This is a genomic window from Spirosoma pollinicola (assembly GCF_002831565.1).
In the GTDB taxonomy this organism is placed as follows: domain Bacteria; phylum Bacteroidota; class Bacteroidia; order Cytophagales; family Spirosomataceae; genus Spirosoma; species Spirosoma pollinicola.
In genome coordinates, this window is record NZ_CP025096.1 from 3,402,614 (window position 1) to 3,460,284 (window position 57,671).

At 47.3% G+C, this 57,671-nt stretch carries 54 protein-coding genes (2 of these 54 running past the window's edge); 18 read left to right on the plus strand and 36 right to left on the minus strand.

What is annotated here, in order from left to right; translation table 11 throughout:
• The 4 genes from CWM47_RS14170 to msrA all read right to left on the minus strand — a co-directional run.
• Window positions 1-29, minus strand: the 5' end (the start) of a protein-coding gene (locus CWM47_RS14170) for an acetate and sugar kinases/Hsc70/actin family protein (RefSeq protein ID WP_100988595.1). 1,018 nt of this gene lie to the left of the window's left edge; only the first 29 of its 1,047 coding nucleotides appear in the window; the start codon lies at window positions 27-29; its stop codon lies off the left edge, out of view.
• A gap of 108 nt (window positions 30-137) precedes the next feature.
• Complete coding sequence (locus tag CWM47_RS14175) at window positions 138-1,151, minus strand: hypothetical protein (protein ID WP_100988596.1); 1,014 nt, start codon at window positions 1,149-1,151, stop codon at window positions 138-140.
• Window positions 1,152-1,261: 110 nt separating this feature from the next.
• Window positions 1,262-1,987: a hypothetical protein gene (locus tag CWM47_RS14180; protein WP_100988597.1), complete on the minus strand. Its 726-nt coding sequence runs from the start codon at window positions 1,985-1,987 to the stop codon at window positions 1,262-1,264.
• 227 nt (window positions 1,988-2,214) lie between these two features.
• A complete protein-coding gene (msrA, locus tag CWM47_RS14185) occupies window positions 2,215-2,892 on the minus strand; it encodes a peptide-methionine (S)-S-oxide reductase MsrA (protein WP_100993874.1) in 678 nt (225 codons plus the stop codon).
• A 227-nt stretch (window positions 2,893-3,119) separates the two neighbouring features.
• Here msrA and miaE point away from each other — a divergent pair, with 227 nt between their 5' ends.
• The 3 genes from miaE to CWM47_RS14195 all read left to right on the plus strand — a co-directional run bounded on the left by miaE (window position 3,120) and on the right by CWM47_RS14195 (window position 7,118).
• Complete coding sequence (miaE, locus tag CWM47_RS14190; protein ID WP_100993875.1) at window positions 3,120-3,716, plus strand: tRNA-(ms[2]io[6]A)-hydroxylase; 597 nt, start codon at window positions 3,120-3,122, stop codon at window positions 3,714-3,716.
• Window positions 3,717-3,751: 35 nt separating this feature from the next.
• Window positions 3,752-3,922, plus strand: a complete 171-nt coding sequence (locus tag CWM47_RS38125) for a hypothetical protein (RefSeq protein ID WP_157815965.1) — start codon at window positions 3,752-3,754, stop codon at window positions 3,920-3,922.
• A 172-nt stretch (window positions 3,923-4,094) separates the two neighbouring features.
• Window positions 4,095-7,118: a PD-(D/E)XK nuclease family protein gene (locus tag CWM47_RS14195; RefSeq protein ID WP_100988598.1), complete on the plus strand. Its 3,024-nt coding sequence runs from the start codon at window positions 4,095-4,097 to the stop codon at window positions 7,116-7,118.
• Window positions 7,119-7,124: 6 nt separating this feature from the next.
• Here the strand turns inward: CWM47_RS14195 and CWM47_RS14200 are convergent, their stop codons facing one another.
• Window positions 7,125-8,036, minus strand: a complete 912-nt coding sequence (locus tag CWM47_RS14200; protein WP_100988599.1) for a LysR substrate-binding domain-containing protein — start codon at window positions 8,034-8,036, stop codon at window positions 7,125-7,127.
• Window positions 8,037-8,164: 128 nt separating this feature from the next.
• On the opposite strand from CWM47_RS14200, the gene CWM47_RS14205 reads away from it, so the two are divergent.
• The 7 genes from CWM47_RS14205 to CWM47_RS14235 all read left to right on the plus strand — a co-directional run bounded on the left by CWM47_RS14205 (window position 8,165) and on the right by CWM47_RS14235 (window position 16,034).
• On the plus strand, window positions 8,165-8,707 hold the full coding sequence (locus CWM47_RS14205; protein WP_100988600.1) for a DUF3237 domain-containing protein: 543 nt from the start codon (window positions 8,165-8,167) through the stop codon (window positions 8,705-8,707).
• Window positions 8,708-8,737: 30 nt separating this feature from the next.
• Complete coding sequence (locus CWM47_RS14210) at window positions 8,738-9,514, plus strand: crotonase/enoyl-CoA hydratase family protein (protein WP_100988601.1); 777 nt, start codon at window positions 8,738-8,740, stop codon at window positions 9,512-9,514.
• Between the two features lie 103 nt (window positions 9,515-9,617).
• Window positions 9,618-11,414, plus strand: coding sequence for a feruloyl-CoA synthase (locus CWM47_RS14215; protein ID WP_100988602.1), 1,797 nt, complete (start codon window positions 9,618-9,620; stop codon window positions 11,412-11,414).
• Between the two features lie 19 nt (window positions 11,415-11,433).
• On the plus strand, window positions 11,434-12,543 hold the full coding sequence (locus CWM47_RS14220; RefSeq protein ID WP_100988603.1) for a 5-methyltetrahydropteroyltriglutamate--homocysteine S-methyltransferase: 1,110 nt from the start codon (window positions 11,434-11,436) through the stop codon (window positions 12,541-12,543).
• Window positions 12,544-12,636: 93 nt separating this feature from the next.
• Window positions 12,637-13,764: an alpha/beta hydrolase family protein gene (locus CWM47_RS14225; protein WP_100988604.1), complete on the plus strand. Its 1,128-nt coding sequence runs from the start codon at window positions 12,637-12,639 to the stop codon at window positions 13,762-13,764.
• Window positions 13,765-13,769: 5 nt separating this feature from the next.
• The gene (locus CWM47_RS14230) at window positions 13,770-14,639 is read left to right on the plus strand and encodes an amidohydrolase family protein (protein WP_100988605.1); all 870 of its coding nucleotides are present in this window, start codon (window positions 13,770-13,772) and stop codon (window positions 14,637-14,639) included.
• A 96-nt stretch (window positions 14,640-14,735) separates the two neighbouring features.
• On the plus strand, window positions 14,736-16,034 hold the full coding sequence (locus CWM47_RS14235) for an MFS transporter (protein WP_100988606.1): 1,299 nt from the start codon (window positions 14,736-14,738) through the stop codon (window positions 16,032-16,034).
• Window positions 16,035-16,377: 343 nt separating this feature from the next.
• Here the strand turns inward: CWM47_RS14235 and CWM47_RS14245 are convergent, their stop codons facing one another.
• Window positions 16,378-17,388: a cation diffusion facilitator family transporter gene (locus CWM47_RS14245; RefSeq protein ID WP_100988608.1), complete on the minus strand. Its 1,011-nt coding sequence runs from the start codon at window positions 17,386-17,388 to the stop codon at window positions 16,378-16,380.
• A gap of 99 nt (window positions 17,389-17,487) precedes the next feature.
• Window positions 17,488-19,308 (minus strand): M61 family metallopeptidase, encoded by a 1,821-nt coding sequence (locus CWM47_RS14250; protein WP_100988609.1) that lies wholly within the window; start codon window positions 19,306-19,308, stop codon window positions 17,488-17,490.
• Window positions 19,309-19,663: 355 nt separating this feature from the next.
• Here CWM47_RS14250 and CWM47_RS14255 point away from each other — a divergent pair, with 355 nt between their 5' ends.
• Window positions 19,664-20,212, plus strand: coding sequence for an NUDIX domain-containing protein (locus CWM47_RS14255; protein ID WP_100988610.1), 549 nt, complete (start codon window positions 19,664-19,666; stop codon window positions 20,210-20,212).
• Window positions 20,213-20,321: 109 nt separating this feature from the next.
• Window positions 20,322-20,960: a LysE family translocator gene (locus CWM47_RS14260; RefSeq protein WP_100988611.1), complete on the plus strand. Its 639-nt coding sequence runs from the start codon at window positions 20,322-20,324 to the stop codon at window positions 20,958-20,960.
• Between the two features lie 104 nt (window positions 20,961-21,064).
• On the opposite strand, the gene CWM47_RS14265 is transcribed toward CWM47_RS14260, so the two are convergent.
• From CWM47_RS14265 to CWM47_RS14275, 3 genes are all read right to left on the minus strand, one after another.
• Window positions 21,065-22,603 (minus strand): GH3 family domain-containing protein, encoded by a 1,539-nt coding sequence (locus CWM47_RS14265; protein ID WP_100988612.1) that lies wholly within the window; start codon window positions 22,601-22,603, stop codon window positions 21,065-21,067.
• 110 nt (window positions 22,604-22,713) lie between these two features.
• Window positions 22,714-23,490 carry a 5'/3'-nucleotidase SurE gene (gene surE / locus CWM47_RS14270; RefSeq protein WP_100988613.1) on the minus strand — a complete coding sequence of 259 codons (777 nt, stop codon included), beginning with the start codon at window positions 23,488-23,490 and terminating at the stop codon, window positions 22,714-22,716.
• 265 nt (window positions 23,491-23,755) lie between these two features.
• A complete protein-coding gene (locus tag CWM47_RS14275; RefSeq protein WP_100988615.1) occupies window positions 23,756-24,598 on the minus strand; it encodes an AraC family transcriptional regulator in 843 nt (280 codons plus the stop codon).
• Window positions 24,599-24,763: 165 nt separating this feature from the next.
• Here CWM47_RS14275 and CWM47_RS14280 point away from each other — a divergent pair, with 165 nt between their 5' ends.
• On the plus strand, window positions 24,764-25,738 hold the full coding sequence (locus CWM47_RS14280; protein WP_100993876.1) for a phytanoyl-CoA dioxygenase family protein: 975 nt from the start codon (window positions 24,764-24,766) through the stop codon (window positions 25,736-25,738).
• A 70-nt stretch (window positions 25,739-25,808) separates the two neighbouring features.
• Here the strand turns inward: CWM47_RS14280 and trhO are convergent, their stop codons facing one another.
• Window positions 25,809-26,795 carry an oxygen-dependent tRNA uridine(34) hydroxylase TrhO gene (trhO, locus tag CWM47_RS14285; RefSeq protein ID WP_100988617.1) on the minus strand — a complete coding sequence of 329 codons (987 nt, stop codon included), beginning with the start codon at window positions 26,793-26,795 and terminating at the stop codon, window positions 25,809-25,811.
• Window positions 26,796-26,923: 128 nt separating this feature from the next.
• On the opposite strand from trhO, the gene CWM47_RS14290 reads away from it, so the two are divergent.
• Both CWM47_RS14290 and CWM47_RS38130 read left to right on the plus strand, forming a co-directional pair.
• Entirely contained in the window at window positions 26,924-27,568 is a 645-nt protein-coding gene (locus CWM47_RS14290) for a deoxynucleoside kinase (RefSeq protein WP_100988619.1), read from the plus strand.
• 116 nt (window positions 27,569-27,684) lie between these two features.
• Complete coding sequence (locus CWM47_RS38130) at window positions 27,685-27,855, plus strand: hypothetical protein (protein WP_157815966.1); 171 nt, start codon at window positions 27,685-27,687, stop codon at window positions 27,853-27,855.
• 171 nt (window positions 27,856-28,026) lie between these two features.
• Here the strand turns inward: CWM47_RS38130 and CWM47_RS14295 are convergent, their stop codons facing one another.
• Both CWM47_RS14295 and CWM47_RS40225 read right to left on the minus strand, forming a co-directional pair.
• Window positions 28,027-28,248, minus strand: a complete 222-nt coding sequence (locus CWM47_RS14295; protein WP_100988621.1) for a hypothetical protein — start codon at window positions 28,246-28,248, stop codon at window positions 28,027-28,029.
• A 107-nt stretch (window positions 28,249-28,355) separates the two neighbouring features.
• Window positions 28,356-28,673, minus strand: a complete 318-nt coding sequence (locus tag CWM47_RS40225) for a LytTR family DNA-binding domain-containing protein (RefSeq protein ID WP_100988623.1) — start codon at window positions 28,671-28,673, stop codon at window positions 28,356-28,358.
• A gap of 310 nt (window positions 28,674-28,983) precedes the next feature.
• Here CWM47_RS40225 and CWM47_RS14305 point away from each other — a divergent pair, with 310 nt between their 5' ends.
• Both CWM47_RS14305 and CWM47_RS14310 read left to right on the plus strand, forming a co-directional pair.
• Window positions 28,984-30,189 carry a DUF6371 domain-containing protein gene (locus CWM47_RS14305; RefSeq protein ID WP_100988625.1) on the plus strand — a complete coding sequence of 402 codons (1,206 nt, stop codon included), beginning with the start codon at window positions 28,984-28,986 and terminating at the stop codon, window positions 30,187-30,189.
• A 73-nt stretch (window positions 30,190-30,262) separates the two neighbouring features.
• On the plus strand, window positions 30,263-30,928 hold the full coding sequence (locus tag CWM47_RS14310; RefSeq protein WP_100988627.1) for an arginine-tRNA-protein transferase: 666 nt from the start codon (window positions 30,263-30,265) through the stop codon (window positions 30,926-30,928).
• 90 nt (window positions 30,929-31,018) lie between these two features.
• On the opposite strand, the gene CWM47_RS14315 is transcribed toward CWM47_RS14310, so the two are convergent.
• The 23 genes from CWM47_RS14315 to topA form a co-directional block, all read right to left on the minus strand.
• Window positions 31,019-32,599, minus strand: a complete 1,581-nt coding sequence (locus CWM47_RS14315) for a TolC family protein (RefSeq protein WP_240625904.1) — start codon at window positions 32,597-32,599, stop codon at window positions 31,019-31,021.
• A complete protein-coding gene (locus CWM47_RS14320) occupies window positions 32,596-33,948 on the minus strand; it encodes an HlyD family secretion protein (RefSeq protein WP_100988629.1) in 1,353 nt (450 codons plus the stop codon). Before CWM47_RS14320 ends, CWM47_RS14315 begins: the two co-directional genes overlap by 4 nt.
• On the minus strand, window positions 33,941-34,945 hold the full coding sequence (locus CWM47_RS14325; protein ID WP_100988630.1) for an ABC transporter transmembrane domain-containing protein: 1,005 nt from the start codon (window positions 34,943-34,945) through the stop codon (window positions 33,941-33,943). Before CWM47_RS14325 ends, CWM47_RS14320 begins: the two co-directional genes overlap by 8 nt.
• A 365-nt stretch (window positions 34,946-35,310) precedes the next feature.
• The gene (locus tag CWM47_RS14330) at window positions 35,311-36,345 is read right to left on the minus strand and encodes a hypothetical protein (protein WP_100988632.1); all 1,035 of its coding nucleotides are present in this window, start codon (window positions 36,343-36,345) and stop codon (window positions 35,311-35,313) included.
• 159 nt (window positions 36,346-36,504) lie between these two features.
• Complete coding sequence (locus CWM47_RS14335) at window positions 36,505-36,873, minus strand: YtxH domain-containing protein (RefSeq protein WP_100988634.1); 369 nt, start codon at window positions 36,871-36,873, stop codon at window positions 36,505-36,507.
• Between the two features lie 492 nt (window positions 36,874-37,365).
• Window positions 37,366-38,607, minus strand: a complete 1,242-nt coding sequence (locus CWM47_RS14340; RefSeq protein WP_206170676.1) for a PQQ-dependent sugar dehydrogenase — start codon at window positions 38,605-38,607, stop codon at window positions 37,366-37,368.
• Between the two features lie 346 nt (window positions 38,608-38,953).
• The gene (locus CWM47_RS14345; protein WP_100988635.1) at window positions 38,954-40,075 is read right to left on the minus strand and encodes a Gfo/Idh/MocA family protein; all 1,122 of its coding nucleotides are present in this window, start codon (window positions 40,073-40,075) and stop codon (window positions 38,954-38,956) included.
• 163 nt (window positions 40,076-40,238) lie between these two features.
• On the minus strand, window positions 40,239-40,730 hold the full coding sequence (locus CWM47_RS14350; protein ID WP_240625905.1) for a DUF6624 domain-containing protein: 492 nt from the start codon (window positions 40,728-40,730) through the stop codon (window positions 40,239-40,241).
• A gap of 193 nt (window positions 40,731-40,923) precedes the next feature.
• Window positions 40,924-41,178 (minus strand): hypothetical protein, encoded by a 255-nt coding sequence (locus CWM47_RS14355; protein ID WP_100988637.1) that lies wholly within the window; start codon window positions 41,176-41,178, stop codon window positions 40,924-40,926.
• A gap of 402 nt (window positions 41,179-41,580) precedes the next feature.
• The gene (locus tag CWM47_RS38135; RefSeq protein WP_157815967.1) at window positions 41,581-41,730 is read right to left on the minus strand and encodes a hypothetical protein; all 150 of its coding nucleotides are present in this window, start codon (window positions 41,728-41,730) and stop codon (window positions 41,581-41,583) included.
• Window positions 41,727-41,987, minus strand: coding sequence for a redox-active disulfide protein 2 (locus CWM47_RS14360; RefSeq protein ID WP_100988639.1), 261 nt, complete (start codon window positions 41,985-41,987; stop codon window positions 41,727-41,729). The genes CWM47_RS38135 and CWM47_RS14360 overlap by 4 nt, the downstream gene beginning before the upstream one ends.
• A gap of 50 nt (window positions 41,988-42,037) precedes the next feature.
• The gene (locus CWM47_RS38140; RefSeq protein WP_157815968.1) at window positions 42,038-42,175 is read right to left on the minus strand and encodes a hypothetical protein; all 138 of its coding nucleotides are present in this window, start codon (window positions 42,173-42,175) and stop codon (window positions 42,038-42,040) included.
• Between the two features lie 195 nt (window positions 42,176-42,370).
• Window positions 42,371-42,811 carry a VOC family protein gene (locus tag CWM47_RS14365; RefSeq protein ID WP_100988641.1) on the minus strand — a complete coding sequence of 147 codons (441 nt, stop codon included), beginning with the start codon at window positions 42,809-42,811 and terminating at the stop codon, window positions 42,371-42,373.
• 299 nt (window positions 42,812-43,110) lie between these two features.
• The gene (locus CWM47_RS14370; protein WP_100988643.1) at window positions 43,111-43,563 is read right to left on the minus strand and encodes a hypothetical protein; all 453 of its coding nucleotides are present in this window, start codon (window positions 43,561-43,563) and stop codon (window positions 43,111-43,113) included.
• Between the two features lie 321 nt (window positions 43,564-43,884).
• Window positions 43,885-44,352 (minus strand): hypothetical protein, encoded by a 468-nt coding sequence (locus CWM47_RS40040; protein WP_317046733.1) that lies wholly within the window; start codon window positions 44,350-44,352, stop codon window positions 43,885-43,887.
• 17 nt (window positions 44,353-44,369) lie between these two features.
• Entirely contained in the window at window positions 44,370-44,738 is a 369-nt protein-coding gene (locus tag CWM47_RS40045) for a PD-(D/E)XK nuclease family transposase (RefSeq protein ID WP_317046734.1), read from the minus strand.
• Between the two features lie 868 nt (window positions 44,739-45,606).
• Window positions 45,607-46,413 (minus strand): hypothetical protein, encoded by an 807-nt coding sequence (locus CWM47_RS14385; protein ID WP_100988647.1) that lies wholly within the window; start codon window positions 46,411-46,413, stop codon window positions 45,607-45,609.
• Window positions 46,414-46,571: 158 nt separating this feature from the next.
• Entirely contained in the window at window positions 46,572-47,267 is a 696-nt protein-coding gene (locus CWM47_RS14390) for a hypothetical protein (RefSeq protein ID WP_100988649.1), read from the minus strand.
• Between the two features lie 591 nt (window positions 47,268-47,858).
• A complete protein-coding gene (locus tag CWM47_RS14395; protein ID WP_100988651.1) occupies window positions 47,859-48,428 on the minus strand; it encodes a hypothetical protein in 570 nt (189 codons plus the stop codon).
• A gap of 263 nt (window positions 48,429-48,691) precedes the next feature.
• Window positions 48,692-49,762: an HNH endonuclease family protein gene (locus CWM47_RS14400; protein ID WP_100988653.1), complete on the minus strand. Its 1,071-nt coding sequence runs from the start codon at window positions 49,760-49,762 to the stop codon at window positions 48,692-48,694.
• A 428-nt stretch (window positions 49,763-50,190) separates the two neighbouring features.
• Window positions 50,191-50,892, minus strand: a complete 702-nt coding sequence (locus tag CWM47_RS14405) for an SIR2 family NAD-dependent protein deacylase (protein WP_100988655.1) — start codon at window positions 50,890-50,892, stop codon at window positions 50,191-50,193.
• Between the two features lie 24 nt (window positions 50,893-50,916).
• Entirely contained in the window at window positions 50,917-53,214 is a 2,298-nt protein-coding gene (locus CWM47_RS14410) for a glycoside hydrolase family 20 protein (RefSeq protein ID WP_100988657.1), read from the minus strand.
• A gap of 126 nt (window positions 53,215-53,340) precedes the next feature.
• Window positions 53,341-56,022, minus strand: a complete 2,682-nt coding sequence (gene topA, locus CWM47_RS14415; RefSeq protein WP_100988659.1) for a type I DNA topoisomerase — start codon at window positions 56,020-56,022, stop codon at window positions 53,341-53,343.
• A 428-nt stretch (window positions 56,023-56,450) separates the two neighbouring features.
• Here topA and mmsA point away from each other — a divergent pair, with 428 nt between their 5' ends.
• Window positions 56,451-57,671 carry the 5' portion of a CoA-acylating methylmalonate-semialdehyde dehydrogenase gene (mmsA, locus tag CWM47_RS14420; protein WP_100988661.1) on the plus strand. It continues 237 nt past the right edge of the window, so the window shows 1,221 of its 1,458 coding nt (coding positions 1-1,221); its start codon is at window positions 56,451-56,453; the stop codon falls past the right edge of the window.

The window sequence follows — 57,671 nt, forward strand, 5'->3', positions numbered from 1 at the left end:
AGCCGACCGGCCACGGTTAAGCGTTGCATAATGTAAAGAGTGAAAGAGTGAAAGAATGAATGAGCGAAAGAGTGAAAACATGAATGAGGGATTGGCGTTCAGAAATTTCACTCATTCGCTCTTTCACTCATTCGCTTTTAATCGAGCAGATTCTTATACCCGGCATCCTTTTGAGGGGCAGGGCCGAGGTTAATGGTTTGGGCCGGAGCATCCAGTTGAACCATCTTAAATTCGCCTTTATTGTAAGCATCGAGTAAAGCTTCACCTTTGTCGGAGAGGATACCGTTCTGAATATCGACACCGTTGATAAAGTCCATCGACAAGTCCATCGCGCGTTTCATTTCGCCAAGTTTCATGCTCATATCGTCCTGAATGTATTCCATCGACTGGTCGAAGTAAAACTTCTTGTCGGGGTCACCTTTAAAGATGCTGACAGCCGTTTTGAGCGCGTTGGAGCTATCTTTAACGATCTGATACTCGGTCTCTTTAAGCCGGACTTTGATTTCCGTTTCCTTGATGATGTAGTCGGCACTCTGGTTTACTTTCTCCATGAAGGCCAGTACATTCTTCATGTTCCGCTGAAGGGGCAGCAGTTTCTCGTTCATTTCCTGCAAGCCTGCACCCTCAATGGTCGCCAGTTGAGCCGTTTCACGCATGCCGGGCTTCTCGATCAGTGAATTAGCTTTGTTTGCTTCGGCAAATTTCTGCTTGATCGAGTCGTTATTTTCGTTGATCTTTTTGTTTAGCTTTACCAGCTGCCCCGCCAGAATATTGATCTGCCCCTGCATCTTCTCCCGCTTTTCCTTCAAATCATCAATGTAGATTTTCATGATGGCAATCGGATTCAACTGGATCACGGTGCCGGTCAGACTACGCATGAGTGACTTAAAGAGGAAGAACACGGCGGTTCGAACGTCTTTGCTCGTAAAGAGAAAGATCAGGACACCCAGAGCTCCCAGCAGGAGCGACAGTTCGAGAATATTGGACGTGGCGCGAATCAGGAATTCAAGAATTCGGTTAAAGTACACCAGGCCCAGTCCTGCTACACCGGCCATCACAATCATACCCAGAACACCTTCGGGGCGGCTCCAGAACGAACGTTTCTCCACGTCTGTACTGCCGCCAAGTTTTGAAAAATCGGGAGTTGCCATGTAAGGATTTTTGATTTACGAATTACTATTTACGATTTATAAAATGCTTGAATTAGACTTATTGACTAGCAGATCAGGCGATCATAATCACATAATTCAAGCATTGTAAATCATTTAAGGTACTGAGCCATTTTGGCGATATCACGTTTGATCTGGTCGGCAAAGTGTGCGAAAGTCGATTCGTAATTTTGCCGGTTCTGCGAAATCTTCGCGCTTTGATCTGTGATCTCGCCAGTAATAGCGGTTAATCGGGTCGAGTTGGCGTCGATCTGTTTCTGAATGTCAATTAACTGTTTTGCCAGCGTATCGTTTTCGGCTTGTAACCGCTTTTGTTCATTCTGCAAGCCACCAACACGTTCGGTCAAAGCCGCATCCACACTCTTCCCAAACCCGTCCCGGTCCTTGTTCAGAGCTGCAATATACCCATTCGCCGTGTTTGTCAAAATAGTTACATCCGAGGCCCCGCCAAGCGCTTTGAAACTTGCCCAGGCCGCCTGAAACTGTTTGTCTTCGGGTAGACCGAGATTACTGAGGCTACGGAGCGTTTCGCGAAACTCGAAATAGTCGGGGCCAGGTGGATTATTTTGCGCCAGTACATTGGCTAAATGTTCGGCAAACTTCGAGTCAACCGTTCCCGTTGAGTCAGCTGCCGATCCAACCGGAGCAGTAGTCTGGACTGGACCAGGTGAACTCGGATTAGACAATGGGACCGAAGGCCGGGGTGCGGCCGGAGCCGATGCTGCCGCCGGAGGTGTGCCTGTTGCGGTTCCTGGCTCATCTTCTTTAACAAAGAAGCTCAGGATTTTACGGCCAATTGATTTGTCAGGTTCTGGCATGTTTATTTGTCGTTTCGTGGTCACTCATTTGTTGGGATGCCCTGTGTTGGGAGCTTCCCTGTGGTGAAGGACTGGACAATGTTACGAGGTTCCTGTCAATCACACAATATCAGATTTGGCCGAACGGTTGCGGGACTTGACAAATTGCTACAGGGAATGACGGTTTTCGACTTACGGCAACGTGTGACGTCAGTTTTGAGAAAATGAAACTCGCGTAAAAACTAGAATTACTCCTTTACCCACTTCTCCATTCGCTCCCTGAATGTTTCTACTTTGGGTTTAGAAACCAGTTGGAGATACATGTTGTAGGGATTAGTGCGATAATAATCCTGGTGATACACTTCTGCCGGGTAGAAAGCGGCAAAGGGTACGACCTGCGTAACGACCTTTCCCTGATGATGCCCAGACGTATTTTCGCGCTGGATAGCGGCCTCGATCCGAGCTTTCTCGCTGGGTGATCTGTAAAAAGCTGCCGAGCGATAATGCTTGCCAATATCCGGTCCTTGTCGGTTGAGTTGGGTCGCGTCGTGGCCCGCAAAAAACGCATTCAAAAGAATATCATACGAAATAACCTTCGGGTCGTAATATATCTGGACCGCTTCGGCATGGCCCGTCTGGTCAGTCCCGACTTGCTCATAGGTAGGGTATTCCAGATCGCCCCCGGCATAACCGGAAACAGCTTTGCGAACGCCTTTAAGCGACTGCATTTCTTCCTGAACGGCCCAGAAGCACCCACCTGCCAGCGTTGCCACGGCTTCGCCGGGCTTAAGCGTTGGTAATTTGGCGGGATTGATGTCGATGACTGTTTCGGTTTTCGGCGTGTCTGATTGTTTGCCGCAGCCAACCACACCAAGCGTACACACTACAAGCCACCCGGCCAGAAACAGGACTAGTTTTCGGATCATCATGGGAGTCATATCAACCGTTGACAATAGTATAAACACCTAACAATATAAAGCACACGGATGGTACAGATTTTACGGATTTTATCCGCGGGAATCCGTAAAATCTGTGCCGTCCGTATGCAAAAAGAAACTCTGCTTGCCTGGGTTCGTCAATAGTGTATGTAGCCATGGTTATCTTTGCGGGTATAAACCCGTTTCATCACCGAACAACCACCCTACCGTACCTCATGTCGCTTACGACCTTAGGACTCGAACTTCCCACTGACCCCCGCTGGGTCAATATCGCCGAAATGAACATCGGTGAGATTTTGATAGACCATGCCTGGTGCGAACAGAAAGCCGCTTCGTCGTGCATCTCGCTCACTGTTCAATATTTCGATCAGCCAGTCATCGTGGATGTGCTGACACCCATTGTGGCCGAAGAGTGGGGCCATTTTCAGCGGGTATTGAAAGAACTGCGTAAGCGTAATATTCCACTTGGGCGGCATCGAAAGGATGACTATGTACACCAGGTAAGAACCCGACTGCGCCGGTCTATCAATGACTATAAAGAGCAGATGCTGGACAATCTGCTTATGAATGCCCTCATCGAAGCCCGAAGCTGCGAACGGTTTAAACTACTCTCCGAACAGATTGCCGACGAAAGCCTACGGAAATTTTACCGTGAGCTTATGATCTCAGAAGCAGGTCATTATCGCACCTTCATTGAACTGGCTGAAACGTATTTACCCGCCAAGCGTGTACGGGAACGCTGGAAAGAATTTCTTGCCGTTGAGGCCGACATCATTGCTAATCTGGCCGTTCGCGGTGACCGTATGCATTGATTTTTCTTTTCGTTACATTTTGAAAGGGATCAAAAATGCTCAGAATTATGGACATGCATGTGTTGCCCTGGATTAAAGTATATACCCGACAGCCTGATGGCCAATTGCTGACTGGGCTTGATTTGGTTGCGAATGCATCGCAAATAGTTGACTTTTCGGAGGTATTTGACCGGCTTCGACAACCTGTTTTTGAGCCAGCATTTTAGGCTAAACAATGGCTTGCTATCAAAGATTTAGCGCATAAATGTGGGGAAACAGATACGCTTTATCTCAAACAGATTGATGAATTTATCAACCTATTTAACCGAAATTGACTGTCAGGTAGGTTATATTTACTGTTCGGCTGACTAACTTTTCGACTCGCCGAACAATCGAATCTTGACTTTCCTTCAACAAACAGCCCAACGAATTTTCGACGCCCACGGCCCCAGCCTGAACGATGTATGGGTGATTTTGCCCACACGCCGGGCGGTATCCGTGTTCTTAGATGAATTAGCGGCTCTCTCCGATCGGCCATTTCTGGCGCCCCATGCCCTGGCTGTCGACGATTTCATTACGCAGGCCGCAGGGGTTCAACTGATTGACTCGGTTAGCCTGCTCTTTGAGCTATATGATATTTTTAAGGAGATCGACCCCCTGGTCGAGTTCGAACAGTTTATTGGCTGGGCGTCTATCTTGCTGGCCGATTTTGACCGTATCGATCAGTATCTCGTCAATCCACACGAACTGTTCAGCTACCTCACGGCTGCTAAAGCCCTCGAACGCTGGCAGGTCGAGTTGCCGCCCAATGCCAATCCCATTACCGAAACACCCGGCACAGCCCGTTATTTCAAACTGTTTGAGAACCTGCAAACCGCTTATCATGCGCTGCATAAACGGTTGAATGAGCAACATCTGGCGTATCGGGGTATGGCCTACCGGTTGCTGGCGCAAAATGTCGAATCGCTGATTCGGGATAATCTGGCCTACGAACGGGTGTATTTTGTGGGTTTTAACGCGCTCAGTAGGGCCGAAGAGCACATCATTAAGCTACTTGTCGATGCGCAGAAAGCAGAACTCATCTGGGATGCCGATCAGTATTACATGAACGACAGGCGGCAGGAAGCGGGCGAATTCCTGCGCCGATACAAGGAGAACGGCTGGTTTTTTTCGAAGCAGAACCACGAAGACCTGGCCCAGCAATCCAGTAATTTGCTAGGTTCGGAAAAAAACATCCGGGTCGTTGGCGTACCCAACGCCAGTATGCAGACGAAGGTTGCCGGTAAAATTTATAGTGAATGGCAAGCTTCAGCGGGGCAGGGGGGAGCCACAACGCCACGCCCTAAAACGGCTATTGTGCTGGCCGATGAAACGCTGTTGGTGCCAGTGCTTTACGCACTCGACGAAAACGTGACCGACCTGAACGTGACGATGGGCTTGTCGTTGCGGTCATCGCTGATGTTTACGCTGGTCGATACGTTGTTTGAGATGCAGCGAACCGTGCATGAGTTCAGAACGCGGGATGGTCGTGATTTGAAGATTCCCAAATTCCACCACCGCCACATAGTCAAGCTGCTCAATCACCCGTTTTTGAAGCAATACGAGCGTATTCATGGGCTGATGTGGCCGGGCGAGGTATTGCCAACGGGCGAAGTCCTGCCGCCGGAGCCGCTCTTTCAGTGGATTGCCAAAGAAATTGTGAAGAACCAGCGGGTGTACCTGACCGAAAAAGAAATCAGGGAACTTGGGCAGGATGACCCGCTCGTGCAGGTATTATTTACCCGCTGGCCTAATGAGGAGCCCATGAAGGCCATCCGCACGTTTTACGCGCTGATTGACCTGCTGCGCGATGTTTATCGCACGAGTCAGGATGCTATCGAAATTGAATACCTATACCTGTTTTTTACCCTGCTCAAGCAACTCGAAGCCACTCTCGATCGGCAGACGGAGACCCTAGCCCGAAACCCAAAAAGTGCTGCTCCCGAAGATCATGCTGCTGTTACGGTGCGGAGTTTCAGGCAGTTTCTCTACGAACTGATACGACAAACGAGTATTCCGTTTACCAGCGAAGGGAAGAGTCAGTTGCAAATAATGGGGATGCTCGAAACGCGGGCTTTAGATTTTGAACGGGTCATTATCCTGTCGGTAAACGAGGGTGTCCTGCCACAGTCACGCAAGCTAAACTCGTTGATTCCCTTCGATATAGCCTCCGAATTGATGCTTCCCACCTATCGGGAACAGGAAGCTGTGATGGCTTACCATTTTTACCGGCTTTTACAACGGGCGAGCGAGGTTGTGCTGTTATACACAACGTCAACCGATGCGTATGGCAGTAGTAAGGGTGAGCCAAGTCGGTTTATCCGCCAGCTCGAACATGAACTGGTGCCCCAGTCAAACGGACTGGTTCGGATAAGCCACCCCACGGTTCGCTTTGGCCGGGAAGGAAATACGAAAGAAGCGGATCTGACCCAATTGCGGGTTCAGAAAACCGAACGCATTCGGGAGGATTTGATTACGTTGCTAACGACCAAAGGCATATATCCGTCGTATCTGAATCAATTTGTGAGTTGTTCCATGCGGTTTTACTTTAGCCGTATTGTGAACATCAGCGAAGAAGAAGATATTGAAGAGAAAATGGGCGCGGCTGAATTTGGCAGCTGGCTGCATAAAGTAATGGAGCGACTGGATCTTGAGTATCGACTCAAGGCCCTACCCATAGACGAGGCAATCATAAAAAACCTGCTGGAAGAAGAGTTTGCTATTTCCAACAAAGGGCGGGTCATAGAGTCGGGCATGAATTTACTGTTGTATGACCTGGCACAAAAACTCATGCTCGATTTCCAGCGGCAACAAAACGCATTGTCGGGCTTAACCGTCATAGGTACGGAACAAACCCTCGAAACCTTCCTGACGGTTCCCGTACAAGGACGTGCGCCAATCAGGGTGCGGATTGCCGGTAAGATTGACCGAATTGAGCAATATGACGGAAAAATTCGTATCGTCGATTATAAAACCGGTAAGGTTCACCTGTCCGAAAAAACACCTCCAGATTTAGTAGAAAAGCTATTGCATGATGGCGACTCCGAAAAAATGCGGCAGTTGTGGCTGTATCGCTATCTGGCTCTGAAAAATATTAGCGAGCATGGTGGATTGCCCCGCGACCGAGCTAAAAAGGATATTTTTCAAACAGATGGCTTGCCTGTAGAAGCCGGATTTTATTCATTTCGCGACATTAGCGGAGGGTTCAGGTCGAACCCGGTTCGGTTTGGCGACGATGATAGCCCGGCGCAATACATTCAGGATTCGGAAGAGTTGTTGCAGCAGCTTATTCAACAGTTACTCGATTCTGAGGTGCCGTTTAAGAAAACAGATAAGCTCGAAACCTGCCAATATTGCGATTATAAGGGTATCTGCGGGCGTTGATACCGCTCAGGAATACAGATTAAATGCGTTGGTTAACGCCTGTAATGTTGGCGTCAGACTCGATTGCTTATAGCAAATCGCTGCCTTGATAACTACGTCGGTAAGCAGAGAGCCGTCGGCATTGACCAGCTCTTTGCTCACCACCCCCCGAATGGCCGATGTATCGAAAAAGGTAGGGACAAAAGCGATCCCAATGCCCAGACTAACCAGACCACTGAGTAACTCGATTGACGAAACCTCCTGCACAATAGCTCCTTCGCGGCTGAACCCCGCCTTATTGCACATTCGTTCAAGATCATCATATACGGTATGAATAGACCGATTGATGTCAACCCATTTTTCACTAATTAGCTGTTCCAGCCTTAGCGATTTTTCGTTGGCCAGGGGGTGTTTATCTGATAGTAATACCTTCACATAGCCGGTCTTGAAATCAACACCATTCAGTTGATGAAACTTGACGGGAAGCAGCGTAACACCCAGGTCAACGGTGCCGGCCATTAACGCATCCTGTACGGCGAGATGGGTCGAAAACTCAACGATTTTAATGTCCAGCGTTGGAAACTGCTGCGAACAAACTGTCAGAATATCCAGAATCCGGCTCCGAATCATCATTCGGTAAGTACCCAGTTTTATTTCTTTTTGAGCCAACCCAATTTTTCGGGTAGCTTCGATGGCCTTTTCGGACGACAGTAAAATCGTTCGGGCTTCTTCCAGGAAGAACTTACCCGCAACCGTGAGTTCAACTTTATGAAGCAATTTTAATTTTTCCTGCAAAAACAAGTCAACCCCCACTTCTGCCTCCAATAATTTAATTTGCTGACTGAGAGCTGGTTGAGAGACAGATAGTCGTTTAGCCGCCCGACCAAAGTGAAGCTCATCCGCAACGGCAACGTAGTAGCGTAATCGCCTTAATTCCATCGTTTTGTAATTTTGTGATAAGTTTTTCTTATCACAAGATTACAAAAAACAATTAGACTTTAGGGGTATTTTTTTAGATTATTGTAGGCTGGACGAGTTTCCGATTCCTGCATCTCTCTTTTATACGTATGAACCCACGGATCATTCCTGTATTCTTATTTAGCCTGTCACTTTTCGTCAGCTTGCAGGCGATAGCGCAGAAAACAGAAGTCCCGGCAGCACCCGGCCTGGTGTTCATTGGTCAGCTCAACGTGAAGGTCGGCGCTCCTTATGTAGTGGGGGAAACGCCACACGGCCTGCGCCGAATTATCCCGATTTTGGGTGGCACCGTAGAAGGCCCCGATCTGAAAGGCGAAATTCTGCCGGGAGGTGCCGACTGGCAAATCGTTCGGAAAGATGGGGTGGCTGAATTGGAAGCGCATTATCAGTTTAAAACCGACGATGGCGTAATTATTTACATCAAAAATGTTGGATTGCGTGTTGCCACCCCCGAAGTTGCCGCCCGCATTGCGCGTGGGGAGCAGGTAAGCCAATCGGAATATTACTTTCGGACTATACCTCAATTTGAAGCACCCGCAGGAAAATACGCCTGGATGAACAACGCTCTTTTTGTTTGTAAAGCGTTTCGAAACCCGGAAAATGTTGTCATTCAAATCTGGAAACTTCTTTAAGCCGCCGTCTACTCTTTAATTTTTCATTTTATGGCTGAACCGTCGAACTGGCTGAACGTTGAGCAACGTGACAACCTCCTGTTTATACAACTTACCCGCCCCGAAAAACGGAATGCCATTAATGATTCGCTGCTATTAAGTCTGGAAGCTATTTTTCTGGCCATTCCAGATGACGTGAAGTGCGTGGTGCTCTATGCTGATGGTGCCCATTTCAGTGCAGGCCTTGATCTGTCAGAGTTGCAGGAACGGGATGTGATCGCAGGACTGCATCATTCGCGAATGTGGCACCGGGTACTGGATCGTATTCAATTTGGTACCGTGCCCGTGGTGGCCGTATTGACAGGCGCTTGTGTGGGCGGGGGACTCGAAATTGCTGCGGCCTGTCATATCCGTGTGGCCGAACAAAGCACCTTTTATGCCTTACCCGAAGGCCAGCGTGGTATTTTCGTGGGCGGTGGAGCGTCGGTACGGCTTCCGAAACTGATTGGTATGGCTCGCATGGCTGATATGATGTTTACGGGCCGGGTTATTTCGGCTGATGAAGGGGTAGGGATGGGCCTGTCGCAGTATCTCGTGCCTACTGGTGAAGGACTTCCCAAAGGGATTGAACTGGCCACGAAAATTGCACAGAATTCGCCCATGACCAATTATGCCCTGATGCATGTTCTGCCCCGTATTGCCGACTCAAATCAGTCGGAAGGGTTAATGCTCGAAAGTTTGATGGCCACTATTGCCCAATCGTCGCCCGAGGCCAAACAACGGCTCAGCGACTTTCTGGAGGGAAGAGCCAAAAAAGTAGGGGAGTGAAATAGGGTTTTTGGTATCCGGTTTTCGGTACACACGTCCATAGTCTAATAGATCGACCCACTACACTTGTCACGAACCTCTAAGTACCGTAAACCGTAAACAAATGTCCTTCAAGCAAGTAGCGTTCGGACCGACAAAAACCCACAAGACGGTGCATGCCGACGGGACAATCCATTTGCGACTGGATCAACCCCTGGGCGACTATCCTGAAAAACTGACAGAGAAACTGGTCTTTTGGGCCGAAACTCAACCCGACTGCACGTTTCTGGCCCGCCGAAACGCTTCAGGAAACTGGGTTCCGTATTCGTACGCACAAACGCTGCGGGCGGTTCGTGCCATTGCACAATACCTGCTGAATCAGCAACTCGGGCCAGATGAAACGGTCGTTATTTTGTCGGAAAATAGCCTTGAGCACGCCCTTCTGGCGCTGGCGGCTACCTATATTGGCATACCCTACTCGCCCATATCATCGGCTTACTCGCTGGTGTCGAAAGATTTAGGACGCCTGCAACATTGCCTGGAATGCATGACACCCAGCGTCATTTTCGCTCAGAATAATCGTGTGTATTTAAAGGCGCTAACGCTGGCAAAGTCGTTATTCCCTGAGGCTATAATCTGTACCGTCGAGGAGAGTGAAGAGACAAATTTTGCTGACGTACTGAATACGGAAGCCACCGAAGCCGTTGATCTGGCCTTTGCGAAGGTAACCGCCGATACGGTCGCCAAAGTCCTGTTTACGTCTGGGTCGACCGGCTCGCCAAAAGGGGTCATCAACACCCAGCGAATGTGGTGCGCCAATTTGCAGCAGATCACGCAGGTCTTTCCATTTATGGCGAGCGAGCCGCCTGTTTTCATCGACTGGTTACCCTGGAACCATACGTTTGGCGGTAATCATAATCTCGGCCTGGCGCTCTACAACGGCGGAACTTTATATATCGACGATGGCAAGCCAACACCCGACGGAATTGACATAACTGTGCAGAATCTGCGCGAAATTTCACCAACGGCTTATTTTAATGTGCCGAAGGGCTTTGACATGCTCATTCCCTTTCTGGAACGGGAGCCCACCCTCCGACAAACTTTTTTTGCCCGGTTGAATATCCTGTTCTATGCGGGAGCCACCTTAGCACAGCCGGTCTGGAATCGGCTGGAAGAGCTGGCCGTTGCCACTATTGGCAAACGAATTCCCATCATTACCGGTTTGGGTTGCACCGAATCGGGGCCGTCGGCCATGTTTGCAAACTGGGGTGGGAGTTTTTCGGGCTTGCTGGGCGTGCCGGTGGCGGGAATGGACGTGAAGTTAGTGCCCGACGGTGATAAGCTCGAAGCCCGCTACAAAGCCCCGAACGTTACACCCGGCTACTGGCGCAATGAAGCCGCGACCCGGCAAACGTTTGACGACGAGGGCTATTATCGAACGGGCGATGCCGTAAAATTCCTTGACGAAAACGACCCCGACAAGGGCCTTGTTTTTGATGGTCGCATTGCCGAAGACTTTAAACTCTCAACGGGAACCTGGGTGAACGTAGGCATCCTCAAAGCTAAAATCATCAGTCAGGGATCGCCTGTTGTGCAGGATGTGGTTATTGCCGGGCTCGACCGTAATTATGTGGGTATTCTGCTATTTCTGAACGCCGATGCCTGTCGTAAACTGACGGATCAGCCCCCCGAAATACACCCAGCCAGCGTGTTTGACCATCCAACAATCACGGACTATGTCGATAAGCTGCTGGTACAACTAAATCAAACAGCAAGGGGTAGCTCAGACCGGGTCGAACGGGTATTGATTGCTCTTGACCCACCGTCAATTGACCGGGGCGAAATCACTGATAAAGGCTCGCTCAATCAGCGGGCTATTCTAAAACACAGGGCACAGTTGATCGACGCCCTTTTTAACTAACAAATTGACTAACAGCCCAATGAAAACTCCCCCATTTCGTGCCGACCATGTTGGCAGTTTGCTCAGAACCCAGGCGGTAAAAGAAAACCGTTTAAAGTGGAAAAAAAATGAAATTTCGGCTGAAGAGCTGCGGGCCATCGAAGATGCCGCCATTGCCGAAACCGTTAAAAAACTTGAATCGACCGGTATGCGCTCCATCACCGATGGAGAGTTTCGCCGTGATTATTTCCACCTCGACTTTCTGAAAGAATTATCCGGTGTGACTGTCACGGGCGGGATTGACGCGAACCCGAACGCCAAAGCGGCCTCCGACGGATTTACACCACCTGTGTTGAGTGTGACAGGTAAGCTCCAGCATGTGAAAGACATTCAGGTGGCGGATTTTAACTTCCTCAAATCGGTAGTGACGCAAACACCCAAAGTGTCGATTCCATCACCCACGATGATTCACTTTCGGGGAGGGCGCAAGTCCATCGACATCAATTCTTACCCGGATATGGACGAGTTCTTTTATGACCTGGCCGTGGCCTATCGCGAAGAAATTGACCATTTATACAAGGCTGGCCTGCGCTATCTGCAACTGGATGATACGAATCTGGCGTATCTCTGCGACCCTAAAATGCGGGCAGCCGCCATTGGCCGGGGCGAAGACCCCAACGAATTGCCTCGCACCTATGCCGCGTTGATTAACTCGGTAATCGACAACCGCCCCGACGACCTGACGGTGGGTATTCACCTGTGCCGGGGAAATTACCGCAGCACCTGGTTTGCGGAGGGCGGGTATGAACCGGTAGCGGAAGTGCTTTTCAACGAGATTAACGTCGATGCGTATTTTCTGGAGTATGACGATGAACGTTCGGGTGATTTTGCTCCGTTACGGTTTGTTCCGAAGGAAAAAATGGTGGTGTTAGGCATTGTATCCTCGAAAGTGCGTGAACTGGAAGACATGGATGACCTGTGTAAGCGAATTGATGAAGCTGCGCACTATATGCCTCTTGATAACCTGTGTGTGAGTCCGCAGTGTGGGTTTTCGTCAACTCACCACGGCAACGACCTTACCCACGACGATCAATGGCGGAAAATTGAACTGGTTGTCAATACGGCTATTAAGGTTTGGGGTACTGCCTAGTGTTTAGAGGCCAGTATTGTCCGAAATGTATTTTGGCGTTCCAGTACCCGACACCACGGAATTATATCGCGTCGTAAGTCAATCGTTTTAAAAATGAAACAGTGCCTTTGCTTTTTATTGCTCCTGGGCCTCACCACCCAATCTTTCGCTCAGAGTCCCGCTGCCAAAATCGACTCGGGAAACCTGAACGGAGCCCGGTATGTGATCCTGTTTCCCGAAAATTGGAAAGGCAAACTCGTCATGTATGCGCATGGCTATGAGTTTATGGGGGCCAAACCCCGGCAAAGTCAAAACCCCGGTTTTGCGAAAAACATGACGCCTTTTCTGGAGCGTGGTTTTGCGGTGGCTGCATCAGATTATCAGTTTCAGGGCTTTGCCTTAGCGCAGGGTGTCGATGATACGGAAGCACTGCGGCAATTTTTCGTGAAAACATATGGCAAACCGGACACCACGTTTATGGCTGGCCATTCGATGGGTGGTGGTATTACGTTTGCTACCCTCGAAAATTTTGGCGCTAACTACAACGGTGGCTTACCCCTTTGCCCATTGTCGAGCCGACCGTATCTGCAATGCCGAAAAGAGTTCGATATGTATGCTACCTTCAATGGGTTGTTTCCGGGCGTTGTAACATCGCTGACAGAGATTTTTGATGTGTCGAAACCTTATCAGGCACAAGGGCAACAGTCGATGGTGCCCCGAGCCAGAGCGATCAAAAAGGCAATATTTGACAAAGATTCTACGCTAGCCAAAGCTTTTGCCAAACGGTTCGATTTGAAGCTCGATGACCTGCCATTTTCGCTATTCTTTAACGAAAATGTGTTGCGGGACCTCGCTCAAAAGGCTGGCGGGAACCCGTTCGATAATAGGAACACAGTGTACAGCGGCTTCCCTAATGATCTGGATGTCAATCAAAAAGCTGAACGTCTTGCCGCTACGGTTAACCCTAATGTGCTGTTTGCAAAATATGACCGAACGGGCAATATCAATAAACCCGTGGTGTTGATGCACACGATTTATGATCAGCTTATTCCCCCGGCGTATGGCGTTGTCAATATCGAGAATATGATTCATCAGCAAGGGAAAGACGCCTATTTTACCGTCAAGTATACCGATGGGCAGGGACACTGCAATTTTACACCCCGGCAAACGGCTCAAGCGTTCGATGCCTTACGAAACTGGGTCAAAAAAGGTACGAAACCAACCGCCGGATTTTTGAATTAACCGCTATGATCGACCTCGACAAAATTATTGCTATCGACGTGCATACGCATGCTGAAGCCTCCTGCCGACAGCCGCACGACGACTTTCGGCCAGAACTGGATGAAGCGTTTGCCCGCTATTTTAAATCAGCGAAACGCCCGACTATTCAGGAAACGGCCGACTACTACCGGGAGCGCAACATGGCGCTGGTCATGTTTACCGTCGATTCGGAATACAACGTAGGCAAGCACCGGATTCCGAACGAGGAAGTAGCTGAGGGCGCTCTGAAAAACGACGACGTAATGATCGCCTTCGCCAGTATTGACCCGCATAAGGGTAAGATGGGTGCTCGTGAGGCTCGCAATCTGATCGAGAATTTTGGTGTCAAGGGATTTAAGTTTCACCCGACGGTGCAGGGTTTCTACCCCAACGACCGGATGGCTTATCCGCTCTACGAAGCCATTGCGGAGTATAAATTGCCCATGTTGTTTCATTCGGGTCATTCGGGCTTCGGCTCTGGTGTGCGAGGGGGCGGAGGCCTCCGGCTCGAATACTCCAATCCCATGCACCTCGACGACGTGGCAATTGATTTCCCCGATAGCCCTATCATCATTGCCCATCCAAGCTGGCCGTGGCAGGATGAAGCCCTGTCGGTGGCCATGCATAAACCCAATGTTTATATCGACCTCAGTGGCTGGTCGCCGAAATATTTCCCGCCCCAACTGGTTCAATATGCGAATACATTGTTAAAAGACCGAATGTTGTTTGGCACAGATTTTCCGCTGATAACACCCGATCGATGGATGAAGGATTTTGATGATGCGGGCTTTCGGGACGAGGTCAAGCCGTTGATTCTGAAAGAAAACGCAATCAAAATGTTGGGGCTGAGGAAGTAAAAGTGACTTCGCTTTTGCTTGATCAATTTTAGACGATGAAGTCTGTTAGATAATACGTCAGCTACCCAAAGCATTCCTTAACCCTCTCTATCTGAAATGGAAGTACGTTCTAAAACAGTAATTGATCAACAGCCCATTTCGCGGATGCAGTATGCAACCATCGTGATCTGTTTCCTGATGAACATGCTCGACGGCATGGATGTAATGGTCATTTCATATGCTGCCCCAACCATTGCCAAAAGCTGGAGCATTAGCCCGGAAGCGCTGGGATTGGTTTTCAGTGGAGGGTTGTTGGGTATGACGTTCGGGGCCCTGTTCCTGGCCCCCTATGCCGATCTGATTGGGCGTAAAGCATTGATTATCATTAGTGCAGCCATTATGGGCGTTAGTATTTACCTGACCTCGCTTTCAGTAGGTATTATTCCCTTGATCGTGTTCCGATTTATCAGCGGGATCGGCATTGGCAGTATGCTGGCAAGCACTGCCGCTCTGGCAGCCGAATACACGCCAAATAAAACCCGCGATTTTTGGGTAAGTTTTGTGATTTCCGGTTATCCTGTCGGGGCCGTATTGTCTGGTTTGGTAGCGGCTAAAGTAATCCCTGTTTCTGGATGGCAGGCTATGTTCCAGCTTGCGGGCATTGTAACTTTCCTGTCGCTACCCTTGATTCAATTATTCCTGACCGAATCGCTTGAGTTTTACTTTAAATCGCAGCCGCTCCGGGCACTTGAAAAGGCAAATGGTATCCTGACTAAAATGGGTCAGCCAATCCTTGCTTCTTTACCCCAAAAATCCACGAAAAGTGTAGGGCTTCCTATAAAATCGTTGCTGGACGAGGAATACAAACTATCTACCATTCAGTTGTGGATTTCCCTTTTTCTGGCATTTGCAACGCTATATTTCTTGACAAGCTGGATTCCGAAACTTGCAACAAGCGCCGGTTTGTCAGTCGAGCTAGCCATTTATGCCGGTACCGTTTTCAATGTTGGGGCCTTTTTTGGCATTACTACGCAGGGATATTTCTCCAGTTTATTTGGTCTTAAAAAAACGATTGGCGTTTTTCTGATTTTTACGGGCGTGATCATGGCCGCATTCAAACTTTTTATCGGCTCCTCGATGCTATTGCTGGTCTTTGCATTGCTTGGTTTTGGTATTCAGGGCGGCTTTGTAGGGCTGTATGCTGTGGCTGCCCGCCTGTATCCAACCGAATTCCGAACAACGGGCGTTGGCTGGTCAATCGGGATCGGTCGTTTAGGTGGTATCATTGGTCCCGCTGTTGGTGGTGTACTCATTGGTATGGGTCTATCGATGGTCACCAACTTCCTCATTTATGCTGTTCCAACGATTTTTGCGGGTATCATGACGATGTATATTGCATCGAAGAAAGTGAGTTAATTCGTTTTGGTAAATCTGGATGGAAAGCCATTTATAAACAACTCTATTTGAGCCCTGTAAGATAAAATGGCTGAAAAAGAAAAAACGCCCTCAATTGCGAAGGCGTTTTTTGCTGTATTTTGAATACAACCTGAATTGAAAAAAGCAATTTTTTGCGCTGCTGTAGCAGCTAGTGCAACAAAATTGGTAAATAAAAAGAATAAATACAACTATTCTGATAGAATTGTAGCTGACTTTAGTCAGTCAAAAGAATTGATTTCGGCCAGACAGGCATACGGAAACTGAGATCAAAAGGATATAACTTTTGATCTCAGAAATAACCTGTTGTTGATAACCGGGAATTTTAGGTAGCTTCCGGAGCAATCAAAGGCACAAAGTGTTTCTGGTTGAGGGGTAGGTTAGTTGCTGTCCAGTCAACGTCATTGATGAATACAAATGCCCGAACGGGACAGTTGGCAACTCGGCAGTAATGGCAGCACTCGTTTACGCAGGGATCGGTATGAACAAAAATTTCGACTTCGCCCCGAAAACCATCTTTGAGTGTATCCTCAAACCGATGAACTTCTTCATGCACCTGCGTCAGTGTCCAGTAATTGGGTAGGGTAAGGTGGCAGTCGATGTGCAGATCGGCCCCGTATTTCTGAACCCGCAGATTATGTACATCAATCCAGTTTCGGTCTTTGTGAACTTTCAACAGGTTCACGACGCGGTGCAGCGTGGGTACATCGGCTTCGTCCATTAGTCGCGCTACCGACTGGCGCGTAATTTGAAAGCCATTATAAATAATTACAATAGACAGGAATACGGAGAGCGCACTGTCGATCCAGTGTTTGCCGGTCCAGCTTACCAGCGCCACACCAATCATAACGAAAATACTACTGAACGTATCCGTGAGCAGGTGTTTGCCATCGGCAGTCATAGCCGCAGAATCTGTTTGGCGACCTGAGCGAATAAGCATCCAGCCTACAAAGGCATTGGCAAGGGCGGTAATCCCGATGAGGGCAAAACCCCAGTCCAGATTCGTAAGTGTTTTGGGCTCAAAAAAACTAAGAATGGCCTGCCAGATGATTACCAAACCAGCCGAAAGAATCATCGCTCCTTCGAAACCCGACGACAGAAACTCAATTTTGCCGTGACCGTAGGGATGGTTCTGATCGCGGGGTTGACCGGCTAGATAAATGCTGTAAAAGGCAAAACCACTGGCAATAACATTGACGATAGACTCAACGGCATCACTCAGAATGGCTGTCGAATACGTCAAAAAATAAGCGGTGAATTTGAGTACCAGCAGCGTGATGCTCAGCCCAAGCGAGATGCCCATCCATCGATATTTCGTTTGTTGACTGGCACTCATGAAGTTTTAGGAGTAGATGTTAAGGGCTACAAAGGTAACGAATCATATGGGAATGCTTGTTAAAACGGTGCCTGGCCGACTTTGAAGCCAGGGCACACCTTACTTAACCACTTTTGCGTTGAGCCAATTGTCGCGAAATTGCTTCATCTCGGGGGTGAACGGTTGCCCGATGCTCTCGTTTAACTGAACCATAATCGCTGGATTTTCTGCCAGCGTTACCGAAGATGCTTTCGAGTCGCCCCGATGGGTATAGGCTAGTTGGATCAAGTCGCCGGGTTTGTGCTGACCCAGTATCGTTTGGAGGTCGGCATTTTTCGAAACCGCCTGACCATCAACCGCCGTAATAACATCATCAACATCCAGACCGGCTTTGTAAAGGGGCGTTTCCCGAATAGTATTGGCCATAATAACCAACCCTTTATCGCTTTCGGTATACCGAACAGAACCAAGCCATGCCTTGCCTTCCTGGGCTTTTTTTACCGTGAGTCCGGCTTTCGCCAGAAGTGACGCATAGTCAATCGGGTTGTGACCATAAATATAGTTGCTGAAAAAAGAGCGGGCGAAATCAGGGGTGATCAGGCTGGCCAAAACACTTTGCAGGCCATCTACTGTATAGGGTTGTTCCGGTTTGCCAAATCGTTGCCAGACGGCCTGCATGTATGTGTCGAGCGACTGATTTCGCTGGCGAAGTTCCATGTCCAACGCCAGAGCTACTGCCGATCCGTAGGTGTAGTAGGAGGTGAACATGTTAGGGTAGTTTGTCCGATCTATAGAAACCCCGGCATCAACAAAAACAGCGTGGCAACTTGCGTCAATGGGCGAATAGTCAATAGCGCCGGGTGTTTGTTGTTTGGTGAACACAAGGCCAGACAACGTATTGGTGTAGGCATCAATTGGGGTAAAGCCCGCTCGAACCAAAAGTAACTCGCCGTAATATTGAGTGAACCCTTCAGCAAACCAGAGTTCATAACTCATGTTGCTTTTTTCGAAGTTGAACGGCTCCAGCGTTTTTGGCCGGATGCGTTCGACGTTCCAGCAATGAAAAAACTCATGGGCAAACACCCCCAGAACCGGTTCAGGGCCGGTAAACGCGAGCGGAACGGCAATCATGGTGGAGTTGCGGTGTTCCATGCCATCGCCCCGGACGTAGGGGTTCAGGCTGGCCAGAAACGTATAGTTACCGTAGTCATAGGTGGGAAATTCCCCATAGACCGCTTTGGCCTGATCCACAATACGCGCAACTTTTTTCGAGAATCCCTCCGCCGTGGAATCGGCAACGGCGGCTTCGAGGGCTAGCCGGAAGGTGATCGGTTTGCCATCAGTATTGGTTCGTTTCCATTCCTGAACGGCCAGCTTCCCGATTTTTGTGGGCGAATCCATAAAATATTGAAGGCCGGGGGCTGTAAAGGTGAAGCGGTCTGACGTGGGTACCAGCTGTGTAGCGATCACACCCATATTCTCACCGGGTAGCGTAAACTTTAACTCAATAGGTCGCTTGTCGAACCCTTTAACCCACATAAACGTAGCCGGCATATTCAGGTGAATGCTTTGCGGATCAATGCCCATGTAGGTACCATCAGGGTAGTTTCCGTACAAGGTGTAGCTAATCCGTACCGTACGGTTATGGGTGGGAACAGTATAAACATCACCATCTGTACGCGTAAGAGCGAGCGGCTTATTCTGCCCATCAAATGCCCGCACATTGTACACATTCTTGCCGAATTCGTGGGTAGCATATCGCCCCGGCGACGAACGGCTCATACGGAATACAACCGAAGTTTTTGGGAGTTTGTCAACCGTCAGATTAATCTGGGCTTCGTGGTGAACTGCATTAGGGAAAGATACGTCATAGCGAATTGCCTGAGCATCGACTGAATGAATGAGAATAGAAGAAAGGAGAGAGAGGGCGAGGAATTTCATGTAAATGAAGTTATTCTTTAGGTTTAGCGTCCATGTCAGGCGTTGGCGAGCGACGTGTCAAAACGCACAGACTTGGCCTAGCTGGGTTACTGCCCGAAGATAACCGTTTTACAGGAAGTGATGGTGACTAGAAGCCGACTTATCGCCTGGAGGCTATAAATTCCCTGCATAATGATATGGCTAATCTGTTGGTTTACGATCAACGAAATACCGCCGGGCGGAAAAGAAATTTATACGCGCCGGGTATGACTGAAAGGTAATAACTTTGCGACCTTTTAGGAGAAACTTTGGCTACATGCCTGCGCACAGGATATAGTTATCTGTGCTTCTTCTCAATTTGACCATTTTCACTGGTATGTATTCAACTGAAAACCCCTGGCAAACCCTTAATTCGTCTGTCAGCTACGAAAACCCCTGGCTATCCATCCGGCACGAAGAGGTGATCACACCTGCAGGCACACCCGGAATTTACGGCGTTGTCAGCTTCAAAAATAAAGCAGTTGGTGTTATTCCGATTGATGCCGACGGTAATACATACCTTGTTGGGCAGTACCGCTATCCGTTGAATGAATATTCCTGGGAAATTCCCGAAGGCGGTTCGCCACTGGGTACCGACCCGTTAGAGTCGGCCAGGCGTGAACTCAAAGAAGAAACGGGTTTGGAGGCCAAGGTCTGGACTATGGTGGCCCGCATTCATACGTCAAATTCAGCTACAGACGAAGAAGGGTTCTTATATATCGCCGAAGAGTTGACGGAAGGCGAACATGCCCCCGAAGAAACCGAAGAGTTACGCCTTTGGAAACTACCCCTCGCCGAAGCAGTCGACATGGCGATGACCAGCCGAATTACCGATGCGCTTAGTGTTAGTGGCCTCCTAATCGTGGCCCGGCTTCGGGGAATTTAAACACCGTTTACGGTTTTCGGTTTATGGGTTACGGTTTCCGGAACAAACTCTGTTCCCGGACGCCACAACCTCAAACCTACAGCCTACAACCTTAAACTATTTTTTGCTTGTGTTTTTACCAATTCTTTTAGGTTTCCTGGTCGGTGTTGCCCTTTGTCTGACGTTTGGGACAGTATTTTTCGCTTTAATTCAAAACAGCGTTGACAATGGCTTCCGCTCCGGCATGAAAATCGTACTTGGCGTCATTACCGGCGACACATTGTTTGTGCTGGCAGCTTTATTAGGCACTGCGTTTATTCCTAAAGTGCAGGGGTTCGAGAATATAATGGCTGCTGTGGGCGTGTTGTTCCTGGTAGCTATGGGGCTCGTCAATATCCTGAAGGGAACTCCCAGGCTGGCCTATCCCAAGACCAGCTTTGGTAACTTCGTTTATTACTTCACAACAGGCTTTTTCCTAAATGCGCTAAACCCGGTCAACTTTGTGTCATGGGTGGCTATTGTCGCCTATATTCGTTCGCACCTGCATTATAACGATGCGCAGCAATATGGCTTTATGATAGCCGCGCTAGTCGGTGTGTTTGCTACCGAATCGGCGCTGGCCTATTATGCCAACCGACTAAAACGCTTGTTCACTCCCCGGGTTGTCCTGATTTTCAACCGCACCACTGGCGTCGTTTTCCTGATCGGGGCGGCCAACATTGCCTATTCCCGATTGCTGGAGCCGCTATCGAAAGCTATGAATTGGTAATTGGTGTAATTTTGACTGAGTGAATGATAGAATCAGTGAATGGAGAGGTAAATCATTCATGTAAAATTATATCTTGTTCAATTCGATCATTCACTTAGTCAAAATTATTTCAAAAAGGTTTCCCATTCTGCAATCATTCCTTTTTTTAAAACTCTGGGAAATTTATTCTGGCCGCCCATTTTGCCTCTGGATTCCATCCAGTTGTAGAAGATTTTGGCGGGCAAAACAGTTACGCTGATGTCTTTTAAGGCATGTTTGCGTTCAACGGCATAATCGTCGTTGAGTTCCTTGAGTTTGGCATCCAGTCGGTCCCGGAGTTCATTGGCGTCTACCGTATCGTTTGTGCCGATGTACCAATGGTGGGCAAACAGAGTATCGTGTGTTACGCCCGCCACCGTGAACTCGCGAATGGAAATGCCTAATTCGTCGGAGACCATCTCAATGGCCTTGTTCATGTTATCGACGGAGAGGTGTTCGCCACACATGCTCAAAAAGTGCTTTGTTCGGCCTGTAATAACAATTTCGGCTCGTTTTTTATTGACAAAACGGATCGTGTCGCCAATCAGGTAACGCCAGGCACCGGAGCATGTCGAAATCAGCAGCGCATATTCTTTTCCTTCCTCAACTTCATCAATCATCAGCGTTTCCGGCTTCTCGATCAGTTCGCCATCCGCCGAAAAATTCTGTTCATTGAACGGGATAAACTCAAAGAACAACCCATTATTCAGCACTAACTGCATGCCTTCGGCATCGGGGTGGGTCTGGTAGGCGATGAAGCCTTCTGAGGCCAGATAGGTTTCAATGTATGTAATGGGATGGGCGAGGAGCTTCTCGAATCCCTGCCGATACGGTTCGAAAGAAACGCCCCCATGACAAAACACCATCAGGTTCGGCCAGATGTCGTGGATAGTTTTAACATTGTAGCGGGCAATGATTTTCTCCATCAGCAACTGAATCCAGGCGGGCACCCCCACCACATAGCCAATATCCCAACCAGCCGCCTGTTCTGTAATTTCGTCCAGTTTGTGGGCCCAGTCACGTTCCTGAGCAATATCACGCCCGGGTTTGTAAAACCGTTCAAACCAGAGGGGAAGTTTACTGGCCGTGATACCGCTAAGGTCGCCCTCAAAATGGCCTTCCCGAGCACTCAGGTCGGTACTGCCCCCAAGCATCAGACAACCTTTTTCGTAGAGGGTAGAGGGTAAATTTTGATATTTACCAAGTGTCAAAATCTGGCGAATGCTGGTACGCTGAATAGCCTTCGACATGGCCTTAGTTACCGGAATATACTTTGTAGCGGCTTCTGAGGTGCCGGAACTCAGCGCAAAGTATTTCACTTTACCCGGCCAGCTTACATTTGATTCGCCAGCCAGCGTTTGCTTCCACCAGCTATCAAACATCTTATTGTAATCGTGGATGGGCACATTCTGTTTGTATTTCTGATAAAACTCCCGTTCCGTACCGAACTCGACCGAACGGAGTAAATCATCGAAATTATAGGTCTCTCCAAACTTCGTAAACTGTGCTTTTCGAATGAGCCTACGGAATACTTTGCGTTGCTGACGAAGTGCATTGAACTTCCGCAGACGAACGACATTCGATAACCGAATACCGTTTTTGAGCATACTACCTAATAAAGCCATGTTTTATTGATGTAGGATGTAAGATATAGGATATATGATGAACGTTACATGGTGTAGGATACAGATCCTATTTCATATACCATACATCATATATTATACGTCATACATTATTATATATCCCAGTCTTTCAATGTGTCCAGCATACTGTAGGACGTTAAATCATACTTACAGGGCACAATGGACGTGTAATTTTGTGATAAAGCGTACTCGTCGGTGTCCTCGGCGTGGGTATCGAAGTTCACAAAGTCGCCAGCCAGCCAGAAATATCGGCGGCCATGTGGATCCCGGCGTTCATCGAATACTTCCTGCCATTTGGCATTTGCCTGCCGACAGATACGAATACCCTTCAAAGGCTCGGCGGTGCGGGCCGGGAAGTTCACGTTAAGGGCTGTTCCCCGCTCTATACCCCGCTTAAGCACAGTGCGGGCAATGGTTAGAATATGTTCGTGTGTATGCGAAAAATCGGGGTTGTGCGTGAAATCGCCAAGGGAGAAGCCGATGGCCGGAATCCCCTCAATGGCTGCCTCGATGGCCGCCGACATGGTTCCCGAATACAGAATACTGATGGATGAATTGCTTCCGTGATTGATGCCGCTAACGACCAGGTCAGGAGCGCGGTCTTTCAGGATGTGGTGTTTAGCCAGTTTTACGCAGTCGGCTGGAGTACCGGAACATTCATAGGCTGGCACATCGTCGAAAATGTCGGATGGATAGAGTCGAATTGGATTCGAAATCGTAATGGCGTGACCCATACCCGATTGTGGGCTGTTTGGGGCAACAACAACGACCGAACCGAGTTGTTTCATCAATTCAACGAGCGTACGAATACCATGAGCCGTAATGCCGTCGTCGTTCGTAATTAAAATCAGTGGTTTTTGCTCGGACATAAAATCAGGTTGTCAAGGGCCGATAGTTGATAAATGGTACTGCTCAGTGGCTTACGTACCCGCGTTACAACAACGTAATCAACCAGCAACTTTTCTTGCCGCTAAGCTACGCAAATACGGCGTAAGGCGGGTATTGATTCTGGCGCGGGATTTACCCGTGTCTGTTATAAACGCCAGCATTCGCTGGCATGGCTATTTTTTACTTGTATGCCAGCGAATGCTGGCATTCATAGCAGGCACGGGTAAATACCCGCGCCAGAGTCGCTCATACATGCCGTTTTTTAAATTGAAGCGGGTTTTCGCCGGTTACACGTCTGAAAATCTTGTTAAAATACGATAAGCTTTCAAAGCCCGACGCATAACAGGCCTCAGATACAGTGTTATCCAGGAGTAACAATTTCTGCGCTTGATTAATCCGGTATTGATTCAAAAACTGCGTAAATGTTAATCGGGTCATCCGTTTGAAATACCGGCAAAAGGCGGCCTCGGTGAGATTGGCCACTGTTGCGACTTCGGGTATCGAGAGTCGGCGCGTGTAGTGTTCGGCAATAAACTGGTTCACACGTTTAAAGCGTTGTTGCTCGTTGAGGTTGTAAGCACTGGTAACGGCTTCGCCTTGTAAGGGCGAAAATTCGGTGCTGGTTGCTAATAGCTGGAAAATGCTCAGTAACTGCATCAACCGGTCAAAAGGAGGGAGGGTTGCCAATTGATTGAGCCGTTCGCCAACCAGTTCTTTTGTACGCCCAAAAAAGGAGATGCCAGAGCGGGCGCGTTCAAACAGTGTAGAGATTGAGGCAAATTCGGGAGCCATCCAGAACATATCACCCAGAAAATTCTCTTTCAATTGCACCACCACTTTTCGGTGATCTGTCTTTACACCATAATCGAAATTCAGGTGAGGAATGTTCGGACCAATAAAAACCAGGTCACTGCCTTCGTAGCGTGAGATATGGTCACCCACATGCCGCGTGCCATTGGCCCCTTCGATGTAAACGATTTCATATTCGGGGTGGTAATGCCACAAGAAAACGTCGCTGAGTTGGGGTGTCAGTAATAAGTGGAACGAACTGTCGGTATCAGGGCTGATTTGTTCAAGGGCAACCTTCATAAATTAATCTATTTTGTCGCTTAATGACATTATGGCGACCTAATTGTAAAACCAAGAGCAATATAGTGCAAAAAGGGGCTAGTATCGTTCTACCAGCAGTGGCCGTTAATCAACTAACTTTGAGTCAACAAACTCCCCTAAACATCTTATTGTCTCATGGAAACAATGCAACCTACTGGTCCTACTGCCACTATGATTCCTGATAATGCCCACGTAGACATTCCCGGAAATCCATCTACAGCCACAAGTAGCAAAATCAACTTGAGTGACCGCTCAAACGGGAAACCCCTGCGCATTTTATCGGAAGAGGACTGGCAATTCTGGAAGGAAAACGGCTACATCGTTATTAAACAGGCAGTGCCGAAAGAAAATGCCGAACGACTGGCCCAATTCATTTGGGAGTTTGAAGAAAAAGACCCGACCGATCAGGCTACCTGGTATGCTCCGCCCCGCGCCGAAATGAAAATGAAAGAGCTGACAAACAGCGGAATGGTGGAACTTTATAATCACCAACTGGAATGGGACAACCGCCAGTACCCGCGGGTTTACGACGCCTTCGTTGATATCTGGGGCACGGAGAAATTATGGGTAACCATCGACCGGGCCAACCTGAATTTACCTGTGCGGCCGGGTTACGACTTCAAGGGATTTATTCACTGGGATTATGATCCCGAAACCCGTCCGCAAAATGTGCAGGGTGTTCTGGCTCTTGCCGATCAGACCGACGAGAATATGGGTGGTTTTCAGTGCCTACCCGAACTCTACCGCACCTACGATACCTGGAAGCTGACCCAGCCCGACGATCGCGACCATTTCAAACCCGATACCACTGGTTTCGACTTCGTGAAAGTAAAAATGGAAGCGGGTGACCTGCTGATTTTCAACAGCACTCAGCCCCACGGCATACGGCCAAATCGCTCGACCGACAAAGTACGGATAGCTCAATATATTTCAATGATGCCTGCCGAGGAGGATAACGAAGCCCTGCGGCAGTGGCGAGTTATGTCCTGGCGCGAGCGGCAGGCTCCCAAAGGTTACGCGTTCCCCGGCGATCCCCGTAACTGGGAGAAGGAGCGTTGTAAAACGGCCGAACTCTCGCCATTGGGCAAAAAACTCCTTGGACTGGATAAATGGGATTAGATGAGCACCTACTTAGTTGAGTGATGCCACATGTGACCGACATCACTCAACTAAGTAGGCGCAGATATGATTAGGCCTCCAGCGGACTACCGCTTAGATTTACCTCTGTTCGCTGGCCCTGCCGACTTTTGTAGCCCTGAATAGGGGAGTAGCTTTGTGTTTGTTTTCCATAATAGCCCGTACCGTCGTAAGCACGCAGGTGTGGGTCTTGTTTGCAGGCATTGGTGCAGGTGCCGCCATGTTCGTTACCACACTCTTCGCAAAGCGTAATGTGGTTGTTGCAAAGAGGGCTGGCGCAGTTAATCATGCGGCTGGTGGGCTTGTTGCAGCGAAAGCATACAGAAACCGTAACGGGGTTTATGTGGTTGACCGGCACCGTTACCCGGTTGTCGAATACGTAACATTCGCCTTCGAAATCTTCGCCACCTGTTTCCAGTCCATATCGGATAATGCCGCCGTGCAACTGATAAACATTCTCAAAACCCTGCGCTAACAGATAAGCCGAGGCCTTTTCGCATTTGATACCGCCGGTGCAGTATGTTATTATTTTTTTGTCGCGAAGGTGATCGAGTTCGTGAACATGGTCGGGGAGTTCGCGCAGATTTTCCATGTCAAACGTAATGGCCCCCTTGAATTTGCCTACCTCATGTTCGTAGTTCGACCGCATGTCGACTAATACCACATCCGGATCGTCCTTAAGTTTCCGAAACTCTTCTGGTTCAAGGTGAATACCCGTTTGCCGAAGCGGATCAACGGGCAGATCGGAGTGGACGATCTCGGCTTTTACGCGAACGTGCAGTTTCTGAAATGTATGAGTGTCGGTTTCGTCGACCTTGAACGCAATACCCGTAAAACGAGGATCAGCCTTAAGCGTATTCATATAGGCTTCACAATCAGCGGTGAGGCCGGAAATAGTGCCGTTTATCCCCTCAGGTGCTACAATCACACGCCCCAGCAAATTCAATTGCAGGCACAATAAGTGATGTTCTTCCCGATATTGTTCGGGATTGTCGATGAGCGAATAAAAGTAATATAGAAGGACTTTGTAGGGCTTCATGGTTACGGAAACAAGGCAAAAATTAGGCTGTCGAAACAGCAAAACGAGAAAAAATGGTACTCAATCGTTTTCTATGACAAAATTAAACCCAATTTGCGAAAGTTCATTGGTTCGATTTCTCTCTTTTTATGCACATTGCGATTACAGGAAACATTGGGGCTGGTAAAACAACGCTGGCCGAAAAATTAGCCAGACACTATGGATGGGAAGTTTTATATGAAGCCGTAGACGGGAATCCATATCTGGCTGATTTCTACGACGATATGCCCCGTTGGGCGTTCAATTTACAGGTTTATTTCTTGAATAGCCGATTTGCGCAGGTTAAACGTATTGTTGATATACAACGAGCCAACCAGACCAGTCAAAGTCACCAGCATACAGTGGTACAGGATCGGACGATCTATGAAGATGCCGCCATTTTTGCCCGCAATCTTTACGAGAGTGGCGACATGGTTGAGCGTGATTTTGAGACCTACCGCGAGTTGTTTACAAATATGACAAGTCTTGTTCGCCCGCCCGATCTGATGATCTATCTGCGGGCTGGATTGCCGAAGCTTCGGCAGCAGATACAGAAGCGCGGCAGGGTGTTTGAGCAGTCTATAAGTGAGGATTATCTGAGCAATTTAAATCGGTTGTACGAAGAATTTGCCAGCTCTTATCAACTTGGGCCGCTGTTAATTCTAGAAGTCGATACAATGGATTTTGCGCAAAACCCCGCTGACCTTGCTGAGATTCTACGTCAGATCGCAGACCGGTTAAGCCTAAAAGCTTGAAAAAACAGGTCGCTACCCTGCCTCAAGGGTAAAGCGACCTGTCGTGTGGAGAGCGGAAAAACAAGTATATACGGTTAGTAGAGTAATTCGGATTGCCTCATTATACCATCTTGACTATGAAAGACCCTTATTATCGACGCCCAGTTGTGCTGGCCATCGCCACTGCCGTTCTTGTGGTGGGTGCTTTTGCTTTGGCAAAACTGCATATTATTTCCTTTGCCACTCAGGGGGTAATAACAGCGATAGCGGTGGGTATCCAAATTGCACTTTATCGACAGAAAAAATGAGCACAAAACTCCGTAGTTCGCCATTCTGGATATTCGCATTTCCTAATAACGTTACCAACATGGGTTGAGTAAGTCACAAGCACATGCTTTCATCAGCTAACTAACCCATTAATGTAAAAAGCCTGGTTTGTAGTAAACAAGCCAGGCTTTATTGTTTCTTTTTGGGAATATTTATAGCTGCCCAAATTGATCTTCGATGCCTTTATATAAGTCAAAAGCTGCCATTACGGCAATGTTATGGCGCCTGGCGATCCAAAGTACAGTATCCACAATAAGATAAGCATCCTTTTGATGATTGCATACCTGCCAGACGGCGAAAGCGTCAGCATAGGTATGACCCGTTTCTTTAGCGATATTGACTAGCAAGGGTATGTTAGCCGGAAGTGGATTCATTGCACAATCCGTTAAAGTTGGTAAAGCCGTTTTCTCACCCATGATGCTTATAGCTTATACTATTTGAAAGATAAGCGAAAACATATCGGCAATGGCCTTTATCTTACCTAGTTATTCAGTTGGCTGCTCAACCGTTTAACGTGCTTGAACACTGAACTTAACCTTCTTCGGCCAACGGGAAGCCAGACACCAGCCAGATGAACTTCCCCAACATCGGAACTGGGCCTGCGGTAAGAATCCAAAAAGTCTGGATTTATTGCATAGGTTCTGTGAATACGAATGAAAGAAGGGTAAACGTCCAGGCAAATGGCGAGTGTTTTTGAAATTAATAGCTTTTTACCATCAATAAGATGGCAAAAAGTATAGTTGCCCTCACCAGACAGATGAGTGACAAACGAAGACACAGGTAACAGAACTCGTTTCATATTAGTGGGGAGTCAATAAGTAACTAATAACCATCGAAAATTACTAAATAACGACAGTCTATTGCGTCCAGTAGATAACTTATGTCTCTATACGTCAGGATATTTAGTAATCGGTAGTAGGATTGGTATAGATTGGCCGGGGATTGTATCAGCATGAATAATTGTAGTCTATAATTAGAAAATTAGACAAACAGACGCCTTTAAAATGAGTTAATTATAGCAGTAAATGGCTAAATCAGGCCAGCTAACGAATCAACTTTACTGTTGTGTGAACTACTATTGTAAGACGTAAAACGTATACTTTTGATGAATGGCCGCTTCAACCTTTCGTTATCAGCTACCAAAAAAAGCAATTAAAACGGATTGCCCGAATTGCGGTCCCAAACACCGCAGAACGCTCAGTCGATACATCGACACGCAAACAGGCGAACCACTTCCCGATATATATGGGCGCTGCGACCGCGAAAGCAACTGCGGGTATCACCTGAACCCTTATCAGAAAGGGCCTTCGGGGTTGTCATATTACGACGAAGTGAAAGCGCGTACCAGTATCGGGCCAATTCCTAAACTATGGTTTTCAATAGCCGCCCGCCAGAAGTATAATGGCGACACGAAGCAAAGCATAATTTCCAACCTGATACGTGAGGAAAATGCCACACTCGAACAGGCCGAACGGGTGGCCCAGTTCCTGTTCGACAAACCCGAAACTGGGCCGGTTGTGGCCGGATCAGCTCAGCAAAGCCAGGTATTTACCATTCCTGACGAAGTGCTTCAACAGTCGCTCGGACATTATGAGCGTAATCAGTTTGCCTGGCTGCTGCGTCGTCATTTTGGGGCCGGTGTTGCCGATAATCTGCTGAAGCGATTCAATATTGGCACATCCGGACGATGGCCGGGAGCGTGCGTTTTCTGGTATATTGATGAACGCCAACGTATTCGCGGAGGTCAGATCAAGTTATTTGACGACACCTTTCATACAGTCAAATACGTAGTTAAAGATGGCGAAAAACGAACCCGGACAACCTGGGTGCATTCGGCCTACGCCTGGCGTTGTGATCGGCAAAACCAACCCTATCCAGACTGGTTAACGGCCTATTTGGATGAGCGGAACGACGTTCAAAAGTCACCCTGTTTGTTTGGACTGCCCCAACTCCTTACCGCCCCCGCCGACCAGCCGGTAGCGATTGTAGAGGCTCCCAAAACGGCAGTTATTGGCACACCTTATTTTCCGGGATTTATCTGGCTGGCAGTGGGTGCCCTGTCGTATCTAAACGCCGAACGGCTGGCTCCGCTGCGGGGGCGAAAAATTGAGCTATTCCCCGATCTGTCGAAGGATGGCAGTGCATTTGATCGCTGGAATCGGGTTGCCGGTGAACTACTCGCACAAGGATTCAATATTACCGTGTCCACCTATCTGGAAGATAATGCAACCGAAGTCGAAAAGGCAGCAGGGCTTGATTTGGCTGATTTTTTGCTCGAACAGTGGAAAGAGTATCCACCCGATTGGGGCGAATAAGTTTCTGATAAAATTGACTGGCGTGAATTGGTTATTTATATTGACTGCGGCTGCAAAAAAGAAGTACCGGACAATGAGAGGAAGTAAGCTGGATTTATATTTAAGCAAGGGGTATTTTCGGATGCAGCAGGATGTGTTTACCTGTTTTGCTGTGCTGTTTGAGAATGCTGTTTGCCCTGTTCATTGGTTACGTATCGACCTGGCGAATGTAATTTTCGGCAAAGAACAAACCCGGCTTTTTCGTATCAACGAAAAATTTTCGGTAGACGTCAAACCATTGGTCATTACGCCGGAAATTGAGGTACTTTATACTACCTACAAGGCCGGAATAAATTTTGATGCACCGGAGACTGTTGAATCCTGCTTACTGGATGGGGCTACTTTTACCATGTTCGACACCTATGCCGTAGAAGTGAGAGACAACAATACCCTGATAGCGGTGGGCGTGTTTGATTCCGGGGCTCAAAGTATTGCCGGTATCATGAATTTTTACGACCCGGCCTACCGAAAACATAGCCTGGGAAAGTACCTGATGCTCCAGAAAATTAGCTACGCCCGACAGCAACACAAAACCTACTACTACCCCGGCTATCTGGCCAGCAACTACGATAAATTCAACTACAAGTTATTTGCCTGCGAAACTGCTACCGAAGTATTCGACGCCAACCGCGACCGATGGTATCCTTTTTCGTGGCAAACAGTTAATGTGCTGGCCGCCGAAATAATGAATGGACATTAGTAAGGTACAGTACTAACTTTTTCGATCAAAGGTCACAAAAGACTGTTGTATGTTGAAATGGTCTTTGACCGTGGATCGTAAGTGGGGTAATTATTGACGGGTGCTTAGACTGGAACCTGCGGCATACCATAAACGGGCAAGTGCTTTCTGGTGCTTTGACCGTAAGTCTTCCAGCTTGATCTGGAAGTCGATCAATGTTGCTTCGCGGCTGTTGACCAGAAAAAGCGAACTTTCTCCTAACTGGAATTTATTCACCTCGGCCCGCACCAGGGTTTGCTGGTTGGCCGTCGTCTGCTGTTGAGTAACGATCTGCTGCGCTAACATGGCCAGTTCATTCCAGGCACGCTGGACCGTCGTGAGAATATCACGGCCAGTTTGCTGACGCTCAAGGCCTATCTGCTGGTTCTGAATTTGTATCTGACGAAGTTTTCCGCGCTCTGCCCGTAAGAACAAAGGGAAGGCCAGATCTATGCCAATCTTATGGTTGTCGGGTTGAAAGCTGTATGTATTGGTTGCATCATAAGCGGCAGATGCCAGTGGTCCCCGGCTGAGTAAACTGGCTTCCACCTTTACCTTGGGTAACAGCAACGCCCTTCTGTACCGTTCCTCCAGCGTTAACTGCTGTTGTTTGAATGCTAATTTGACCAAATCGGGGTGTTGCTTGAACGCCTGACTGAGCAGTTCGTCGTACTGTGCCGGGCTCACCAGGTTAACATAAGCGGCTTGTGGAAAAACGATCGGGGGTAAGTCGACTGGCTCAGGAGACGATCCATTTTGACTGCGCCACAAGAACGTTGTCAGATTTAGTTGGGTATTCTGTAGGTCGACTAATGCCTGCTGTACCTGCACCTGCCGATTCTGAACGGTAATCAGCGCTTCGGTCGTATCAATAGGGGCCTCGTCGCCAATCAACACTCGTTGGCGAATGGCCAGAAAACGAGCCTGGGACAGCTCGTACCCGCGTTGTGTCCAGCGGTATTGCTGATGAGCCAGATACCAGTTCCAATATCCCTGAGCGGCTTCATATAACGTTTTGTTAATCAACGAAAGTCGGTCGGCGTCGGCCAGATTAATGGCTAGCTGAGCCTGCCGTAATGTATTACGACGTGCATCGATAAGCAGCCCCTGGGTGATGGGTACGCTCAGCCCCACGGCTACCAGTCCGGTAGGAGGGACGTTGTTTTCGGGATTCAGGTACTCGCCGGTATTGCGATCATAGGTCATTTTTACGTCCAGACCACCTGGCAGTATTGGCACCAGAAGGCCCGACTGCCATTTATCGTAGTAAAGCGTATTTCCGAAGTTCTTCCGATTGTAGGTCGAAAACAAGTTGGGGTCGAAAGCACCCCGCGCCAGCTGCACCATGGCCTGGGCCTCCTGACTCAACAGGGCTGCCTGTTTAACAAGGGGGTGATGCTGTAAAATAACCTGGTAAAAGGCGTCAGCGGTAAACACCTTCTCCGAATCAACCGGGGTTAGGGCAAATGCTGCGGACGGTGCTTTTCCGGTCGATGTTTCCATCGTATTTATGGCCGTACGCGATAAAACGGCGGAGGGCAGAGGTGCCGGATAAGCAACAGGGGGCTGGATGGGACGTGTCTGGCCTACGGCTCGTGTTGTCCCGACCCAGAGGACCCAAAGCCCGGCGAGGAGGAAAACGTATGGCTTCATAGGGGTTTGGCCTTTTCAGGTTCTTCTTTGAGTGTGGGTGGAAATCCATTGAGCTGTCGCCACAGTTCGTACCAGATGGGTACATCGTCGAGCATAACCCAGCCAACCACACCCGATCCCATGCGTAGTTGTGCGGGCCAGGGCTGATCGCCGGGTAGTGTTGCGGGTCTGACCAATAACCGATACATACCGTTGGTGCTGTTAACGACATCTATAACATCGACCCGACCGCCGAAGGTCCCGACCGCGACCGCTGGCCAACCCGAAAACTGGATCGCGGGCCAGCCATCAAATTGCAGCCGAACCATGCGCCCCTGTTGAATCAGGGGTACATCCATAGCCCGAACGTATAATTCAATGGCAATTGTCGGGTTGGCGGGTTGCAGGGTGGCAATGGATTCTCCTTCCTTGATCGTTTCGCCAATACCGGCTTTGAGGGATCGGACGATGTACCCCTGTTGGGGTGCCCGAATAACATACATACCCCGTCGGACATCGACATTGCTGATCTTGTTGCGCATCATCGCGATCTCGTTCGCGGCACTGGCTTTGCTGGACACGGCCGAACTTCGGTCCGACATTGTTTTAGCTATTTCCTGCTCATATTTGGCCTGAATGATCTGCAAGTCAAGCCGGGCATTGGCTAGTTTCTGACGGGTTACGTCCAGCTTGTTTTCCTGCGTAACAACCTTTGCATACTCTGACTGGATGGTAAGCCGCCGAGATTCCAGATCGGTTAACGAAAACAGCCCGTCCTGAAACCCCTTCTCGTATCGTTCGAGTCGGGAAACTGCAATCTGGTAGTTCCGGCGAATGGCAATCAGATCGGCGCTGTCAATACGCACCTCCAGCTGGCTTTGCCGAACGCGGTTTCTGGCAGTGGCAAGGTCTACCCTGACGCCTGTGCCTATGGCCAGGAGCTGACCATCCAATGCTTTGATCTTGGCTTCCGTTGCCAGTTTAGTCCCTTGCTTGGCTTCTAATTGTTCGTTGAGCCGTTGCGGAAGATTAGGGTCGAAATACTCGTCTTTTATCTCGGAAATAATGAGCAGCGTATCGCCTTTCCGGACGAATTGTCCTTCCCTAACCGACCACTTTTCAATTCGACCAGCAATGGCGTTCTGAAGAGATTGAGGCCTATCCTGTGGTGTCAGTGCTGTTACACTACCGGTACCGCTAATATTTTGGCGCCAGGGCAGGAACATTACAATAATTGTCAGGATCAGAAAAAACAGCATCCAGCGGCCTAGTCGGCGACTGCTTCGGGGATGAGGCAGTTTCTCAATCGTTTTCAGCGGATGGTCCGCCACGTTCTCAGCGTCAATGGATTGGTTGGATATATTAAGCATGAGTGGGCGTGTCGGTTTCTAAGGGCAAATCTGTGATAGCACCAATTTTTTCAACCCCGGCCAGCATATCGAAGACTGTATCGATGCTTGAGGTTAACTTTTCAACAGCTCCGGTAATGAGTACGATAACGAGTTCTGAGGCAACGAACTGGCCCAGCGATAGTTGTCGGCTAACGACGAGTGAGGTGCCCAAAATGAGCAGGCCGCCCGTAACCAGCGTTCTATACGCAACTGAGCTATAAAAAAAGCGCTTCAGGACCTTGAAATGGTCGTTTCGATGGTCGATGTAGTAGGCCAACCGTTGATCAATCTGGCGGATAGGGGTCGTGCTGCTATCCGGAGGGCGCTGCCCGGTAACCTCCAATGAATAGTTTTCGAGCCAGTCGACCACCTTGTATTTATCACTGGATTCTTTGATACTGGTTCGGGTGCCTTCTGGTCCGAACAGGCGAATAATACCATAAATAGCCAGCAAGGTGATTAGACCAAAACCCAGAAAAACAGGATGATAAAACGAGAGCAGTATGATGCCGAAGATAATCTGGATACCAGCTGCCGGAACGTCGATCAGCACTTTAGACATACCTTTCTGAAGCGTGACCACGTCGAAAAAGCGGTTCATCAGCTCGGGTGGGTAATAGGCATTGAGGGCCTCCGGCTGAATGCGGGGTAGTCGATGTGTAACTTCGAAAGCAGCTTTGGCAAATAGCCGTTGCTGGAGAATCTCCACCAGTGTGTACTGCACAATGGTGAGAATGCCTCCCACCAGTACCCCAACTATGACCAGCCCGATCATTACGTAAATAGAGCTAAAAAGCATACCGCTGGCTACCAGATTAAACACCGCCTGGATTCCCAGCGGTAATGTCAGGCCAATCAACCCTGTGATGATAGCGAATAAGAGTATATAAATTATATCTTTTCGTTCGGTGCCCAGTAGTCTCATTAACCGCTGCAAAGACGACGGAGGAGGCTGCACTTGCGAAATAACCGACATGATGATGGAGTAATGTTGAGATTAAAAAGACATTAAAAGCCTTTATGTAATAACGGCTTAAGTACTTTTAGGTTCAGACGGTATCTTTTGTACTTAACTCATAACTACCGCAGTGTCCTTTATATTCGTAGGATAAAATCGAGTATTTATAAAATATTATTCATTTTTTACTGGTAAAGTCTTAATACTGCCACGAAAAGTCTAGTATTATACATAGGCATTTATTTTGTAAACTTTTCTGTCTGCATCCTTCATTTGGTGCGAAAAGGAGCCAGCAGAAAAGATAATAACCTCTAAAAAGAGAAATTCAGACTATCTGGATGAATCAAGACAGCCTGAATTTATTTATAACCGCACAAGTATATCTAGTGCCGGATAGGACGATCCAGCGTATTTGCTTCGTCTTTCGACGCTGTTCCCAGTTTAGCACCATAGCCAGCAGCCACTACGCCAATCAGGAGGCCGAAGAAGCCAAAGATAGCGGCCTTCGACGCAGCCGACGCGGCTGCATCAGCTGTATGACGGGCCTGTATTTCGGTTTCCTTTTTCGCCTGCTCGAATTTGACAGCTGCCTGTTTGTAGGTGTTGATCCAGTTGTCGACGATTTGCTCGGATTCAGCCTGGCTTTTCCCGGTCCGTTTCATAACAACATTCACGGCATCCTCCCGATCCACACTATTAACTGTAGACTGACCCTGTTTAAATAAGCGCTTGAACAATCCACTGACCAGGTCATCGGTGGCCTGAGGATCTGTTACAGCCCGGTTGACGGCTAATTTGCTTTCCTGACCTGCCTGATCGGCCTTGCGTTCCAGTGTGTTGGGGTTTAACTTTGGATCGCCCGTTTGCCGTAAAAGTTTGTTTGCTTCCTCTTTGAGGTCAGTCAAATCCAGGTTCCCTAAATCAATTCCATTCTCTTTTAGCTGACCTTGAACGGCATTTCCGATGCCCGGCGCAGCGGCCGCAACCGCAGACCCTGCCGTGCTTACAAGACTACCTACTAAACGACCTGCTCCACCAATGAGACTGCCCAGGGTCGTTGTTAGAAAATATATAGTGACCAACGTGGCCAGACACCAGGTCAACACACCGTGAATAATTCCATCAAAAAGCCGGGGTGCACTAGCCAGCCGACCGGCTATCCATCCGCCCATTAGCAAAGAAAGCAGACTGCTTATGATATACCAGACTGCGCTTCCCGTTCCCAGTCCAGCGGCCGGGTTCTGTTCCGCTACGGGGTCGACAGTACTTAAGCCAATGCCCAAACCCAACAGGGTGAACAGCATTTGGGCTACGATGGTGACAAGGACGCCGGCGAATATGGCACTCCAGGAAATGCGTTTCATAAAGCTGCCTGGATTTACTGAGTGAGCTGGATTCGTTGAGTAAGTAGATTGCATACGATTTGGGATGTTAGTTGACTAATTCTGTAAATTGATTGACCAGGTATTGTCCGGCCGATGTTAATCGATTTGAAAAAGCGAACCCCCGACTCGCAAGGAACCGGGGATTCTTTCCTTAACGTTGAGTAAATAGTAATTATCGTTCAGGCGGTTTGCCTATGTCAGTGCATTTTTTGCCTTATCGATTCCCGATTTAGCATCCTCGGCAAATTGTTTTGCCTTGTCCTGAGCTTTATTTGACAAGGTTTCCAGCTCGTCCTCAGCTTTGCTGGTAGTGATTCCTACATTGGTCTTGATGTGCTCAATAGCTTCTCTGGCCTGATCCTTCGTTTTATCCCATTGGTTCTTAACCTCTTTGGTTTGATCCGTTACTGCGCCTGCAATCTGGCTTCGGGTTTCTTTGCCAGAACGCGGGGCAAACAGAAAGCCTGCTGCCAGACCAGCAACAAGACCTGTTAGCAGACCTGATAAATAACGCTGGTCGGTGAGATAATCCTGGGGTTGTTTTCGTATTGTGAATCTCATAGTATGTATGATTTAATAAACTTAGTACGATTTATTTATGATCGTGTTTCGGCTGGTATGGAAAAAACCGTACCACATTACTCATATTTCAGTAGGTTACTGAAACTAAGTAGTTTACGTATTTTTACACAATTAGTAAGTATATATAGTTGGGTAATTTTACTCGCAATACGGGGAAATATGACCCTATAGGTCTATCTGATAGACTATTAAATAAACTGTGTCTGGTTAGTGTGCTAGTATAAAAGATAGCTTTCAACTAGATACTTATACCAATAAACCCCTGAACCAGTCGATCCAGGGGTTTATTGGTATAAAAAGCGTCAGGAAAATGCTGGCCTTTGAGGAGAATTTAATTTTTTGATATGTCGGGCAGTTGGCTTTGATTCCTTAGGGGAGGTTTCGGGTATTTCTGACAAAATCCAACTGAATTTAGTTCAAGGTTTCTTCCGTCATATACGCTACTTAATCGGGAAAAAGTATGTGCAACGATCACTTTTTGGCAATACGATATAGTCTGCCCTGATCGGTGATGGCGTATAAAGCCCCGTCATTTCCCTGCGTAACATCCCGAAAACGCTGTTGCTCACCCGACATCAGCCGTTCTTCGCCCACTACTTTGTTATTCTCAATAACGAGTCGAACAATGTGCATACCACTCAATGCGCCAACAAACAGGTTATTTTTCCATTCGGGCATGGCATCGCTGTTGTAAAAGGTCATGCCGCTGGGCGATACTACCGGGTCCCAATAATACACAGGCTGCTCTAATCCTTCCTTTTGCTGAATAGCCTGGCCTACCTTTTGTCCACTGTATTCAATGCCGTAGGTAATGGTTGGCCAGCCATAGTTTTTGCCGGGTTGAATCCGGTTGATTTCATCGCCCCCGCGTGGGCCAAACTCACTCTCCCAAATATCGCCCGTAACTGGATTGACCGCCAAACCCTGCACGTTGCGGTGGCCATATGAATACAACTCCGGGCGGGCACCAGCCTGGTTGGCAAAGGGATTCCCGGATGCGGGCTGACCATCTTTTGTGATTCGAATAACTTTACCCAGTCCAGAGTTAAGCGATTGAGCCTGCGGGCGAGTCACTAGATCGGAGCGTTCGCCGGTGCTGATAATCAGATTCCCGTCCTGACCAACCAACACACGACCGCCGTAGTGCAGCGTACCCTTATAAGCGGGCGTGGCGCGGTAGATGACCGTTGGATTCTCTATTTTCGTCTCATCGGCCGATAGTTTTCCTTTGGCAACGGCTGTCAGATTCCCATCTGGCCGGGGTTCCGAAAATACCCAGTAGACCAGGCGGTTGGTCGCAAAATCCGGATCGACCCGAACGCCCAGCAAACCGCCCTGTCCCGACGAATTAACAGTTGGCAGGCCCGTAATTGGGATGCTAACCTGACCGGCTGGCGTCACCAGCCGCATAGTACCCTCCCGTTCAGTAATGAGTAGCCGCCCATCGGGCAAACTTGTTATGCCCCAGGGACTTTTGAGCGCTTCGGTCATCACTTTACCCTCATATGGGGTGGTCGTTTTGACGCTGGTAATGCGGGTTTGCCCCGCAAAGGCTGGTTTATAAGTCGAGTTAGGGGCATTGGTTTCGACTGGTGCAGTTGCCCCACTGGTCGATGCTGTTTGCTGATTAGCAGCATTCTGACCACAGGCTGTTAACGCACTAACAGTTAAATAAGCCAATACATAGGGTGATAGGGAACTCATTTTCTTCATTTTCATACAAGTAAAATTGTTTTTGTTGGTTAAGAATCTGGCCAATCTTGTTTGATGATTGGTTCATTTGGTAGCATGGATTTATTCAGGGCCATTGGGACAGGCGTAAACGTCAGCACTTGTGATCGTACTGGAATACCTAGAGACTTCTCAACAAAACAGTTGGTCGATAAATGCCCTATTTATCCGACCAACTGTACACAATCGGCTTAACCGGTTATGTATTAGCGCAATTGAGACGTAAAACGAAAAGACACCCTTTGTCTTGTTACTACTGATTGCTTTGTAAATTATTGCCCCTACTTACCCTTAAAAGAGGGGTAAGTAGGGGCTGGGTGTATTTTAATTAGTACACCAGATTCACCTTCCGGCCACTGGCTGCTGCCTGATAAATACCTTCTAGTACTCTCATATCTTTTTTGCCTTCTTCTCCGGATATATGAGCTGGTAAAGGTTTAGCCGACAGGATGTGTTTGGCAATATCATCTACCATAGCTGCCTGCTGATTGACAACGGGGAAATTAAACACTGCCTCACTGGTACGACCTTTAAACGGACCATAGCTCAGAGCGGGTTCCAGTTCAAAGTAGCCCTCATCTGCCGATGCAAAAAATCGATCGATATTACAGTTCGATGTGCAGGAGGACGTGCAAATAGCTCCACTGGGGAAGTAAAGCTGCCAGGTGATATTTTCTTCCACCTCTTTGAACAGATCAGGCATGGTAACAGGCCCAAATTGAGCCGTAACCGCTATTGGTTCTTCGCCTAACACGTATCGGCTGCTCTGAACGCAATAAACGCCCAGATTCATCAATGGCCCACCGCCCGCTATGGCTTTTTTCAAATGCCAGTCATCAGGACTTATACCGGCTAACCGATAGCCTAACGAAGCCTCAATTAGTCGTACCTGTCCGAAGACCTTGTTTTGGCCTAGTCGTTTCAGTTCAATATGGTGAGGGTCGTAGTGTAAGCGATAACCAACGGCTAATTGCACACCTGCTTTTTGGCAGGCATCAATCATTTCCTGACAATCTTTTTCGGTAAACGCCATCGGTTTTTCAACGATAACATGCTTACCGGCTTTGGCAGCCCGGAGGGTGAATTCTTTGTGTAATCCGTTTGGAAGCGTAATATATACTACGTCTATATCCGGGTTGTTCGCGATTTGATCGAAATTCTGGTAGGTATAGCTGTTCTTAGTCGGTATGCTGAACTCATGCTGCCACTGAGCCGCTTTTGCAGGTGTGCCCGTGACGATACCGGCCAGACGACAGGATTGCGACGCCGGTATCGCTCCTTTGAGAACGTTGGCATAACGGCCTAATCCGCAGAGTGCAATGTTTAATTTTTTGTTGTCAAAACCGTTATACTCTTCCGGAGTCATGGCCGAAAGGGACGGCAAGATCATGGATGCGCCAAGCCCCCAGCCAATTTGCCCGAAAAAAGTGCGTCTTGAAAGAGTGGCCATTGTAGGAGATCCTTTTGAAAGCTGTTTAGTTCTGCCTGACAAAGGTAGGGGAGCACCCTGAAGCCAGTGCTTTTATTCCACGGGCGGGGTAAAGAAGGGACAAACGTAATCGAGCGCCAGGGCTGGATTACGTCATTCTGTCAAATCGCATCGAGTACAGACCCTAAGTCGAAATCCATCCAACTTTTCTGCGCCAGGCATAATACTCTTCCAACTGCAAATGTTTGTCGTTTTCTGCTGGTTGTTCTTCTTGTTCAACTTCCATTTGAGCTGTCAATTCAAGTAGTCGCTCCTCAATGCTATTTAGCCCTAACTTCAGCCGACGTTGATTCACCTGGTCGACAGAATCATCAAGCCGATAAGGCAAAAGTATACCTTGTTCGTCGCTTACAAACTGAGTTCCATAAGATTGGGGACGATCCTCATACATGGCAATCCGGTCTGACAGAAATACCATACTGACGGGATTGATAGTCCTTGTCTTTTCCTGCTCCTGCATTAAAGTAAGAGCACTTTTCATGAATGAAGGCAGGCTGATCGCATGTTGAACCAGCAACCAGGCGGCTTGACTGGCTTCCTCTCCAACTTGTTCCTGAGCTGGCCAGCCAATGTGGACAATGATTTCCTGAAGTCGCCGGGCATTATCGAGATGCACCGCTTCTATTTCCGGGTTATAGACCCGAAATAGCTTACCTTCTGTAACAAGCCGTTACTTAACGTCAAGATCGTGCCCGCGTCGTTCGATCAAATCGTTGGCAATTTCAGGATATAGCATATAAATCAGTTTTACCGGAAACGTTTGCCAGGCCAGCCAGCCTATCCGCCCTAGCGTGTTACTTAGGGACTAATTAGCGAATTGTATCCTTGCGGTTTATTTCTGCCTGAACGCTCTTCAGATTTTGATGATTTCTAGACCCAAGTAGAAAAGCACCAAGTAGCAATATAACAGGAAGGACAAAACCTTTATGTGTAGCTGACCAAACAGCAATGCCAACTAAAAAACCGATGAACACAGCAGTTGTGATTTTTTGTGATTTCAATGTTTTCTCTTCTAACACTAATTCGTCACGTGTCAATTTAGAGTAGTCTTTACTGGCTAGCATAGCTTAATTTTTGACTTTGAAATAAAACACGTGTAAGATTAATTATTTATCCTGACTATGAATAGCACATTATAAAAGGCAGTACCTAACAGGATGGGCCCGAACCAAACCAGTAAACTTAGGCTTGCCCATAAAAAATAACTACTGTTTACAATGGCGGCTTGGTTTCGGCAAAGTTGGCTCCTCAACTGGTCCACCTCTAAGGTGTTCATCTGTCAAAAAGATTTTGCCCTGTCAAGGCATTTACGTTGACGCAAGTAACTCAAAATTGGATGGCAGACTTGCTTTGCAGTGGCTTCGCACCGTCAACTTAAACCTGCTCAACGAGCTAAACGTCTACCTAATAAGACGTGAAACCTGTTACAAGTAACACGTCTTCAACTCCCGCCATTGGCCCATCACTCAACTCCCCAAGGGGCTGACGGTGGGCGATTCACTGGCCTGAATACGAGTCATTTGCCCTTTTTCATACCCGTTCGATTGGGTTGCCGGGCATCCTTTGGGAGCGTTTAGCCTGTCATCGGGAAGCGACACCACGCGGAGCGTAGTCAATGCTCTGCGTTTCGAATTTGTAATTCTTTCTTTACAGAGTGTAAATCATTTATGTTAATCCACACAATAGAGGATAAGGCAAGAAAGGTTACCAGTAAAGGAAGGGCAACGCTGGAACCCTGCTTAACCCATAAAAATATTGATAGAGTTACCCCTGCAATTAGCATCCCGGACAATATGCCTGTCACAAATCCTGTAGTCTTCTTACGTTTGAGCAAGGCTTCGTTGCTCATCTCCTGAATTTTCTGGTTTTTCATTTGTTTAATTTAGGATAAGAATAAGGTAACTTCATGGGAGAGGGAGCCTGTCAGCGGAGGGCTGGACTGTGAAGACCGAAACTGACCCAATTCAGGTGGTCAGCTTGTCGACCGAAACTCGCCAATGAGCCAAACCAATTGCCTTTTGGGGCGGCATCATTGTCGCCCGAAACCTGGCTTTTACTCATATCCTTGCCCTGCCACCCACCACCAACGGGTGTTCATGGTGGGCGCGAAACTCCACTAAACGCATAAAACACAGACCTTTACACACTCATCATGTTGGACTGGAAATTCTCCTCTGGGACGGGCTTCCTGTCAATGGAAAGTTACCTTGTGTGGAACGAAAACTATGACAGTTAGAATAGTTTCTTGTCACTGAGTTAGTCCCTACCTGCGGTGATATTAACCATCCAGTTTACTCCATACAAGTCAGTAACCATCCCAAACGTATCCCCCCAAAACTGCTTGATTAACGGGGCCGTTACCTGCCCCTTTTCTGCCAGCTTGTTAAAGTAGTCTGTGAATGCAGACTCGTCAGAACCTTCGAGCGATAACCCGAACTGGCCTGAATTTTTAGTTTCAGTATTATGAGGGTTGTCACTGGCCAAAAGGGTAATAACGCCACTCAGTTTAGCGAACATAACCTTTGATTTCATCTCCTCACTGTTTGCTTTAGGGTCTTTATGAGCGTCTGGTGGTCCTTGTCCGTAGGGCGTGAGCACTAACTCTCCACCAAAAATACTTTTATAGAACTCCATTGCTTGCCGACAATTGCCGCCAAAGAAAAGATGGGGATTGAGTTTGATTATTGGTTGTGTCATTTCATTTACGATTGAGTCTTGAAAGAATATTTTGGTAGTCCTATCCTAAAATTAGGGGAGAATTCGGCTTGTCAACCGCAACCCGAAAATGCAAGCCCAGACCTGCCTAACCGGTGTGTTTACTATGTCAGCCGTAACCCGGCTAACGAGCCAAAATCTGCACTTTTGAGACGTACGGCTTGTCGAAGGTAGCCCGCCTTTAACTCAATGCATGGGTCCGTCACCAAACACCCACAGGTGTTGATGGTAAGCAAGCTACTCAAAAAAACGGACGTACTTTCAATATTTACATACCTGTTTTAGTTGGGCTGCAAATCTTCCTTTGGGACGTGCTCAATGTCGCCCGAAGGCCGAAAAATAGAAATGAAAAACAATACTGAACTACTGATTAAACTCGCTATTAAAAAAATCAGAAAATATGGTTCACTATCTTCATTAAGGTCCCCAATCAGAAAAAGTATAAAAGCATTCATAAACGCCATTAAAAAAATGGCTGCGGTGACCCTTATACTTTTGATTTCGGTTTTATACACTAGAAACAAGAAGATTAAAGAAGGAGGCAAGTTCGCTAATAAGTTGGCAGTAAATATTTGCCCTGGCTTATCTGATAAAAAGACTTTATTGATTGAGGCAACTAGATAACCATCAAAAGTCATGATGTATATCTGTAAGATTGGGGCAAACGAAGAAGCCACAAACACAGCAGTCAATATTAAGGGTAACAGCAGCCGTCTTTTTGAATTTTGTTTCATTTTAAACTGATTACTATATAAACTCAAAGGCTTACCTGTCGGGGCGGTTGGCTTGTCGCCGAAGACTTGGGAAACTCTCTTTTTAGCTGGCCTAATTGGGGCGTCTCTCGTGTCAGCCCAAACCCGCCAAACGAGTCTAAAATTTCCTTGCGAGACGCTTATCCTGTCACAGGTAACCCGCCCATGACTCCCATTTTGGCTGGTTCACCCAACGCCACCATGTGCTGATGGCGACGCAGGAGCCTTTACACACATGGCCGGTTGGGCTGCCGACGTTGACCTTGCGGCAAGCAGCCTGTCGCCAGAGAGATGGAATATTTTTTAAACACCAGCAATTCGTCGCTGAATTTCAAGTACAACGTCGATAGAAGTCCCATTGTACTCCGCAATTTCCTCAACTGAGAGTTTGCCGCCCTTGAGTGCTTTAGTTATGGATTCCACTTCCTTCTTCTCTACTGCCTCACGAATTTTTTGTTTCTCTGCTTTAACTGCTTCGGCGTTAGCTGCTGTCACACGGGCAAAGTAAGCCCGTTCTTCCGGGGTCATCTTGCGCGTATCTAATTCGTCAATAGCTCGTTTGAGCCATTCCTCATTCCAAAAGGCTGGATACTGCGTGGGTTCGGTCGTATGGAGCGTCTTCATCGTATAAACCAACTTTTCTAAATCACTTTCTATATCAGCTACTTGCTTGTTAAACTTAGCCAATTCTACCGTAATAAACGTCATCTGATTGTCAATGATTTCACCCTCCTCACTTCGCAGGTTGGCAACGGTGTGAAAATGGGTCATTGGCAAAATGTTCTTGGCTAAAATGGCGATGGCGTAAATCTTAGGCAGATTGGCATAATCGAATTCGCCCCGCTCCACAACGGTATTGAATTGTGCAGGGCGTAAAACTTCATGCGTTGCACAAAATGTGGGGCTAAACCTAATTGCATTTCGACAATGAACTGACTACCATTTTCGTCGGTACAGGCTAAATCAAAAATGCCACTCCGGCTGTCAATAGTCAGAGCCTCGAAAGCATTTTTATCGAAATGTACTTCTCGGATAGGTGTATCCGATTTGATAAGGGCCTGCAACGCTGTACGAAGGAACAAACTGTCAGCTTCGTTACCGAAAGTAGCTTTGAAGCCGTAATCTGAAATAATGGGAATGTAAACGCCTGTCTCCATGTAGCAAAGTTAGCGTAAACGTCGAATACGTTGACCTTGTCAAATACGACCCGGAAATGAAAGGCAGAACCGACTTAATGTTTCATCTCCTTTGTCACACGTAACCCACCAATGAGCAACAGTTAAACTAACTCGTTGCTCCACTGTCGTCGGTAACCCGCCTTGTAAACATTTCATGGCCAGTTCACCCAACGACTACGGGTGTTGATGGTGAGCGCACAACTCACCTGAACACAAACCACTTGCACCTTTACACACCCGTCATGTTGGGCTGAAAACTCACCTTCGGGACGTGCTGCCTGTCACACGAGACCTGACTTAGCGCTTGCCAGCCAGCAAAAGAAAGACAACTATAAAAATTACCGCAATCAAAAAATAATCTTGATGTAGCCAACGCATATAGCGAGTGAACCAATCGTGCTTTGAGGGATTATTGATCCTCTCCAAAAAATCACTCCTCCATCCTCTTATGTAAGCGAGGGTAGAAAAGTAGATCAGAAGCATCATCCACACTAGCATCTCTGAGATACTTTCAAACATAACCTGTAGCCATATTTTTGGTATCTACTTTTTTAGCAATTCCTTTGTCACGGCAGACCCGAAATTTGCTTTTCGAGTTCCATGAACGGAGTCGTTACCCTTTGTCGCACACAAACTGACTAACGAGCCAACCCGTTGGCCTGTCGAGCCGGGAAGCCTGTCGCCGGTAACCCACCCTATAAGCACTTTTTGGCCGGTTCACCCAACACCTCCATGTGGTGATGGCGACGCAGGAGCCTTTACACACATGGCAGGTTGGGCTGTCAACATTGAATTTGAGGCCTGCACCCTGTCGCCGGAGAGATGGCGTAACGGGTTCTAAAGTAAATTATTTGTCTTTGGATTGCTTTTGCTGAACATTTTTGACAAACTCAGCAGATACTCCTGCGATGTCTGCAATTTGTTCAACTGTTAGACTCCCTGCCTTCAAAAGGTAAATGACAAATATTTCTTTTCCTTTGTCTAAGCCAACCAAATAAGCTGCGTCTTTCTCTACACTTACAAACTTGCTGATGCTATCCATAGCTATGTCTTTCAGATTGTTTTCTAAATTACGCAACTGCGCTAACACGCGCAATTGCTTGAAATACTTCTTTAACGGAAAATCACCGTTGGCCGTTTCCTCAATACGTTGGATAATTTGAGCCAATGCCCTTTCGGGACTATCTTCTTTGAAATTAGCCAGAACGCCCAAAACGACTTCTTCAGGCCGGACTGATTTGAGGAAGATATGATAGTCAAGTTCTGCAAAGGAAATTAGCCGAAATTTGAACTTCATCCAAGAACCATCTAGTTGGGTAGGCATTTGCGGTTTGGCTGCTCCCAAGTAGATAACATACTGCTCAACAGGAATTTCATACTTACGTTGCAGCATGACGTAGTATTCAGCCATGCGATAAACCATTTTGGGCTCGTCAGCTACCTGAAACTCAATCTGCAAAACATACGTATTACCATGACTATCGGTGATTTTCTTTAATACATCAGGCTTTCGCTCTTTAGTATGCTGAATGTCGTCGGGTAGTTCCTCGGCCTCAACAGCCGTGATGCCAAGTACATTTTGCATCAAACTCGGAATGACGGCTTCAATGTTTTCTTTGAATATTTTGTCGTACTGGCTGGCTTGTTTACCCATGAGGTAAAATTACCAGAAATAGCCGAAAAGTTACCAAGGTGTCATTATTAACTAAACGTGTAAACCTACTTCAAGACGAGACACCTGTCTTATTAAAACTCAATTGATAAATGTCGTTCGAAACCACTCAGGCAAAGCTGAAATAATATAGAACTGAATCATTTTTTTTGTATGATGGCTACACTATTATACTTTTCTGGTTTTTCTATAAAGAAACTATCATTGTTCATTGTACAAAAAATATAGCTGTGAGAATTCAATAAAATAATTTTCTTTTGAATTTTGTTCTCTAATATAAAGCTATAGGAAATATTATTCTTTATCCTATAACTATCATATTTCCCCAAGCTCCATGATAATATAGGCAAAACCACTATAAGATGAATAATGTTTGCTCTTAGTGAATCCCTAAATTCGATGAGCAAATCGCTACTGTTCAAATATAAATATGGTAAAAAACAGGCAGCCATTCCCCAAACAAACCATCTACCTGAAAAAATAGACTCTTCTTGATTTGGGTAAATGCCGTAGATAATTAAAACCCAGATTATTAAAGACGCAAATATAAATAATTTTGAGTTTACAATTTTGCCAATTCGAGTTTCGCTACCTCGGCCACTGCTGTATCCTAAAAAATCGACCATGACAACTGCCAAAATGAAATTTATTAGAATAGAAAATCCGAAGGTTATTAAGAAAGTATATGCCGTTATCTGTAGTATTTCATTATAATTAATAAACGCTAATCCATTAAGATTAAATGTCTGAAAGAAGGAAATAAAATAAATATAACTACACAGTACCACATAAGGAACAAGCGCCAATAGAATAGATTTTATTCTGTCAAATTCCATAATACAGATTTAATTCGGCAAGATTTATCTTTAAAAATTCTTGATTATCTATTTTTAAGATTCATTCAGCTTAATTCATCATTAGTAAAGTCTCTTATATATATTCGCAAGTTATGGTCTAGTCGTCTTTACTAATCAAGGTAAAATAACCTAGGTCTTTCAGGTCCGTTGACAGGCCAACTGCAACTCCAAAATGGAACCTATAACCTGCCCACCGGAGCTTTTGACCTGTCAACCGAAAGCCAGAAATTGAAAACTAAAAGCTGGCCTGTCGGGACGTGCGGTCTATCGACCGAATACTGGAACAGCAAGTAAAAAGCCTACCCTTAGAGCCGCGCTGTTTGTCGCCCGGAAGCTGAAAATACAAGTATTTTTTGTACCAACACCCAACGCCAACGGGTGTTGATGGTGAGCGAGTCACTCCCCTAAACACAAGCCACTTGAACCTTTACACACCCGTTATGTTGGGCTGCCAAGCTTTCTGTTGGGACGCGCTGCCTGTCGACGGAAAGCTACCCCACGCAGAGCGAAACTACATAATTTGATAGAGCAAGAAGCCAATCATGAACGGACTCCACCAAAACAGATAACTTATTTTGGTTGACCCTTATTTTTAAGCTTCTTGCGTACTGTATTTGTTGTGTCACGGGTCCTTTCTTGAGCAGACATAACAGAGGATTTAAATGAAGATAAGCTGTCTTTCATCATTCTGTTTTCTTGTCGCAACTCGAAGTTTTGCTTGTCTGAGTACATATTACCGAAAAAGATGCCGATACTAATAAGTCCCGGTATGCCAACTCCTATAATTGTCCAAAGTGCAGTATCACTAATTCGATTTATAAAATTTGACTGAGGTGGCTCAGGCTGTACAAATTCGATAGTTTTTGGCAATTCCTGAACTCCGTTTAACTCAATATATTGAATGCATTTTCTTATCACTTCCTTTGCACGACTTATATCTGTAGATAAAGAATATTTATCTTGAAAGAAGTTATAAGAACTATTGAAAGGCTGGAGAAATGTTGATTTTTCGCCTAAATATTTTTTTATAACTTCTACCGTAAAATGTTCCCATATTCTACCATTATCACGGGTTGTTATATTGTCCAACTCTTTTAGCTGAACATTAAGAAGTTCCAATACTTTTTCTCTCTCTGTCATAAATTATTACTTTGTCGCTCATGGGCCGCCATCCAAGCCTTTACTGACCAAATGGGGCGTTTACTATGTCATACGGAGTCACCTGTCACCCGTGACCTCTCTATACGAAGCGAACACTCCCACAATCAACGTTTTGGGGCTTTGTGTTCGGGCAGGCAACAAAGCAAAAAAGCCGAATTTATTGCTAAAGTTCAATAAAAGTACAAAACTTGAGTTTTGCACTTCAGCCCGCCTGATGCAAAACACATGTCATGTGATATTATTTATAGTTTCATCATTTGCTTATCGACTTCAGCTACAAATTCAGATGTTGCAGTTATAAGATTTTTAATTTCACCTTTCCCTATTGTATGTTCCTTGAATGACTTAGTTTCTTTGTCGATTTTTGTTTTTCCATTTCGATGAACTATGTCATGTCGAATTTGAATTGCAACAAAAATACTTTTCATATCTTTTGGAAATTCTACTGCAAACGTGTCCTTAAACATGGGTTTAATGGTTTGCAGGTTATGATAAATTATTCCGAGTATTTCGTCGGTTACTATTTCTTCAATTTTATCATATTTATTATAAATCTCAGAAAGTGTAAATTTATGAGCGTTTTCATTCCCTTTGAATTTAGGATACGTTTCAACAAACTTCCTTAGATAAAGGGTGTTTTGAAAGATTGTGTTTATGAAAATATCTGATAAGTAAGTCTCAAGTGATGTGATAATGTTCGCATATAGCAGATATGCGATAAGTGTATCCTCACTAGATTTATATTCTAGTTTAATATTTACATCAGAAATCATTTTTATATTATCAAGAAAGGTTTGATAAACTGTCTTTCTATCTTGTTCAATATTTAAGCTTGGAAATAATGATTGAATTTGTTGTAAATTTTCGAACCTTCTTCTTAACTCAACTAAAGCTTGCCTATTTAAACCAAGTATAGAGATTGTAACTTTTCCTTTGTCAGTGAGCCCATTCAATAATCCAGAATTCACATCCAATTCTATGTGTTCATTGGGATCTTCAATTGAAGGATTAATCAATAATGCATTCCCATTGTCGTCAAGTGGAAAGTGGTTTGCTTTACTAATATTACACACTTGACAACAGAGAATTAAGCTCTTCCATTCAAAAGCTTTTCTGCTATATATGCTTTTCGGGTAAAAATTGTCAATATTGGGTAAGCTAGTGAGATTCAAATCACATTCACAATAACCACACTTGTTATTAAATTCTTTTATGATATCCGGACGAATTTGTCTAAAATACCTCTGGTAGTTTTCAATACTTAGTTCTAAATCTTTAAAATACTCTGGTTCTTTACGTTGTACAAATTTCATTTAGATTATCTGTTTATAATATCACAAAACGCGCCAATTACCGCACTTTCAACAAAAAAATACGCACTTCTTATTTTGTGTTACTCTATCTCCTGCGAGCCAAATCTGTTGGGGCGTTTGCCTTGTCGTACGAACGCTGACATGCAAACCTAAACCTGACCTGTCGGGGCGTTTCTTATGTCAACCGAAATTTGCTTATCGAGCCGAGCTGCCTGTCGCACACAACCTACCGCTACGTTACTGGCTGTTTACCTTCACCCAACATATATATGGGCGCGAACTTGCGGAACTATAACATTCAGATTATCAGTCGTTGCTAGTTCCGCGAGCCTTTTTGTGAGTAATTGGTGTCCGGCTATTAGTAAAGGAATATATAAGTATCAATAATTGCAAATATTGTAACAAAAAAATGAGAGGGATTTTTACCTCTAATCGACTTCCGACAGAAGTTTGTCGGCAAGTTGAGTTAAGCCCACTGTGGCTGGTTCGGCAATGAAGGTGACGTTATCTTTTTTGTGCATGACCGGAATGTTCGGGTCAACGACATAAATGGGTACCCCGTCCTGTACCACATACACGAGTCCTGCCGCCGGATATACGTTGAGCGACGTGCCGACAACAATAAAAATATCGGCCTGGTCAGCTATCTCTAGAGCAAGGTCCATCATAGGAACGGCTTCGCCGAACCAGACGATGTGCGGGCGCAACGGCGACCCTTTTGCACAGAGGTCACCTGCTTTTATTTCCCAGCCTTCGATGTCATAAATAAGGGATTCGTCAACCGATGAACGGGATTTGAATAATTCGCCGTGCAGGTGAACAACGGTTGACGAACCCGCCTTTTCGTGCAGGTTATCGACGTTCTGGGTAATGATGGTCACGTCGAATTTATCTTCCAGCTTCACGAGCGCATAATGACCAGCATTCGGCTGAACGGTGAGTGCCTGCTTGCGACGCTGGTTATAAAAATCCTGTACGAGTGCCGGGTTGCGTTTCCAGGCTTCAGGGGTGGCAACGTCCTCAATGCGGTGATTTTCCCAAAGGCCGTCCGATGCGCGAAAGGTTGGAATACCGCTCTCGGCACTAATGCCGGCACCAGACAGAACAACGATTTTTTTGCGAGTATCCATAAAATCAGGAGAAGTTAAATTTACTTATTCCACCACAATTTCATCTGTTGACAGCCAGGTTTTTTCACCTGCATTGGGGTGTCCCGCAGGACAAACGCCCGCGTTTTTGGCCCGGATTCTGACATACCGCGCCCGCGCCGTTTTAAAGTCAGCAACAACAGGTAAGATATCCCAGGGGCCCGTCAAATCATAGTTTACGGGTCGGGCAATGGCATCTTTATACTCTTTGCCATCTTTCGATAAAGCAATTTCGACCGAGCTTGGCGGAAAGCCTTTTTCCAAAATGATCTTCAGGAAATTAAGGGATACTTTCGTTACGCTCGTTACGTCGCCGAGGTCAATGGTCATGTCCATGTCGGAGCCGTAGAAATTTACCCATTCGCGCCGACTGCGGGGTGTATCGCCCCGAACGCCATCGGTTAGTTTCGCGGGTTTGGGATCACTGTTCCGGTCGGGTGCCAGGGCGTAGGTATAGGGTTTATTTTTTCCTTTGTGCAGCGTAAACGTCTGGGTGAGCCGCCCACCCGTAGGCATCCCCCCAGTCTGTGTAATAGCCCGCAGGGTCGTTGTTTTAGTCAGAGTAATTGGGCCGATGTATTCGGTACTTTGTGCATTGGGTTCTTTGCCATTCAGCGTATAAAAAATCTGACTATCGGTGTCCAGCTTTTTTAACAGGACCTGAATCTGCCCCTGATCGTTGGCTTGCGTACTGGCCGAAATGTCGAATAGTCGTTTGGCATAATTGACGCCGGTAAGCCTGGGTAAGTGATTTTTAAGCCGTTGGGCAAAATCCTCGAAATTATGCACACCGGGCTGCATCCAGGCTACTTCGGCTAAAGCAATCGCTCGCGGGAAGGCCATGTACTCAACAGATTCGGGGGTGGGCATGTATTCAGTCCAGATGTTGCCCTGTACACCTAATATGTATTTCTGTTCGGCGGCTGATAGCTCCGTCGGCATGGGCTCATAGGCATACACCTTATCGAGTGGGAGGTAGCCACCAATAGCGAGGGGCTCGGTGGCAGGGTTGCCCTGATAGCTGTCGAGGTAGCAGGTACCACCGGGTGTCATAACGACCGTATGTTTTTGTTTGGCAGCCGCTATGCCTCCCTCAGTACCCCGCCAGCTCATTACAGTCGCGTTGGGCGCTAAACCTCCCTCCAGAATTTCGTCCCAGCCAATAATTGAGCGGCCTTTGCTGTTGAGAAATTTCTCCATACGCCGGATAAAATAACTCTGAAGTTCGTGCTCATCTTTGAGGTTATTTTTCTTCATCAACTCCTGACAAAACGCGCTTTGTTTCCAGGCCGTTTTGGGGCATTCATCGCCCCCGATGTGAATGTATTTTCCGGGAAACAGGGCAATCACTTCGGTCAATACATCCTGTAAGAAGGTAAACGTCTTTTCGGAAGGGCAGTACACATCATCCGAAACACCCCATTTTGTGAACACCTGATAGCCCTTAGCGGGGTCACAGCCCAGTTCGGGATAAGCCGCCAGAGCCGCCTGCGCGTGACCGGGCATTTCAATTTCAGGAATAATGGTCACAAACCGACTCTGCGCATATCGGACTACATCTTTGATTTCTTCCTGCGTATAAAAACCAGTAACAGGCTTTCCGTCAAACTGCTGCGGGTAATTCTGGTAATACTGACCAACAATCGACTCGGCTCGTTTGCTGCCGATCTGTGTCAGTTTTGGGTATTTTTTTATCTCAATGCGCCAGCCCTGATCTTCAGTCAAATGCCAATGAAAGGTGTTCTGCTTGTACATCGCCATCAGGTCGATGAATTTTTTGACGAAGGTGACAGGCATGAAATGGCGACCCACGTCGAGCATTAATCCCCGATAGCCAAAGCGAGGTTTGTCCGTGATGGCGCAGGCCGGCATAGTGGCGGGGACCGCTGCACTGACAGGCAACAATTGACGCATCGTCTGGGCGGCATAAAAAAGCCCCTTTGCTGTGGCGGCTTCGGCCAATACCCGAGCGGGTGTAATGGTCAATTTATACCCTTCATCGCCCAGATTCAGCTTTTTGTTGAGGGTGAAAAAAATGTTCGCTCCCTTTGCCAGAGCCGGACTTGCCGGGACCACCGCAAGCGCTAATCCATTGGTCGTTTTGGCCTGACCTGCAAAGGTTTGAGCCACGGCTTTTACCGTTGCATCGGTTGCGGGCGACACGACAATGCGCGTGTTAGCCGTTGCTGTAAAATGCCCCTCTTGACCGGAAAATCGGGCCGGAAACGGTATAAGATTATATTGATTGTCAGATTGAGCAAGTACGGTGCTGGATAGTAGTAAAAGAAAAAGCAGGTGTTTCATGCGGTGAAAAATCAGCGATTGGGTTGTTTAGCTGGCAAAATAGCAATGATTTTGCTGAAAGGATGTCAAAAACAAAAAACCTTCCGGCATGGGAAGGTTTTTTGTTTTTGACTGAATTCGACCGGCTTACTTTTTCGTAACCGCTTTCTTTGCGGGGGCGGCTGGTTTCTTGGTTGCTGTTGCCGTCGTTTTTGCCTTGGCTGGAGCTTTGCTGGTTGTCGCTTTAGCCGCTGCCGTTTTTTTAGCTGGTGCCTTAGCCGCAGCGGGATCGTCGCCCGCTAGTTTCAGGCAGTCTTCCAGGGTCAGCGTGGCCGGGTCAACGTCTTTGGGTATCTTGACGTTGCGTTTGCCAACGGCCAGATAAGGTCCATACTGACCATTTACGACTTTAACAGCCGGATTCTCCGGAAACTCCTTAATGTATTTGTTTGCTTCAACGATGCGCTTGGCCTGAATCAGTTCAATGGCCCGCTCCAGCGTTAAACCTGCAAGGGATTCGTTTCGGGGCAGGGATACATATTTATCCTCGAACTTGACATAAGGACCAAACCGACCTTTGCCAGTACTAACCATCTTGCCTTCAAACTCACCCAGGGCTTCGCTGATGGCTTCGGCTCGTTTTTGCTGGATCAGCGCTACGGCCCTACTTTCGTCAATGGTGTAAGGGTCATCTTCCCTGGTTAGCGAAACGTATTTGTCATCATGTTTCACGTAGGGGCCAAACTTGCCGATTCCGATAATCATTGGTTTATCTTCAAAGAAACCAACTTCGCGGGGTAGGGTGAACAGATTCAGGGCATCTTCCAGCAAAATGGTGTCGATCAACTGACCATCGCGTAGGTTAGCATACCGGGGTTTTTCGTCGTCGCTGGCTTCACCAATCTGAACGTAGGCACCATATTTGCCAAGTCGCGCCGAAACGGGTTTACCGCTGGCCGGGTCGGCACCCAATACGCGCTCGCCGGTTTTGAACGACACGCCCGACGAACCCTGTATATCTTCAATGTTCTTATGAAAATCGCCATAGAAGCCCTGAAGCATGGTTTGCCAGTTCATCTTCCCGTCGGCAATTTCATCAAACTCTTTCTCTACCGTAGCGGTAAACTTGTAATCGACGATATCGGGGAAGTATTCGACTAGAAAATCGCTGACAACAACACCCGTGTTTGTGGGGAATAGCTTGGCTTTTTCGGAGCCAAACGTCTCTTTACCACTGGTTTCGCTGATCTGATTCTGCTGAAGGGTGTACTCGACGTATTTACGTTCCAGACCGGGTTTGTCTTGTTTAACAACATAGCCCCGGTTTATGATCGTCGAAATGGTTGGTGCGTAGGTCGATGGTCTGCCGATGCCCATTTCTTCCAGTTTCTTCACTAGAGAGGCTTCGGCATAGCGTGGTTGCGGCCGGGTAAATTTCTCGGTGGCTTTCATCTGGCCCAGGTTCAGACCCTGGCCAATGGTGAGCGGAGGCAGCATTCCCTTGGCATCTTCATCATCCTCGTCATCTTTTGATTCGAGATAAACACGAAGAAAACCGTCAAATTTGATCACCTCACCCTGAGCTACCAGTTCGGATGGAAAATTCCGGGCTTCACTTTTGGGTGTCTCTACAAACGGACTATCGTCAACATTCGACTGAAACGTCGTTGTTGTACTATTGGCAAAGCGAATCGAAATCGTAACGGTTGTCCGTTCGAGTTGCGCATCGGCCATTTGCGAGGCAATGGCGCGTTTCCAGATCAGTTCATATAACCGTTTCTGGTCGCGGTCGCCACCGGCATTCCGATCATTGAAGTTTGTCGGGCGGATGGCTTCGTGAGCTTCCTGCGCCGACTCGTTCTTGGTCTTGAATTGCCGGGTTTGAATATATTTATCACCAAACTCCGAACCGATTTCGGCTACGGCCTTGTCAATGGCTTCCTGTGAGAGGTTAGTCGAGTCGGTACGCATGTACGAAATTTTACCGGCTTCATACAGGTTCTGGGCAATCCGCATGGTGCGATCAACCGAATAGCTCAATTTACGGGCCGACTCCTGTTGGAGTGTCGAGGTCGTAAAGGGTGGCGCGGGTGATTTCTTTGCTGGTTTGACTTCCAGATTCTTGATCGAAAACGATGCACCAACACAGGCTTCCAGAAACGCACGGGCTTCACCCGGCGTAGCGAAATTCTTTGGCAACTCGGCGTTTAATACTTTACTGCCATCAACGATGAACTGCGCGGTGACTTTAAAGGATGATTTTGCCGCGTGTTTGTCAATTTCGCGTTCCCGCTCAACAACAAGCCGCAACGCCACCGACTGCACCCGGCCGGCCGATAAACCGGTGCTGCCGCCTTTAATTTTACGCCAGAGTACAGGCGAAAGCTCATAACCCACCAACCGGTCTAGAACTCGCCGTGCCTGCTGGGCATTGACAAGATCTACATCGATAGTGCGGGGTGACTTGATGGCGTTCAGAATGGCATTTTTCGTGATTTCCCGAAAAACGATACGTTTGGTGTTATCGCGGAGACCAAGGGCTTCTTTCAAGTGCCAGGAAATAGCTTCTCCCTCGCGGTCATCATCAGTTGCCAGCCATACTTCATCAGCCGACTTGGCCAGTGACTTCAATTCACTAACTAACTTCTTTTTATCGGGCGAAATTTCGTAAGACGGTCGGAAGCCATTCGCCACATCGACGGCAAGCCCATCTTTAGGCAAATCGCGAACGTGACCAAAACTGGACTTCACCGTAAAGTCTTTTCCAAGATAGCCTTCAATGGTTTTCGCCTTCGCCGGCGACTCCACTATGACTAAGTTTTTCGACATAATCGATGTTTAAATTGAAACTGTCTCCACTACCATTTCCCACGAATCGAGCCAAATATAGACGCAAAAGCACTGACTTGTACAAGACAGGCTATTTACGGTGAAACAAATGCGGAGGATTGGCGGGTTGCCAGAGCGGTTATGTATTGATAACACCAGGTAATCAGACTCAGTTCGTATAAAACCGTCAAAACCCTTATAAATGAGCTAAAATGGCCTGTTTTCTTATAAATTGTGGCTGGTTATTTTAACTTGACACGGGGTTGATGAACCCTGAAAAACAGACAGGAATAATTTTTGATTATTTATGCTGGACAGGGTAAAACGCATCGCTGTTTTTGCTGGTGCAACCATGTTGATTACTAGCTAAATAATTTTTAGTTTGCATGTGCTGTTTCTGTAAAAAATGCAGAATAAAGTAGCCCCACATGAAGTACACCCCAATTCAGAATTATATAAATGGGCAATTTGTCAATTCAATAACCGACCGGTCATTGGATGTCGTTTCTCCGATTGACGGCACACGGTTATCGACCGTTCCCCTGTCGACTGCGGTCGATTTAGACATAGCGGTACTGGCAGCAAAAGCAGCTTTTACGGCCTGGAGTCGGACTACCCTTAAAGAAAGAGTTCAGGTATTTTTCCGGTACAAAACGCTGCTAGAAAAAAATCTGAACGAACTGGCCCTACTGGTTCAGGAAGAGAATGGCAAAACGTACGATGAAGCTGTTGCCGAAATCGAGAAAGGGGCTGAGCTCGCCGAATTTGCCTGTTCGTTGCCGCAAATTGTTACTGGCGAAGTGCTGGAAGTGAGTAGGGGCGTAGAGTGCCGAACCGAACATGTGCCCCTGGGTGTGGTTGCCAGCATTGTGCCGTTCAATTTTCCGAGTATGGTGCCCAACTTGACAATTTTAAATGCCATCGCACTTGGTAATTGCATGATTATCAAGCCGTCAGAAAAGGTGCCGTTGAGCGTAGGGCGATTGGCCCAACTGTTGCAGGAAGCGGGTTTGCCAGCGGGTGTTTTTAACATTGTTCACGGCGATAAAGAGGTTGTCGAAGCCATTTGCGATCATTCGGGCATCGAAGCGGTCTCGTTTGTGGGTTCTACAAAAATTGCCAAAGCGGTGTATAAACGGGCAACCGGCAACTACAAACGCTGCCTGGCATTGGGTGGCGCTAAAAACCACCTGATTGTATTGCCCGACGCGATTCCAGCCATGACGGCTCAAAATATAACGGCGTCGATGGCCGGTTGTGCAGGCCAGCGCTGCATGGCGGCTTCGGCTATGGTGGCTGTGGGGTCGGTCGACCACATTATTGAGAAACTTTGCGAAGAAGCGCAAAAGCTTGTGACCGGCAAAAATCTGGGAGCCGTCATCAATCGGGCATCGAAAGACCGCATTGAACAATACATCACCGAAGCGGAAAGCCAGGGGGCTAAGATTCTGGTAGACGGCCGCAATCTAACTGTCGATGGGAAAGTAAACGGCACCTATGTTGGGCCAACTGTCATTGATTACGTAACGCCGGATATGGCCATTGCCAAAGAAGAAGTTTTTGGTCCGGTTATCAGCATTATGCGGACGAATACGGTCGATGAAGCACTGGACATTGAAAACGCCAGTCCGTATGGAAACGCGGCCTCT

Bases quoted from the DNA above. Each gene is read 5' to 3' on its own strand.
- CWM47_RS14245 (WP_100988608.1), bottom strand. From the start codon at position 17,388: ATGAGTGCCAGTCAACAAACGAAATATCGATGGATGGGCATCTCGCTT.
- CWM47_RS40225 (WP_100988623.1), bottom strand. From the start codon at position 28,673: ATGAAACGAGTTCTGTTACCTGTGTCTTCGTTTGTCACTCATCTGTCT.
- CWM47_RS38140 (WP_157815968.1), bottom strand. From the start codon at position 42,175: ATGAGTAAAAGCCAGGTTTCGGGCGACAATGATGCCGCCCCAAAAGGC.
- surE (WP_100988613.1), bottom strand. From the start codon at position 23,490: ATGTCCGAGCAAAAACCACTGATTTTAATTACGAACGACGACGGCATT.
- CWM47_RS14410 (WP_100988657.1), bottom strand. From the start codon at position 53,214: ATGAAACACCTGCTTTTTCTTTTACTACTATCCAGCACCGTACTTGCT.
- CWM47_RS40045 (WP_317046734.1), bottom strand. From the start codon at position 44,738: ATGGAGACAGGCGTTTACATTCCCATTATTTCAGATTACGGCTTCAAA.
- CWM47_RS14325 (WP_100988630.1), bottom strand. From the start codon at position 34,945: ATGTCGGTTATTTCGCAAGTGCAGCCTCCTCCGTCGTCTTTGCAGCGG.
- CWM47_RS14175 (WP_100988596.1), bottom strand. From the start codon at position 1,151: ATGGCAACTCCCGATTTTTCAAAACTTGGCGGCAGTACAGACGTGGAG.
- CWM47_RS14405 (WP_100988655.1), bottom strand. From the start codon at position 50,892: ATGGATACTCGCAAAAAAATCGTTGTTCTGTCTGGTGCCGGCATTAGT.
- CWM47_RS14265 (WP_100988612.1), bottom strand. From the start codon at position 22,603: ATGGCTTTATTAGGTAGTATGCTCAAAAACGGTATTCGGTTATCGAAT.
- CWM47_RS14255 (WP_100988610.1), top strand. From the start codon at position 19,664: ATGTATTCAACTGAAAACCCCTGGCAAACCCTTAATTCGTCTGTCAGC.
- CWM47_RS14305 (WP_100988625.1), top strand. From the start codon at position 28,984: ATGGCCGCTTCAACCTTTCGTTATCAGCTACCAAAAAAAGCAATTAAA.
- CWM47_RS14310 (WP_100988627.1), top strand. From the start codon at position 30,263: ATGAGAGGAAGTAAGCTGGATTTATATTTAAGCAAGGGGTATTTTCGG.
- CWM47_RS14385 (WP_100988647.1), bottom strand. From the start codon at position 46,413: ATGGGTAAACAAGCCAGCCAGTACGACAAAATATTCAAAGAAAACATT.
- CWM47_RS14275 (WP_100988615.1), bottom strand. From the start codon at position 24,598: ATGAAGGTTGCCCTTGAACAAATCAGCCCTGATACCGACAGTTCGTTC.
- CWM47_RS38130 (WP_157815966.1), top strand. From the start codon at position 27,685: ATGAAAGACCCTTATTATCGACGCCCAGTTGTGCTGGCCATCGCCACT.
- CWM47_RS14320 (WP_100988629.1), bottom strand. From the start codon at position 33,948: ATGCTTAATATATCCAACCAATCCATTGACGCTGAGAACGTGGCGGAC.
- CWM47_RS14235 (WP_100988606.1), top strand. From the start codon at position 14,736: ATGGAAGTACGTTCTAAAACAGTAATTGATCAACAGCCCATTTCGCGG.
- CWM47_RS14330 (WP_100988632.1), bottom strand. From the start codon at position 36,345: ATGCAATCTACTTACTCAACGAATCCAGCTCACTCAGTAAATCCAGGC.
- trhO (WP_100988617.1), bottom strand. From the start codon at position 26,795: ATGAAGCCCTACAAAGTCCTTCTATATTACTTTTATTCGCTCATCGAC.
- msrA (WP_100993874.1), bottom strand. From the start codon at position 2,892: ATGATCCGAAAACTAGTCCTGTTTCTGGCCGGGTGGCTTGTAGTGTGT.
- CWM47_RS14395 (WP_100988651.1), bottom strand. From the start codon at position 48,428: ATGACAGAGAGAGAAAAAGTATTGGAACTTCTTAATGTTCAGCTAAAA.
- CWM47_RS14290 (WP_100988619.1), top strand. From the start codon at position 26,924: ATGCACATTGCGATTACAGGAAACATTGGGGCTGGTAAAACAACGCTG.
- CWM47_RS14280 (WP_100993876.1), top strand. From the start codon at position 24,764: ATGCAACCTACTGGTCCTACTGCCACTATGATTCCTGATAATGCCCAC.
- CWM47_RS14355 (WP_100988637.1), bottom strand. From the start codon at position 41,178: ATGCTAGCCAGTAAAGACTACTCTAAATTGACACGTGACGAATTAGTG.
- CWM47_RS14370 (WP_100988643.1), bottom strand. From the start codon at position 43,563: ATGAAACAAAATTCAAAAAGACGGCTGCTGTTACCCTTAATATTGACT.
- CWM47_RS14340 (WP_206170676.1), bottom strand. From the start codon at position 38,607: ATGAAGAAAATGAGTTCCCTATCACCCTATGTATTGGCTTATTTAACT.
- CWM47_RS14210 (WP_100988601.1), top strand. From the start codon at position 8,738: ATGGCTGAACCGTCGAACTGGCTGAACGTTGAGCAACGTGACAACCTC.
- CWM47_RS14230 (WP_100988605.1), top strand. From the start codon at position 13,770: ATGATCGACCTCGACAAAATTATTGCTATCGACGTGCATACGCATGCT.
- CWM47_RS14360 (WP_100988639.1), bottom strand. From the start codon at position 41,987: ATGAAAAACCAGAAAATTCAGGAGATGAGCAACGAAGCCTTGCTCAAA.
- CWM47_RS14390 (WP_100988649.1), bottom strand. From the start codon at position 47,267: ATGGAATTTGACAGAATAAAATCTATTCTATTGGCGCTTGTTCCTTAT.
- CWM47_RS14215 (WP_100988602.1), top strand. From the start codon at position 9,618: ATGTCCTTCAAGCAAGTAGCGTTCGGACCGACAAAAACCCACAAGACG.
- CWM47_RS14200 (WP_100988599.1), bottom strand. From the start codon at position 8,036: ATGGAATTAAGGCGATTACGCTACTACGTTGCCGTTGCGGATGAGCTT.
- CWM47_RS14400 (WP_100988653.1), bottom strand. From the start codon at position 49,762: ATGAAATTTGTACAACGTAAAGAACCAGAGTATTTTAAAGATTTAGAA.
- CWM47_RS14225 (WP_100988604.1), top strand. From the start codon at position 12,637: ATGAAACAGTGCCTTTGCTTTTTATTGCTCCTGGGCCTCACCACCCAA.
- CWM47_RS14295 (WP_100988621.1), bottom strand. From the start codon at position 28,248: ATGAATCCACTTCCGGCTAACATACCCTTGCTAGTCAATATCGCTAAA.
- CWM47_RS14345 (WP_100988635.1), bottom strand. From the start codon at position 40,075: ATGGCCACTCTTTCAAGACGCACTTTTTTCGGGCAAATTGGCTGGGGG.
- CWM47_RS38125 (WP_157815965.1), top strand. From the start codon at position 3,752: ATGCTCAGAATTATGGACATGCATGTGTTGCCCTGGATTAAAGTATAT.
- CWM47_RS14365 (WP_100988641.1), bottom strand. From the start codon at position 42,811: ATGACACAACCAATAATCAAACTCAATCCCCATCTTTTCTTTGGCGGC.
- topA (WP_100988659.1), bottom strand. From the start codon at position 56,022: ATGTCGAAAAACTTAGTCATAGTGGAGTCGCCGGCGAAGGCGAAAACC.
- CWM47_RS14205 (WP_100988600.1), top strand. From the start codon at position 8,165: ATGAACCCACGGATCATTCCTGTATTCTTATTTAGCCTGTCACTTTTC.
- CWM47_RS40040 (WP_317046733.1), bottom strand. From the start codon at position 44,352: ATGACCCATTTTCACACCGTTGCCAACCTGCGAAGTGAGGAGGGTGAA.
- CWM47_RS14180 (WP_100988597.1), bottom strand. From the start codon at position 1,987: ATGCCAGAACCTGACAAATCAATTGGCCGTAAAATCCTGAGCTTCTTT.
- CWM47_RS14250 (WP_100988609.1), bottom strand. From the start codon at position 19,308: ATGAAATTCCTCGCCCTCTCTCTCCTTTCTTCTATTCTCATTCATTCA.
- CWM47_RS14220 (WP_100988603.1), top strand. From the start codon at position 11,434: ATGAAAACTCCCCCATTTCGTGCCGACCATGTTGGCAGTTTGCTCAGA.
- CWM47_RS14315 (WP_240625904.1), bottom strand. From the start codon at position 32,599: ATGAAGCCATACGTTTTCCTCCTCGCCGGGCTTTGGGTCCTCTGGGTC.
- CWM47_RS14335 (WP_100988634.1), bottom strand. From the start codon at position 36,873: ATGAGATTCACAATACGAAAACAACCCCAGGATTATCTCACCGACCAG.
- miaE (WP_100993875.1), top strand. From the start codon at position 3,120: ATGTCGCTTACGACCTTAGGACTCGAACTTCCCACTGACCCCCGCTGG.